This is a genomic window from Gallintestinimicrobium propionicum (assembly GCF_025567525.1).
In the GTDB taxonomy this organism is placed as follows: domain Bacteria; phylum Bacillota; class Clostridia; order Lachnospirales; family Lachnospiraceae; genus Gallintestinimicrobium; species Gallintestinimicrobium propionicum.
In genome coordinates this window covers 298,468-356,138 of record NZ_JAOQJY010000001.1, presented here as the reverse complement: position 1 = coordinate 356,138, position 57,671 = coordinate 298,468, and the positions used below count along the sequence as shown (strand labels likewise).

Annotated in this window: 49 protein-coding genes, 4 pseudogenes and 1 riboswitch (1 of these 54 running past the window's edge); of the genes and pseudogenes, 43 read left to right on the top strand and 10 right to left on the bottom strand. The window is 40.9% G+C overall.

What is annotated here, in order from left to right:
* The 18 genes from ppdK to OCV62_RS01575 all read left to right on the top strand — a co-directional run.
* A protein-coding gene (ppdK, locus tag OCV62_RS01655; protein ID WP_262584816.1) for a pyruvate, phosphate dikinase crosses the window boundary here: on the top strand, positions 1-2,206 show its 3' portion. The gene continues 422 nt to the left of window position 1, outside the view; the window shows 2,206 of its 2,628 coding nt (coding positions 423-2,628); the start codon falls outside the window, past its left edge; its stop codon occupies positions 2,204-2,206.
* A gap of 340 nt (positions 2,207-2,546) precedes the next feature.
* Positions 2,547-3,641, top strand: coding sequence for an AAA family ATPase (locus tag OCV62_RS01650; protein ID WP_262584815.1), 1,095 nt, complete (start codon positions 2,547-2,549; stop codon positions 3,639-3,641).
* Complete coding sequence (locus OCV62_RS01645; RefSeq protein ID WP_262584814.1) at positions 3,642-4,373, top strand: DUF3226 domain-containing protein; 732 nt, start codon at positions 3,642-3,644, stop codon at positions 4,371-4,373. It begins immediately after the preceding gene.
* A 279-nt stretch (positions 4,374-4,652) separates the two neighbouring features.
* Entirely contained in the window at positions 4,653-4,898 is a 246-nt protein-coding gene (locus OCV62_RS01640; protein WP_262584813.1) for a helix-turn-helix domain-containing protein, read from the top strand.
* Positions 4,885-5,250, top strand: a complete 366-nt coding sequence (hxsD, locus tag OCV62_RS01635; protein WP_262584812.1) for a His-Xaa-Ser system protein HxsD — start codon at positions 4,885-4,887, stop codon at positions 5,248-5,250. The genes OCV62_RS01640 and hxsD overlap by 14 nt, the downstream gene beginning before the upstream one ends.
* Positions 5,243-5,449 (top strand): HxsD-like protein, encoded by a 207-nt coding sequence (locus OCV62_RS18640; protein WP_416822280.1) that lies wholly within the window; start codon positions 5,243-5,245, stop codon positions 5,447-5,449. The genes hxsD and OCV62_RS18640 overlap by 8 nt, the downstream gene beginning before the upstream one ends.
* Positions 5,446-6,471 carry an A24 family peptidase gene (locus OCV62_RS01630; RefSeq protein WP_262584811.1) on the top strand — a complete coding sequence of 342 codons (1,026 nt, stop codon included), beginning with the start codon at positions 5,446-5,448 and terminating at the stop codon, positions 6,469-6,471. The genes OCV62_RS18640 and OCV62_RS01630 overlap by 4 nt, the downstream gene beginning before the upstream one ends.
* Complete coding sequence (gene hxsC / locus OCV62_RS01625) at positions 6,468-7,574, top strand: His-Xaa-Ser system radical SAM maturase HxsC (protein ID WP_262584810.1); 1,107 nt, start codon at positions 6,468-6,470, stop codon at positions 7,572-7,574. Before OCV62_RS01630 ends, hxsC begins: the two co-directional genes overlap by 4 nt.
* Positions 7,571-8,962 carry a His-Xaa-Ser system radical SAM maturase HxsB gene (gene hxsB / locus OCV62_RS01620; RefSeq protein ID WP_262584808.1) on the top strand — a complete coding sequence of 464 codons (1,392 nt, stop codon included), beginning with the start codon at positions 7,571-7,573 and terminating at the stop codon, positions 8,960-8,962. Before hxsC ends, hxsB begins: the two co-directional genes overlap by 4 nt.
* 1 nt (position 8,963) lies before the next feature.
* Positions 8,964-10,328, top strand: coding sequence for an MORN repeat-containing protein (locus OCV62_RS01615; RefSeq protein ID WP_262584806.1), 1,365 nt, complete (start codon positions 8,964-8,966; stop codon positions 10,326-10,328).
* Positions 10,321-10,917, top strand: coding sequence for a His-Xaa-Ser repeat protein HxsA3 (gene hxsA3, locus OCV62_RS01610; RefSeq protein ID WP_262584804.1), 597 nt, complete (start codon positions 10,321-10,323; stop codon positions 10,915-10,917). The genes OCV62_RS01615 and hxsA3 overlap by 8 nt, the downstream gene beginning before the upstream one ends.
* A gap of 20 nt (positions 10,918-10,937) precedes the next feature.
* Positions 10,938-12,044, top strand: coding sequence for a 5-bromo-4-chloroindolyl phosphate hydrolysis family protein (locus tag OCV62_RS01605; protein ID WP_262584802.1), 1,107 nt, complete (start codon positions 10,938-10,940; stop codon positions 12,042-12,044).
* Between the two features lie 24 nt (positions 12,045-12,068).
* Positions 12,069-12,956, top strand: a complete 888-nt coding sequence (locus OCV62_RS01600) for a toxic anion resistance protein (RefSeq protein WP_262584801.1) — start codon at positions 12,069-12,071, stop codon at positions 12,954-12,956.
* Positions 12,957-12,978: 22 nt separating this feature from the next.
* Positions 12,979-14,139, top strand: coding sequence for a toxic anion resistance protein (locus tag OCV62_RS01595; RefSeq protein WP_262584800.1), 1,161 nt, complete (start codon positions 12,979-12,981; stop codon positions 14,137-14,139).
* 59 nt (positions 14,140-14,198) lie between these two features.
* A complete protein-coding gene (locus OCV62_RS01590; protein WP_330667177.1) occupies positions 14,199-14,780 on the top strand; it encodes a rhomboid family intramembrane serine protease in 582 nt (193 codons plus the stop codon).
* Positions 14,770-16,473: an RCC1 domain-containing protein gene (locus OCV62_RS01585; RefSeq protein WP_262584799.1), complete on the top strand. Its 1,704-nt coding sequence runs from the start codon at positions 14,770-14,772 to the stop codon at positions 16,471-16,473. Before OCV62_RS01590 ends, OCV62_RS01585 begins: the two co-directional genes overlap by 11 nt.
* Before the next feature lie 294 nt (positions 16,474-16,767).
* A complete protein-coding gene (locus OCV62_RS01580) occupies positions 16,768-17,148 on the top strand; it encodes a helix-turn-helix domain-containing protein (RefSeq protein ID WP_262584798.1) in 381 nt (126 codons plus the stop codon).
* 69 nt (positions 17,149-17,217) lie between these two features.
* Entirely contained in the window at positions 17,218-17,523 is a 306-nt protein-coding gene (locus OCV62_RS01575) for a hypothetical protein (protein ID WP_262584797.1), read from the top strand.
* A 6-nt stretch (positions 17,524-17,529) separates the two neighbouring features.
* Here the strand turns inward: OCV62_RS01575 and OCV62_RS01570 are convergent.
* Positions 17,530-17,730: pseudogene (locus tag OCV62_RS01570) on the bottom strand (transposase); the annotation flags it as partial.
* Positions 17,731-17,806: 76 nt separating this feature from the next.
* On the opposite strand from OCV62_RS01570, the pseudogene OCV62_RS01565 reads away from it, so the two are divergent.
* The 4 genes and pseudogenes from OCV62_RS01565 to OCV62_RS01550 all read left to right on the top strand — a co-directional run.
* Positions 17,807-18,289, top strand: a pseudogene (locus OCV62_RS01565) (DUF4368 domain-containing protein); the annotation flags it as partial.
* A 183-nt stretch (positions 18,290-18,472) separates the two neighbouring features.
* Positions 18,473-18,945 (top strand): annotated as a pseudogene (locus OCV62_RS01560) (GNAT family N-acetyltransferase).
* 103 nt (positions 18,946-19,048) lie between these two features.
* Positions 19,049-19,426: a hypothetical protein gene (locus tag OCV62_RS01555; RefSeq protein WP_055039029.1), complete on the top strand. Its 378-nt coding sequence runs from the start codon at positions 19,049-19,051 to the stop codon at positions 19,424-19,426.
* A gap of 218 nt (positions 19,427-19,644) precedes the next feature.
* Positions 19,645-20,481: a CPBP family intramembrane glutamic endopeptidase gene (locus OCV62_RS01550; RefSeq protein ID WP_262584795.1), complete on the top strand. Its 837-nt coding sequence runs from the start codon at positions 19,645-19,647 to the stop codon at positions 20,479-20,481.
* Positions 20,482-20,651: 170 nt separating this feature from the next.
* On the opposite strand, the gene OCV62_RS01545 is transcribed toward OCV62_RS01550, so the two are convergent.
* Positions 20,652-21,845 carry an IS110 family RNA-guided transposase gene (locus OCV62_RS01545; RefSeq protein ID WP_262584794.1) on the bottom strand — a complete coding sequence of 398 codons (1,194 nt, stop codon included), beginning with the start codon at positions 21,843-21,845 and terminating at the stop codon, positions 20,652-20,654.
* Between the two features lie 336 nt (positions 21,846-22,181).
* On the opposite strand from OCV62_RS01545, the gene OCV62_RS01540 reads away from it, so the two are divergent.
* Complete coding sequence (locus OCV62_RS01540; protein WP_055059040.1) at positions 22,182-22,499, top strand: hypothetical protein; 318 nt, start codon at positions 22,182-22,184, stop codon at positions 22,497-22,499.
* 28 nt (positions 22,500-22,527) lie between these two features.
* Positions 22,528-23,553, top strand: coding sequence for a CPBP family intramembrane glutamic endopeptidase (locus OCV62_RS01535; RefSeq protein WP_262584792.1), 1,026 nt, complete (start codon positions 22,528-22,530; stop codon positions 23,551-23,553).
* Positions 23,554-23,699: 146 nt separating this feature from the next.
* Here OCV62_RS01535 and OCV62_RS01530 read toward each other — a convergent pair.
* Positions 23,700-24,452 (bottom strand): annotated as a pseudogene (locus OCV62_RS01530) (Abi family protein); the annotation flags it as partial.
* A 918-nt stretch (positions 24,453-25,370) separates the two neighbouring features.
* Here OCV62_RS01530 and OCV62_RS01525 point away from each other — a divergent pair.
* From OCV62_RS01525 to tnpA, 4 genes are all read left to right on the top strand, one after another.
* Positions 25,371-25,793, top strand: coding sequence for a hypothetical protein (locus OCV62_RS01525; RefSeq protein ID WP_262584791.1), 423 nt, complete (start codon positions 25,371-25,373; stop codon positions 25,791-25,793).
* A 240-nt stretch (positions 25,794-26,033) separates the two neighbouring features.
* Positions 26,034-26,489, top strand: a complete 456-nt coding sequence (locus tag OCV62_RS01520) for a hypothetical protein (RefSeq protein WP_262584790.1) — start codon at positions 26,034-26,036, stop codon at positions 26,487-26,489.
* A 220-nt stretch (positions 26,490-26,709) separates the two neighbouring features.
* A complete protein-coding gene (locus OCV62_RS01515) occupies positions 26,710-27,153 on the top strand; it encodes a DUF3592 domain-containing protein (protein ID WP_262584789.1) in 444 nt (147 codons plus the stop codon).
* 187 nt (positions 27,154-27,340) lie between these two features.
* A complete protein-coding gene (gene tnpA, locus OCV62_RS01510) occupies positions 27,341-27,763 on the top strand; it encodes an IS200/IS605 family transposase (protein ID WP_262584788.1) in 423 nt (140 codons plus the stop codon).
* A gap of 123 nt (positions 27,764-27,886) precedes the next feature.
* On the opposite strand, the gene OCV62_RS01505 is transcribed toward tnpA, so the two are convergent.
* A complete protein-coding gene (locus OCV62_RS01505) occupies positions 27,887-28,645 on the bottom strand; it encodes a helix-turn-helix domain-containing protein (protein WP_055147517.1) in 759 nt (252 codons plus the stop codon).
* Positions 28,646-28,847: 202 nt separating this feature from the next.
* Here OCV62_RS01505 and OCV62_RS01500 point away from each other — a divergent pair, with 202 nt between their 5' ends.
* The 7 genes from OCV62_RS01500 (at position 28,848) to OCV62_RS01470 (ending at position 39,362) form a co-directional block, all read left to right on the top strand.
* The gene (locus tag OCV62_RS01500; protein WP_262584787.1) at positions 28,848-29,357 is read left to right on the top strand and encodes a hypothetical protein; all 510 of its coding nucleotides are present in this window, start codon (positions 28,848-28,850) and stop codon (positions 29,355-29,357) included.
* A 171-nt stretch (positions 29,358-29,528) separates the two neighbouring features.
* On the top strand, positions 29,529-31,946 hold the full coding sequence (locus tag OCV62_RS01495) for a glycoside hydrolase family 3 C-terminal domain-containing protein (RefSeq protein WP_262584786.1): 2,418 nt from the start codon (positions 29,529-29,531) through the stop codon (positions 31,944-31,946).
* A gap of 18 nt (positions 31,947-31,964) precedes the next feature.
* The gene (locus OCV62_RS01490; RefSeq protein WP_262584785.1) at positions 31,965-33,410 is read left to right on the top strand and encodes an MFS transporter; all 1,446 of its coding nucleotides are present in this window, start codon (positions 31,965-31,967) and stop codon (positions 33,408-33,410) included.
* A gap of 401 nt (positions 33,411-33,811) precedes the next feature.
* Entirely contained in the window at positions 33,812-35,653 is a 1,842-nt protein-coding gene (locus tag OCV62_RS01485) for an ABC transporter substrate-binding protein (protein WP_262584784.1), read from the top strand.
* Positions 35,654-35,753: 100 nt separating this feature from the next.
* The gene (locus tag OCV62_RS01480) at positions 35,754-37,943 is read left to right on the top strand and encodes an ATP-binding response regulator (protein WP_262584783.1); all 2,190 of its coding nucleotides are present in this window, start codon (positions 35,754-35,756) and stop codon (positions 37,941-37,943) included.
* 131 nt (positions 37,944-38,074) lie between these two features.
* Positions 38,075-38,275, top strand: a complete 201-nt coding sequence (locus tag OCV62_RS01475) for a hypothetical protein (protein WP_021914339.1) — start codon at positions 38,075-38,077, stop codon at positions 38,273-38,275.
* Between the two features lie 49 nt (positions 38,276-38,324).
* Positions 38,325-39,362 carry a threonine aldolase family protein gene (locus tag OCV62_RS01470; RefSeq protein WP_262584782.1) on the top strand — a complete coding sequence of 346 codons (1,038 nt, stop codon included), beginning with the start codon at positions 38,325-38,327 and terminating at the stop codon, positions 39,360-39,362.
* 188 nt (positions 39,363-39,550) lie between these two features.
* Here OCV62_RS01470 and OCV62_RS01465 read toward each other — a convergent pair whose 3' ends face one another.
* Entirely contained in the window at positions 39,551-41,050 is a 1,500-nt protein-coding gene (locus OCV62_RS01465; protein WP_021914337.1) for a carboxypeptidase M32, read from the bottom strand.
* A gap of 124 nt (positions 41,051-41,174) precedes the next feature.
* Entirely contained in the window at positions 41,175-42,143 is a 969-nt protein-coding gene (locus OCV62_RS01460) for an alpha-L-fucosidase (RefSeq protein ID WP_262584781.1), read from the bottom strand.
* Between the two features lie 196 nt (positions 42,144-42,339).
* On the opposite strand from OCV62_RS01460, the gene OCV62_RS01455 reads away from it, so the two are divergent.
* The 8 genes from OCV62_RS01455 (at position 42,340) to OCV62_RS01420 (ending at position 52,446) form a co-directional block, all read left to right on the top strand.
* Positions 42,340-43,203 (top strand): helix-turn-helix domain-containing protein, encoded by an 864-nt coding sequence (locus OCV62_RS01455; RefSeq protein ID WP_262584779.1) that lies wholly within the window; start codon positions 42,340-42,342, stop codon positions 43,201-43,203.
* Positions 43,204-43,331: 128 nt separating this feature from the next.
* On the top strand, positions 43,332-43,892 hold the full coding sequence (locus OCV62_RS01450; protein ID WP_118495588.1) for a biotin transporter BioY: 561 nt from the start codon (positions 43,332-43,334) through the stop codon (positions 43,890-43,892).
* A gap of 168 nt (positions 43,893-44,060) precedes the next feature.
* The gene (locus OCV62_RS01445) at positions 44,061-45,074 is read left to right on the top strand and encodes a nucleoid-associated protein (protein WP_262584778.1); all 1,014 of its coding nucleotides are present in this window, start codon (positions 44,061-44,063) and stop codon (positions 45,072-45,074) included.
* A gap of 144 nt (positions 45,075-45,218) precedes the next feature.
* On the top strand, positions 45,219-46,400 hold the full coding sequence (locus OCV62_RS01440; RefSeq protein ID WP_021914332.1) for an acetyl-CoA C-acetyltransferase: 1,182 nt from the start codon (positions 45,219-45,221) through the stop codon (positions 46,398-46,400).
* Positions 46,401-46,658: 258 nt separating this feature from the next.
* Entirely contained in the window at positions 46,659-47,732 is a 1,074-nt protein-coding gene (locus OCV62_RS01435; RefSeq protein ID WP_317258827.1) for a pseudouridine synthase, read from the top strand.
* Positions 47,725-49,683, top strand: a complete 1,959-nt coding sequence (ligA, locus tag OCV62_RS01430; protein ID WP_262584875.1) for an NAD-dependent DNA ligase LigA — start codon at positions 47,725-47,727, stop codon at positions 49,681-49,683. The genes OCV62_RS01435 and ligA overlap by 8 nt, the downstream gene beginning before the upstream one ends.
* A 60-nt stretch (positions 49,684-49,743) precedes the next feature.
* The gene (gene metA / locus OCV62_RS01425; protein ID WP_021914329.1) at positions 49,744-50,658 is read left to right on the top strand and encodes a homoserine O-acetyltransferase MetA; all 915 of its coding nucleotides are present in this window, start codon (positions 49,744-49,746) and stop codon (positions 50,656-50,658) included.
* A 126-nt stretch (positions 50,659-50,784) separates the two neighbouring features.
* Positions 50,785-52,446, top strand: a complete 1,662-nt coding sequence (locus OCV62_RS01420) for a diphosphate--fructose-6-phosphate 1-phosphotransferase (protein ID WP_021914328.1) — start codon at positions 50,785-50,787, stop codon at positions 52,444-52,446.
* Between the two features lie 388 nt (positions 52,447-52,834).
* On the opposite strand, the gene OCV62_RS01415 is transcribed toward OCV62_RS01420, so the two are convergent.
* The 4 genes from OCV62_RS01415 to OCV62_RS01400 form a co-directional block, all read right to left on the bottom strand.
* The gene (locus OCV62_RS01415; RefSeq protein WP_262584777.1) at positions 52,835-54,322 is read right to left on the bottom strand and encodes an alanine/glycine:cation symporter family protein; all 1,488 of its coding nucleotides are present in this window, start codon (positions 54,320-54,322) and stop codon (positions 52,835-52,837) included.
* 348 nt (positions 54,323-54,670) lie between these two features.
* Positions 54,671-54,769: riboswitch (glycine riboswitch) on the bottom strand.
* Positions 54,770-55,011: 242 nt separating this feature from the next.
* Entirely contained in the window at positions 55,012-56,658 is a 1,647-nt protein-coding gene (locus OCV62_RS01410) for a SulP family inorganic anion transporter (RefSeq protein ID WP_262584775.1), read from the bottom strand.
* Between the two features lie 433 nt (positions 56,659-57,091).
* On the bottom strand, positions 57,092-57,328 hold the full coding sequence (locus tag OCV62_RS01405) for a helix-turn-helix domain-containing protein (protein ID WP_021915850.1): 237 nt from the start codon (positions 57,326-57,328) through the stop codon (positions 57,092-57,094).
* On the bottom strand, positions 57,325-57,582 hold the full coding sequence (locus OCV62_RS01400; protein ID WP_021915849.1) for a helix-turn-helix domain-containing protein: 258 nt from the start codon (positions 57,580-57,582) through the stop codon (positions 57,325-57,327). Before OCV62_RS01400 ends, OCV62_RS01405 begins: the two co-directional genes overlap by 4 nt.
* Positions 57,583-57,671 lie beyond the last annotated feature (89 nt).

Below are 57,671 nucleotides of genomic sequence, written 5' to 3'. Positions count from 1 at the left end.
AGATGTTGTCATGGAAGTTCCCAAATCGTTATTTGAACGGGTCATTGATGAAATAAAAGAAGATCGGAAAGTTCACTTTGATACGGAGCTGACGGCGGAGGATCTAAAAGAGGTGATCCGGCGTTTTAAAGAGATCTATAAGGGAAAAATGGGCGAAGAATTTCCGCAGGAGCCGCGGGTTCAGCTGATGGAAGCGGTAAAGGCGGTATTCCGTTCGTGGGATAATGAAAGAGCTATCGTATACAGAAGGATGAATGACATTCCGGGGGACTGGGGGACTGCAGTCAATGTACAGTCGATGGTATTCGGAAATATGGGCAATACCTCCGGTACAGGCGTTGCCTTTACGAGAAACCCCTCCACCGGAGCAAAGGGCATTTATGGCGAATATCTGATCAACGCACAGGGTGAGGATGTTGTTGCAGGAATCCGTACACCGCAGCCCATTACCCGACTGGAAGAAGACCTGCCGGAATGCTATGAGGAATTTTTGAAAATTGCAAACCGTCTGGAAGAGCATTACCGTGATATGCAGGATATGGAATTTACCATCGAGGACGGAAAGCTGTATTTCTTACAGACCAGAAATGGCAAGCGCACGGCGCAGGCTGCTCTGCAGATCGCATGCGACCTTGTGGATGAAGGTATGATCACGCCCCAGGAAGCTGTCAGCAGAATTGAAGCAAAATCTCTGGATCAGCTGCTGCATCCCGCTTTCGATCCGGATGCACTGAAAAAGGGAACCGTGATGGGACAGGCTCTTCCGGCATCTCCTGGCGCAGCTGCCGGTAAGATCTATTTTACTGCAGAGGAAGCAAAAGAAGCCCATGAGACTGGCGAGCGTGTCATTTTAGTACGTCTGGAAACTTCTCCGGAGGATATTGAGGGGATGCATGCTGCAGAGGGTATCCTGACTGTGCGCGGCGGTATGACATCCCATGCTGCAGTTGTGGCAAGAGGCATGGGAACCGCATGTATTTCCGGCTGCGGAGATATTGTGATCGATGAAAAGAAAAAGCAGTTTACATTAGGCGGCAAGACCTATTTTGAGGGGGATTATATTTCCCTGGATGGCTCAACCGGTAAAATTTACGACGGCGATATTCAGACACAGGAGGCTTCGATCAGCGGCAACTTCGGCAGAATCATGAGCTGGGCGGATTCCTTCCGTAAATTGAGGGTTCGCACGAATGCAGATACGCCTGCAGATGCGGCAAATGCGGTACGTCTTGGTGCAGAAGGGATTGGACTTTGCAGAACAGAGCACATGTTCTTTGAAGCGGAGCGAATTCCGAAGATCCGTAAAATGATCCTTTCCAAAACCGTGGAAGAGCGCGAAAAGGCGCTGGAAGAGCTGATTCCGTTCCAGAAGGGCGATTTCAAGGCGCTTTATGAAGTAATGGAGGGGAAACCTGTTACGATTCGTTTCCTGGATCCGCCGCTGCATGAGTTTGTTCCGACAGACGAAAAGGATATCGAAGCACTGGCAAAGGATATGAATCTTTCTGTTGAGGAAGTAAAGAGCACCTGCAGTGAGTTGCATGAGTTCAACCCGATGATGGGTCACAGAGGCTGCCGGCTGTCCGTTACGTATCCGGAAATTGCAAGAATGCAGACAAGAGCGGTAATCGAAGCGGCGATTGAAGTAAGTAAAGAAAAGGGCTTTGAGATCGTTCCGGAGATCATGGTTCCGTTGGTTGGCGATAAAAAGGAGCTGAAATTTGTCAAAGACGTAATTGTGGAAACTGCTGAAAAGGTTAAGGCAGAAAAAAAATCGAATTTGGTTTATCACATTGGAACGATGATCGAAATTCCAAGAGCAGCACTTCTGGCAAACGAAATTGCAGAAGAAGCCGAATTTTTCTCCTTTGGTACAAATGATCTGACTCAGATGACCTTTGGCTTCTCCCGTGACGACGCAGGAAAATTCCTGGTGGATTATTACAAGAGTAAGATCTATGAATCTGATCCCTTTGCAAAGCTTGACCAAAACGGCGTAGGACAGCTGATCGAAATGGCAGTCACAAAAGGTCGTTCCCAGCGTCCGAACTTAAAGATCGGTATCTGTGGTGAGCATGGCGGCGATCCCTCTTCGGTTGCATTCTGCCATAAGGTTGGAATGGATTATGTATCCTGTTCTCCGTTCCGTGTACCGATCGCGAGATTGGCTGCTGCACAGGCTGCAATTAGCGAAAAGATAGGATAAAAGGTAAGCATGTACATTATTTCTACGAAGCTGGATTACGAGAAGGTATTGCGATATCGCAAGGATTATGAGACATATCTTTGCAAATAACAGTAGTATAATCTGGTAGTAGAGATGCGAATTATAGGTTAGAGGCTCCTCATTATTGGTAAAAATATCGGTAATGGGGGGCTTTGTTCATATGAATTTCAAGATAGTATGCGGCTGTTAAATTATTTCATGGATATTTTGTTGTTAAACATTTGAATTTGACATATAATATTCTTATTAAGGTAATGTATGACAAATGATATTTGTAACTAGAAAATTATGCTATTTATTGGTGAAAAGGGAAAAATAAATGATTTCAGAATTAACAATCGAAAAATTCCGTGGTATTGATAATTTAAAACTAGATGCGCTTGGCAAAGTGAATATAATTGCAGGGGAGAATAATACAGGTAAAACGAGTATCTTAGAAGTAATTGAAAGCCTTCAAGGACCGAATAATTTGCGCGCATGGAGATTATTGGGAAAAAGAGAGGGTAATAGTGGACCTCGTATGTATACGACGGTTTATGATACAATGAAATCCTTGTTTCCAATTAATAATGAAATGAACAAAACTTATATTTCTTATTCGGGTAAAAATGATGGGAAAGTTTTTTCTGTTCAATTATTAGGACAGTTTTCTGAGACGATTTTATCGGATGAACAATTGAATGCAAATGGTGGATATGTATTACATGAAAATAAAAATGAATACGAACACAATGAGTATGAGGCATCTGTATTAGATATACAATACATTATAAACGGTGAGAATTGTGGTAAAGACAAGATATATAGTATTCAAAGAGGTATTCAATACTCTGATAATATTGTAAGGATAATAAATAATGTTGTGTATGTGTCACCAACTCAGCATGCTAATAATACTTTATATTTGAATGATTTGATGACGAATACTGAATTATATGAGCAATTTGTGGATATAATGAGGGAGTTTGATCCGGATTTTATTTCGATAAATTCGGTAGAAGAAGAGAGAACATTTGCAAGAAAATATGTTGTTTTATCAAAAAAATTTAAGGAAGGTTTGATACTAAATGCTTATGGAGATGGAATGAAAAAGGCTATGTTGCTTTTGAGTGCAGTATTGAAGGCTAAAAATGGCATATTGCTATTAGATGAATTTGAAACGGCAATTCATACTTCTGCTATGGGAAATGTTTTTAAGTGGATTATTGAGAATGCTGAGAAATTAAATGTGCAAATTTTTATGACATCCCATAGCCTTGAAGCAATAAATTCTGTATTAAAGTGTTCTCCAAAAATGCAGAAAGATATTAGAATGATTACTTTAGTAAATACCGAAAAGGGAGTGAAGGTACGCAATGTTGATGCAATAAAGGCAATACAATTAATGGACGAATATGGATTGGAGTTGAGATAGATGAGAGCAGTTATTCTTTGTGAAGGTACGACGGATTTATTAATGATACAATATGTTCTCCAGTATAGGTATGACTGGGAATATGAGGGATTTTGGGAAAATTCTGTAACCAATAAGCTATTAAAAAAGACATTGAAAAAAGACGGATCTAATATTGAAATTCAAAGTTGTGGCGGAATAACAAATATTCCGATTAAGATGAAGTCGATAAAAGATCAATTAGAATATGTAACGAGAAAAGAAGAATTTATTGATAAAGTTATCATTTTAATAGATCATGATACAATTGATAGTAATAGGGAATTTATTGAACAAATTAATGAAAATTTAGGAACTCAATTTGTAGAAGAAGATATAAATAGTAATAGTAAGTGGATAATAAATAATTTTGTTCTTGGACAATGCCAAGTGGATTTATTTTTTAAATGTCTCCCTGAAAATGAAACAGGGGCAATTGAAAAAATAATGCTTGAAGCATTAACAACAGATGAAGTTGAAGAAAATTTAATAAAGGATAGTAATGACTTTATTACAGAAATGGCCCAAAAACAAAATAGATATTTGAGAAAGAAATCGCGAATATCAAAGGCTGTTTTTAATACATATTTTGCAATTAGAATACCAGAAGAAAAATATGATGAGAGAGCCAGAATATTAAAGGCATATGATTGGAAAAATAATGAGACTATAAATAAAAACTTTAATTTTCTTGACATTCCAACACAGGATTGACGATCAAGATAATAAATTTTCTTGGAGAATCACAATTATAAAAGAATTAATACACTAAGATAAAAATACTAAGGAGACGAATTAATATCTTCTTGATGTATTTTGCTAAATGAGCACTTGATTACATTATACTTGTTGTAAAAAATGACACGTTCTATCCTAATCAGGAGTTCGTTTATCAAGTCGAGACAAAAAAATCGGCTACTATCGCCTTCCTTTTTTTATACGAATTTTTGATAGAATTGAAGGAAATTGTTTTCTGAGTGGATGTGGACTTTTATGAGATTAAATTTCGCTGAGGAATATACTTCTGCTGAAATGGCAAAGAAGTGTAGAGTGAAATTGCGAACAATACAAATTATGTGTGCCGAAGGAAGAATAGCAGGCGTAACAAAAATTGGAAGGGCATGGGCTATTCCAGTAGATACAGATAAACCTAAAGATAATAGAATAATTACTGGTGAATATAAAGATTGGCGAAAACTCAGAAGAACAGTGAGGAATGATTTCTATGAGACAACTTAAATATAGTAGAGAACTTTATTCGAAGATTGCACTTATTAAGGCTGCTTACAATTTTACGGATAGAGCATATGTGCATTTAGATGCCGACGAGAAATATTATTATGTATCGTTAAATGCAAAAAATGAGAAAGAAGAAATATCTGATGATGAATTTGAAAATGAAATTCTAGCCCAAAGTGCTCGGCATGAAATCTATTTACAGACAAAGAATATTCGTGAATTGATGCTTGCTAGGGCTGTTGCAACAAGTGTAGTTGCTCCTAAAGACGAGGATGAATTATCGGATAGCGAAATTGAACAGCAATTTTGCGAAGATGAAATATTAAAGGATTGGTTTGATACTAATGGTTAAGTTGTTATTGAGTACAGAAATTTATTCCGAAAAAAGTATAAAAGAAACCTGTGATACATACAAAGATTTTGCAAAAATTAAAGTGAAAAGAAAAGGTATCTATATAGAGTTGATTTTTAACAGTTGCAAATATGATCCGAACGTCACAGTAAAAGAATTTGAAAATTATTTGATAAATATAGAGAATATGAAAAAATGATTATAATAGAAATTTTTTTGACAGCTGTGCTTATATTGCTAGGAATAATAACATCAATATCTGATGTGAGGGACGGAAGAATATACAATAAAACTTTACTTGGATTTGTTTTACCCGGAATCGTTTTATGCGTGATATATTATGGATATTTTGCCAGAGATTTATTTTGGCTTTTCATGATAAATTTTGGAATCATTGCCTTGATTAGTTTGATTTTATTTTACACACACTCATTTGCAGGTGGGGACTGTAAATTAACTTTGGTGATGGCAGTGCTTTATCCGGCAAATGAATATTTGGTTTATGGAAAATCAGATGTAACTTTGTACTTTGCACTATGCCTTGCGATTTTATATGGATATTTTTATCTGTTATTTTTCTCAATCTATTCATTGGTAAAGGGAAGAACAAAAATTACAAAAGAATATGTAAAAGGGTATCTTGGAAATTTTCTTAAATCCTTTTTATCAGCATCGGGATATATATGCTTAATAAACTTATTATTTATCATGATTGGCATGAAAGGCATATATGTTAATGAATGGATTATAAGAATAATATGCATGATATCTGCCTGGTTAGTTGGTAAAGAAAGTAAATTAAAAAAATGGCAGATTATTGTTGGCGTTTATGCTGTTGATATTGTCATTGGATTGATATTAGGATTTATTCCGTTCTCTTTTAATCCAGAAAACTATGTGTTGGTAATATTACTACTGCTTTGCCAGATGACCATTCGGACAAGTTTATATCAGGAAGTTAAAATATGTGATTTGAAGAAAGGGATGATATTATCAAGTATATCATCAATGCTTATGCAAAATTCCAGAGTTAGAGGACTCCCTCCCATATCATCAGAAGATTTGAGAAGTAGATTGACGGAAGAACAGGTTGAGAGTATTGGTCGATGGGCAAGTAGCAGGAATATTTCAGCAGTAACGGTTGTCAGGAAAATTCCGTTTGCAATGTTTATTTTTGCTGGATTTTTAAGTTATTTCATTATATGGGGGATGGTTAAATGATTGTAAAGCTGGAGAATTATCATGGAAAATATAAAATAGTATCTTTGGCTTTGAATCAAACAGTAAGGGAAGAGCTACTTAAAGATGAGATAGAGTTTGTATATATATCAGAAAATGATATAAGGTTATACCCGGAAGATGTTGTGGTATCCAAAGATAAAAATATAATTGAAAAGCTCAGAAATGCACATGATTATGATGTTTATGAACTTTGGGAAAATGGAAAATTTTCGGAATACTATGATGATAGTTCTTTGGATAATTATTTCTTCGTGACAGGTAAATGTAATTCTAATTGCGTTATGTGCCCATCTCCAGATATATCTCGGCAAAAGGGCCGAAATACCAGTGTAGATACCTTGATAGAAATTGCAAAACATATACCTACGGATGCCCCGCATCTCACAATTACAGGTGGGGAGCCGTTTATGGTAGGTCCAGATATATTTAGATTTTTAGAATTTCTTAGAGCAAAATTTGAATGTACAGATTTTTTATTGCTTACCAATGGAAGAATTTTTGCAGTTGATTCATATGTGGAAAGATTCGTAGAAAAGTCACCAAAGAACAGTATAGTTGCTATACCTATTCATGGTTCTACTGCGAATATTCATGATATGATAACTCAGTCAAATGGTAGTTTTAATCAGACAAAGATAGGGATAAAAAAGTTATTGAAGGCGGGAATTCATGTTGAGTTAAGGATTGTTGTAAACAGATTGAACAAAGATGATATTCATAATATTGCACAGATGATTTCTGATGAACTTTCGGAAGTGGATTATGTCAGCATTATGGCAATGGAGATGACTGGAAGCGCAAGGGTTAATCAGGATAAAGTATGGATATCATATGTAGATGCTGCGCAAGTTGCAGAGGATGCAGCCTTAGTATTGATAGAAAATGGAATTGATGTGAAACTATATAATTTTCCATTATGTACTGTGAAGAAGGAATATTGGACATTGTGTGAAAAGAGTATATCACCGGATAAAGTAAGATATGCTGAGACTTGTGAGAACTGTAAAATGAGAAATGCTTGTGGCGGAGTGTTTGCAGGAACAATGTCTATGGAAAAGGGAGAATTGAGAGCAATTATATGAAGCTAAATTACTTTAATTTTAAGCAATATGGAAAATCTATTCTAATGACAAATGATTTTGGAAAGTATATGTTTGTCAGCAAAGAGGATTTTGGGAAGATTCTTTCGTTGGATGTTGATAGAGAATCGGAATTATATGAATCACTTATTGAGAAAAAGATGATATACGATGAATCCGATTTGGAATATTCATCCATAAACAAATATGCATTAAGAGAAATAAAGGGGCATGTCAATGTAGCAACATCATTACATATTTTTGTAGTAACTACAGTATGCAATATGAGCTGCATATATTGTCAGGCAAATAATGGTGTAGAATGTTCTCATCTTATTATGAATAAGGAGATGGCTGAAAAGGCAGTAGATATAGCGTTGCAGTCGCCGGAACAGTCTTTATGTTTTGAGTTTCAGGGTGGAGAGCCATTAGTTAATTTTGATATTATAAAACACATAGTACAATATGCCGAAATACATAAAGAGAAGCATGAGATAGCGTATACGGTAGTAACTAACTTAACATTATTAAATGATGAAATGTTAGATTTTTTTGTACAGTACAATTTTGGAATATCAACGTCTGTAGATGGAAGTGAATTAGTACACAATAATAATCGTCCATATGCTGACGGATCTGGTACATTTAAAAAAGTAATAAATTCTGTTGAGAGAGTAAGAAAAGCTGGCTTGCAGGTGGGAGCCATAGAAACAACTACAAGATTTTCTCTTAACTTTCCCAAAGAAATTGTTCACTCCTATGTAGATATGGGCTTTGAAAGCATTTTTATAAGGCCATTAACACCATTAGGAAAAGCTGCAAAGAGTTGGGAAAAAATAGGATATAGTTCGGAGGAGTTTATTAAATTCTATCAGCAAGCATTAGATGAATTGATTGAAATAAATAAAGCAGGAAGATTCATCAAAGAAGATCATGCTGCAATTTTATTGAGAAGAATAAGAGGCGATTTCATGAACTATATGGAATTGCGTTCACCATGTGGCGCAGGTGTTGGACAGTTGGCGTATTATGCAGATGGTAATATTTTTACATGCGATGAGGGACGAATGCTTCATGAGATGGGACAAAGTACATTTCAATTAGGAAATGTATATAACAACACTTATACAGATCTGATAAATAATAGTGTATGTAAGACAGTATGTGCGTCCAGTGTTTTGGAAACAATTCCGACTTGTTGTGATTGTGTATACCAGCCATATTGTGGAACTTGTCCGGTTGTAAATTATGCTTTGGATGGAGATGTGATAGAAAAACAACCGAGGGGATATAAATGCAGAGTATATTCTGGAATATTAGATTATTTATTCTCGAAGTTTTATGAAAATGATGAGGAAACAATGCGGATATTAAATTCATGGAGTGATTGAGATGGCGGATTTAGAAAAAGAGAAATTGTCCGAAGAGGGTATGAATAAAACGGAAAATAGTAATTCAATAGAAAAGGTGATAACACCCGAAGAAGAGCATGAAAAGGCTCTTAAACGAAGAAAAAAATTATCATCATGGGGACTTGTTCTTTTGGCTGTAGCCGAGATAATCGTTGTGGGAGGCCTTGGGCAGAAAATACAAGCTGATGATTTGCAACAAAGGGTTTTAAGAGAACATGAGATGCGTTCATCGGGACAGATTCAGTTAACCAAGGGTTTGTATGCTGGCGAAACAGATTTTGGATATCTTTCTGGTGATGGTCAATTTTTATTTGAGACTGGAGCGGCATATACAGGAGAGTGGAAGCAGAATCAGTTAAAGGGAAGCGGTACTTTGCGCGTTCCCAATGAGGGTACATATCAAGGAGAATTTTCCTCCTCAAAGAAAAGTGGGAATGGAATATTTACCTGGGATGATGGAGGTGTATACGAAGGCGAGTGGAAAAATGATCAGATGTGCGGGCAAGGTACATATACAACCCCGGATGGAGTGATTTTTTCAGGAACATTTAAAGATAATGCTTTTCAAGACGGAACATGTACATTTAAGAATAGTATTGGAAGTTATAATTTAACTTACAAATCAGGGAATATTGATAAGGCATCTATAGAATATGCAGATGGGTCAACATATATAGGATCGTGTGATACAAAAGGATTGACTGGAACAGGAAAGATGACTTTTGTAAGTGGAGACATTTACGATGGAGCTTTTCTGGATGGATATAGAAGTGGTCAGGGCGTATATACATGGATATCTGGTGATAAGTACGATGGAGAGTGGGCTTCTGATCAGATGACTGGATCTGGGACCTATACATATTCAGATGGAAGTTATGCAAGTGGTACTTTTGATAAAAATACATTTGTAAACGGTAGCTATCATATAGAAAATGATTTTGGCAATTACACATTTACAATTACAGATGGACAGCCAACAGCTGTTGAAATGTCATTGGTTAGCGGAACTACTTATAATGGGGCAATGAGTGATGGAAAATTGTCAGGACAGGCACAGATAAAATATAGCAATGGCGATCAGTATAATGGAAATGTTTCTGATGGACAAAAGTCAGGTCAGGGAACATATACATGGACAAGTGGCGCATCATATGAGGGTAAGTGGTCTGAAGACCAAATGAATGGAAATGGAACATATTTTTATCCTTCCGGTGAGGATGGATATAAACTGGCTGGTTCTTTTGAAAATGGTAAACCGAACGGAGAATGCCAATATTATACAAATTCGTCAACTCATTATCAGACAGATTGGTCGAATGGAAAGTGTGTGAAAATATATGAATAATATGGATGAATTATTTCCAAAGTTTCAAAAAAGTATAGAAAATCTAATTGAAGATGAAGAGGGAAATATCCCAGGAAAAAAATTACTTGTGCTTGGTACGATGATTGTTGTACTCGGAAGCCTAATGCAGATGGATGTTTTTGCTGGTCATAGATCTCATAGTTCGCATAGGTCACATAGCTCCCATAGATCGGGATCGAGTGGTCATGGAAATCACGGAAGTCATGAGAGCCATGCAAGCCATACATCTCATTCAGATCATGGTTCGCATTCAAATACACATTCTAGTCATGCAAGCCATACATCGCATTCAAATACATCATCGCATTCAAACTCAGCTTATAGTTCAGAAGGAGATGTTACATATAAGGCACCGGCAGCAGCAAATGTGCCAACGATAAAAACGCCTGTCGTCACAGCAACTGAAGATACATTTAAGCTGCCAGATGTAAATCAGAATATAGAACTTCCCAATGGAACGCCGGCCTCAAGTATAATGCCGTCATTGGCAGTGCCGGCTTCAAGTGAAGTAACCAAAATTGATGCAGGAGAAATTCACCAGCCATCTGCAACAGATAAAGTTGAATAATTAGGGTAGGAGAACTTTTGATGGAAATATTAAATAATTTTTTTCCTGGAGGAAAGCCGAAGGAAGAAGTTGATAATGTTAAAGATGAATATTTGCAAGAGGCAAAAGAAGCGGTAGACATTGTTAATAATGGTGTCGAAAAGGGTTCCTTTTCGGAAATGACAGAACGGCTTGATAAATTACCAAGTGTAAATAGTAGCCGAGATAAATATGTATTTGAATACAACTGTCCAGCAGCGCGTACATGGGGTGTTGTAGTGTGTATTTTATTTACTGCGTTGTGTTTGTACTATGCACCTATTTATATAGGAACCGTAGTATATTCGGATACATTTAGAATGTCTGCGCTTGTGGGGATTCTTGTATTGGTGGTTGTTATTGCTATAAATTCTATTGTTATTGCAAAGAGAATTTGTGAAATGCACTTTAACAAAAGATATAATACATATGTAAGGGATCTTAGGTTTAAGAATATCGAACTTATTGATGATTTGGCAGTTTATTCAAAAGAGGAACCAGAAAAAGTAATTAAAGATTTGAAGAAGGCTGTAACGATGAAGTTAATACCACAGGGGCATTTTGGCAAAGATGATTTGATATTTATTGTCTCTGATGAAGTATATGAAAAGTATAAGGATAAGCAGGCCGTATATGATCGATATTATAGAAAGCAAGTTGAGGAACGTCTTAGAATGAAAGAGCGAACAAAAGAGATGCAGGCAATTATGGATCAGGGACAGGGATACATTGATAAAATTCATGAAAGCAATGACATCATCAAAGATAAGATGATTTCGCAGAAGCTGGATCGTATGGAAAATGTAGTATCAATGATATTCCATGAAGTAGATGTCAATCCACAAAATGCGGATAAGCTAGGAATGTTTATGAATTATTATTTACCAACAACAGAAAAACTGCTTGAAGCATATATAGAGATTGATGAAAAACAGATAAAAGGAAAGAGCCTGGAAAAAACCAAAAAAGATATTGAAGGGGCTATTGATAAAATCATAGATTCATTTGAAGGATTATTAGATAAGTTTTATCATGAGAAAGAGATGGATATAGCGACAGATATTTCTGCTATGGAGATCTTAATGAAGCAGGATGGACTTTCAGAGTAATCAATAATTGATAGGGTGATATGTTTGGAGAAAGAGAACAAAGAAATATTGGGACAAGATGAGCTGATAGTGGGAAATGCTGACAGCATACTGTTGTTTGGATGTGAAGCTCAACAGCAGCTAAGAGAATTTTCAAAGATAATTTCCAACCAGTTGCTTAATAGCAATGGCGAGTTGGAGTATTTAATTCATGATATACTTAATGAAATAGATGATTTTCAGGTCTCGATAGAAAAAAAGGTAGGAATATTTCCAAGCAGTAATGAAAAAAAGAGGGAACGCCTAATAAAGAAATACAATGAAGTTCTTGTATATATGGATAAAATGGAATTGGCATTGAAACTACAAGAGGCACAGCTGATTAAAGATTCAAAATTATTTGAAGAGTTGGGCAGATGCATAGATGAAACGTTATCAAGTTTGCAGACAACTATATCATATGGCAATGATGTGGTGAATAAAAAACCAAAAGGTCAGATTCCTGATGATATTAAGGCATGGTATGAAAGGCTCTCAAAGAGAATTGAAGATTTGGGCATATCACATACAGTTACATTGCAAACAAAAACTCAGATGAATTTGATGCTGGAAAATAATGCACGACTAATTGATAAAATTATGGGAGCTGTATCTGGAACTATCCCAATATGGAGAAATCAGATTACCATTCTTTTAGGGATTGAAAAGATGAATCGGAATTTGGAAATTCAAAATAGAGTTGCAGAAATAACTCAAAAATATATGACAAAGGAAAAATATGTAGGCAGAAAAAAACGTGGAGAATCCAAAGAACTTTTTGTAGAAAAGTTAATAAATACAAATGAAACTCTTAAAAAGGCATTAGACGACCTTGACAGTATGGAGAAGAAAGACGGAGGCATAAGATTAGAGCTTAGCGACTCCTTGAGATAATAAAATTACGGAGGACTTCATTATGGAAGAAAAAATACAGTTGACATTGAATCCAGAGCAAAAGACGGCTGAGAAATTATTAGATAGTGTACCTACTATGCAAAGCGTGGTAAATAAATCGGAATCAAACTATTCTGCCGGAACTATAGATGAAAGTATGCTATCTGAAGAAGAAAAGGCTATGGTAGAACAGTTTGCAAATGAGATTGACATTGAAAACGTGGATCAGATTGTAAATTATGGAATTAAGGCGCAAACCAATATATCAGAATTTTCAACCACAATACTTAAAAAGGTAAAAACATATGATTTGGGAGAAGTTGGCGATTCATTAAAAGAGCTTACAGTGGCTTTGGATGCAACAACAGAGCCAGAGAAGAAAGGAATCTTAGGCATCTTTCAAAAAGCTAAAAGAGGTGTAGGTTCAATACGAGCTAATTATGCCAAGGCTGAAAGTAATGTGGATAGAATAGAAAAGGATTTGATTAAGCATAGAGATGTGCTTGGACAAGATATATCTATGTACCAGCAAATGTACGAGTTGAATGTGCAATATTATAAAGAGCTGACCATGTATATTATTGCCGGAAAGAAAGCACTAGATCATGCAAAAGAAACAAAACTCACACAGTTAAAGAGTATCGCGGAAAATAGCGATAAGCAGGAAGATGTGCAGGCATATCGTGATTATGAAGATTTGTGTCATAGATTTGAAAAAAAATTGTCTGATTTGGAGATTACAAGAGTTATTTCAATTCAGTCGGCACCTCAGGTTCGGATGCTTCAAAATAACGATAGAGAAATGATGGATAAATTACAGTCATCATTGGCAAATACTATACCTCTTTGGAGAAATCAGCTTGTACTATCTTTGGGAATTGAGCATACAAGTAGAGCGCTTGTCGCCCAGGGAGCATTGGCGGATAAAACCAACGAGCTGTTGAAAAAGAATTCTGAAACATTGAAGATGGCAACTGTTGAGACTGCTAAGCAATCAGAAAGACCGATTGTAGATATTGATACATTGAAGCAGTGTAATAGAGATTTGATTGCATCTATAAACGAAGTAGTTAAAATTCATGAACAGGGAGCAGTTCAGAGAGTTAAGGCACAAGAGGAATTAGTTAAAATAGAAGAAGATTTAAAGCAGGCTATGCTTGAAGCAGGAAAGAAGCGAAGATAGAATTGGTGAGACAATGGGAAGAAATGAAACTCTTTCCATTTTTGGAAGGTGGGAATCGTTTGCATAAGAGACTGAAAATTACATTTAATGCACCAGTAACATTGGGATTTGTTATTATGTGCTTTATTGCAACATTATTAGGTGTTATCTCTAACGGAAGAATTACGCAAAGTGTATTTATGACATATCATACATCCTTAACTAGTCCAATGACATATGTAAGATTTGTTACCCATATATTTGGTCATTCTGGGTGGAGCCATTTTATTGGAAATGCATCATATCTGTTGCTATTGGGTCCGATGTTGGAGGAAAAACATGGTTCAAAGGAACTAATAGAAGTAATTGGCATAACAGCAGTTATTACAGGCATAGTAAATTATATTTTCTTTTGGAATGTGGGGTTGTGTGGAGCAAGCGGAGTGGTATTCGCATTTATAATACTTGCATCATTTGCAGGATTTAGGGAAGGGGAAATCCCATTAACATTTGTATTAGTTGCTGTTATTTTTATAGGGCAGCAGGTATATGAGGGTATTGCTGTGCAGAATGATATTTCTAATATGGCTCATATTGTTGGGGGAATTGTGGGAGCTGTACTTGGTTATTTGCTGAATAAAAAGTCGAGGTATGGATATTAAGGAAAATAAGATGAAAAAACGAGATAATGAATTATATAAGCATTTATGCGTTGTGTTAGTTTCACTATTGATGATTATGATATTTTTATATTTTCATGAAGCTAGAAAGCATCTTGAAATATCAAATAATGAAGAGGGAGTAGGAAATGAATCTACAGAAGATGATGAAGAATTACAAAGATATATGACTACAGTAGGGAATGAATCAGCAGAAGATGATGAAGAGTTACAAAAATATATGACTAATAATACGCTTGCTAGTTCACAAAATGCCTTCTATGCAATAAAGAAAGATGGGACTGTTATTACAACAAATAACGAAATAGATCTTAGTGCATGGAATGATATAGTGGGTATTACTGCTTCAAATGATTATGTGGTGGCAATAAAGAAGGATGGGACTGTTATTGCATCTATTGAAATTCCGGGAATTGAGAAATGGAGAGATATTATTGATATTTCTGCAAGTGAAAGTTATCTGGCAGGATTAAAAGCGGATGGTACGGTTGTTACTAGTGGCACTTCAGAGTATACAAAAGGGAAAATAGAGGACACGAGTGAGTGGAATAATATTATTCAAATATCTCAAGGATTAGAATCATTAGTGGCATTAAAGTCTGATGGCACGGTTGTGGGTACGGGTTCTAACTATTATGGACAATTAGAAATTAATAATTGGAAAAATATTATTCAGGTGGAGACAAAAGACTGTTATACAGCTGGATTAAGATCTGATGGAACAGTTGTCTGTGTTGGATATTCAGATTGTATTTGTGATACATCAAGGTGGAAGGATATTGTAGAGATCTCAGTCGATCGATGGGGAATTGTTGGATTAAAATCAGATGGAACATTGGTAGCGACAGGAGCGGGTCTTTCCAGTAGTGGTGTAATCTCATATGATAATAGTTCTATAGAAACACAACTTAGTATAAATGGTATAACAGATGTTGTATTTGTAGATTCCTACTTTAATACAATTTGTATAAAGAAAGATGGGACGGCAGTAGCAGTAGGTAGTTTTAATACAGATGGACAGAGTAAGGTAGAATTATGGAATGATTTAGTAAATTATCAAAATAAAAATGATTACATAGAAAAAATAGGAAAACAAGAAATAGTATATTTTGATGATTCAAACGAGATGTCTCAGGCAGAAAAATTTAAGAGAGAATATGCAGAGAAAAAAACACGTGAGGAAGAAGAACGAATAAATAAAGAAGCCGACATACATATTGGAATGGACAGCAAATCAGTATTAATAAAACTAGAACAGATGTTGAATAATAATCAAATTACAGTTTCAGATTCAACTCCCAGTGGAATGATAAATTATTCATTTACCATATCCAATATTGAGGCAGCGGACTTATTTAAGGTAGATTCTGTTAGAAATTTGCCACAAATTACAAATGTTACCTTGCAATTTTTAGATGATAAACTAGAATATATTGACTTAAAAACAGAATTGCCTTTGGAGGTATCAAATTCGTCTACTAGAAAAGAATACATAGCAAATATAATTAAAAATGAAGCGAAGAAGATGGGATATGATGAAGATATTATTATTAGAGGTCAATATGGAAGTAGTGTGGTTTATAGAGGTACATTTGAGATAGATGGGGCAAAAATTACATTATTTATTAGTGATGAACTGAAAAGTATGGATGTTCGTCTATATTCAAATTTTTAACAAATAATACATGAAAATGATAAGTAAATAGTGCCGTCTACAGTATTATTTAATAAAATGGAAAATATGTGTTTTAAGAGTAACCGCGTATTTGCAACATTTATGCAATATACTATGGGAATGCATATTGTGAGTACAAGATATTTAAAATGTCCTCACTGTAAGATAAGAACTTGGTGCAAGAAAGTCATGACCAAAGAGTGATAATTAAATCATATAGACAGGATATGGCAACAGCAGGTTGCTTTTCAGAACTTAATTTATCTATATGATATGGTTATGGAGGTGATGGCTATGGAAACGAAAAATATTATTTTGAAACTTCGTACAGAAAGAGGAATGTCACAGGACGAGCTGGCAGATAAAATCATGGTTACAAGGCAGGCAGTATCACGCTGGGAAAATGGAGATACCGTTCCGAATACTGATACACTTAAGCTCTTGTCGAAAGAATTTGATGTCTCGATCAATACGCTTTTGGGAGAACCCAGAAAGCTGATCTGTCAGTGCTGCGGCATGCCTATTGATGATGATTCTATATTGGGACGTGATAAGGATGGCACATTAAATGAGGAGTATTGTAAATGGTGCTATGCAGATGGAACGTACATGTACACATATAACGATATGGATGAATTGATTGATGGTAAATGTCAAATCCTGCGCCTTGGCTAAGTAGTTTTTTTATGCCACACTCTAAATGAGACGAAAAAACTATTAGTTTTTTAGAGGAGGCTAAAGCGCATGGATCAATTAACTCACACTGTCCACAGGTCGAACCGGATAAACATCATTCGACAGTGCCAGGACAGACCGGCAGGCACTACGGCAAAGCAGTGGCTTGCTGAAAACGACATTTCTGAAAAATCTTACTATTACTGGCTCCGAAAGATCCGCCGGGAAGTCTGTGAACAGGAGGGACTCCAGGAAGTTACCAACCCGTCTGACCTTTCTTTTGTAGAAATCCCGGTAAAAACTGCTCTGGACATAGCACCAGTGCCAAGGTGCCGTCAAGATTTATGCGCAAAATTGTTTGCAGGCTCCGGCTGAATGAAGTCAGCCGGCAATAGAGGCGTCGTCCAGAGCCGCCTCCAAGTGCTTCATGTTCATGTATTTCTTGTTGCCCCACTGGGTGCCCGCCACGTGGCGTAGCCTCGCGCAGACCAGCATCAGGGCGGAGTTGCCGTCAGGGAACGTCCCTACCACCCGCGTCCGTCGGCGGATTTCCCGGTTCAGCCGCTCGATCACATTGTTTGAGTATTCCGGGCCACACAGGACTGGCGGCTCTGCCGTACCGTAATATTCAGGTACACCGAGTGTAGATGATTACACAAAAACAGAGGAACAAACAAATATTACAGAGCTTATGCTTAATGATTTCATTGAAAAGGTTGTAATTCATGAAGCAGAGGGTGGCAGAACAAAAGACCGTACTCAGCAAGTGGATATTTATTTCAATTTCATTGGAAATTTTGTTCTTCCACTCAGTGAGGATGAAGTGGAAGCCTTGCAGTCAGAGGAGGCACGCAGAGCGGAAGAGATTGCTGAAAGAAAGAGGAAATCTTCTAAGAAATCTACGCAGAAAAGAAATCAGAAGCGTGCAGAGATCAAGGCAAAAACAGAAGTCGGAGATCAGGAAGCACAGAGCCAGCTTGCAGAGCGTAAACAGTATCAGGTAAGAGCTACAGTAAAGAGTTACCGGAAAATGCGTGACGATGCATTAAGCGGAGATCCTATTGCAAAAGTAAGATATGAAAAAACACTGGCTATGAGACGTGAAGCGTATCATGCAAAGAAAAGTGAACAGACAGCCTGACAATATGCATATGATCACGATACGTTAGTTGCAGAATTGATGAGAATAAGCGGGAGCGATGCAATTATTGTATTAGCCAAAGAGATATGGTATTGTATAGATAGTTTAACAAATCGTTGTTTGTGGAGGTGTTTGGATGTGTGGAATAGCAACTGATTTATAAAAAATAAATCGGAGGTTTATATGGATTATTCAATAAGAGAATTAAGACAAAACGAGTCCAAGGTGCTAAATACTTTTTTATACGAAGCAATTTTATTCCAGAAGGGGTTCCTATACCACCAAAAGAGATTATAAATCAACCAGAATTACAGGTGTATGTTAAAGATTTTGGTAAGAATAAAGGAGACTTGTGTTTGGTTGCTGAAGCCAATAATGAAATTGTTGGTGCAGTATGGTGTCGTATTATGAATGATTATGGACATATTGATGCTGAAACACCATCATTTGCAATTTCACTTTTAAAACAGTATAGAAACTATGGTATTGGAACTAATCTAATGGAGCAGATGCTAAAAAAACTGAAAATGCAAGGATATAAGCAAGTGTCATTATCTGTTCAGAAGATGAATTATGCAGTTCATATGTATCTAAAAGTAGGATTTGAAATTGTCGATGAGAATGACGAAGAGTATATAATGATTTGCAAATTGTAGGAATCTGTAATTTGAGTTTATGGTTTACAAATCGAAATATTGCTGCTATCAATATTTGAAAAATTGTGCTGATTTAACAGAAGTTTTTATAGGAGACACGAATGTGATAACAGAAATAATTTTTTCGGATTATTATAGAACATTTTTATTGTGTATATTATCTATTGGGGTTGTTTTTTTTATGCGAAATGCAAGTATAAGAAAAAAAGTACTTGCATTAGCAGGATACGAATTTATTGTATTTTTACTTTTTCTTTGGATATTTATTGTATGCATAATTTTTACTGAATTTGATTATGAATCAATAATAGCTATTGTGCAATGGGAATTAAAGTGGATACTTTATTTTACAATAAGTATAATATTGCAGTTTGCAATGTACTATTTTTTCTGGAAAAAAAGTAAAATATTAAAGATAGTGACTTTACTATTTAGTCTTATTATTGTTATTGTCCCATTGCATGTATTTGATTTTACTTGAAATAAATGCAAACTATAAAACAAATAGAGCAAACATAATCAGTTTATTTATATGCGTAATATTGTACAGACTTATGTGTATTGTATGAAAGAACGATAAAATTCAAGTTTACAGAACTGAATCAAAAGAGCTCGAAGGAGCTCTTTTTCCTTTTTTATAATAGTATCATTATGGTATAATAAAGACATTAAAATCGAAAGTTATAAAGGAGAAATAAAATGAGTACAAAAAAAGCAATTAGCACATCGTTTGTTGCCATATTTATTTTAATAATCACACAGATTATTGCACAATCCATTGCAAGTATGTTTGTTATAATAAAAATTCCAACTGGCATTTGTAATATTATCGCTGGAATTATATATGCTGGATTGACATATCTTATTCTGAAAATGTTTATTAGCAAAATTATTAAATTGCCGACTTCGGATTTCGGAATGCCTAAATTTGCTATTAAAATAAGATGGATTTTGATAGCTGTATTATTACCATTTGTTATAAAAGAAAGTTATCTTTTAATATTCAACGGTAAGTATGTATCCTCAAATATGAATGGAAATCAGATGTTCAATACTTTAAGTGCAGGGGTTGCATTTACCGGAATAGCGGCTGGATTTGTTGAAGAAATGGTGTTTAGAGGAGTTATACTTAATGCATTAAAGAAGAGATGGAATATTAAGGTGGCTGTAATTGTTCCATCAATGTTATTTGGTATTGTACATGTTCTTGGACAGGATTTTTCAATAGGCAGTTGTTTATTAGTAATTATCGCCGGAACGATGGTAGGCGTTATGTTTTCGATGATTGCAATAGAAAGTGGTTCAGTTTGGAATAGTGGAATAGTTCATGCTATCTGGAACGTTGTGATTATTGGTGGAGGATTAGCCATTGGAGAAAAAATGGATAAATATTCTGTAATGACATATGTACTTAATTCAAAAGATTTCGCCATCACAGGTGGTGAGTTTGGAATTGAATCATCTGTTATTTCATTGTTCGGATACATAATAGTTGCTGGTATAGCATTTTTTATGATTAAATCAAGAAAAAATTGATATAATAGGTTTGAAAATATGAAGCTATAAGGTACTTGTCAAATCTTGCTAATGTTTGTCAAGCAGATTTTTGAAGATTTCGAGAACCTTGAGAACAAAAAAGAGAGTAACCTTAATAAGACCTGCTGTTGCAGGCCGGCAGTTAACAGCTATAATGAAAGCGGACAGATTTACTTGTACAACTCCATTGCATGAGCGTAGTAGATCCGCAGAAACTTATTGACGGCAGCCATTTTGGCTACGTTGTATGGTTTCCCTTCCTGTTCCTTTTTGAGCAGAAAAAGGTAAACAGGATCGTCCTGAGGTTTTGTCAGTTTGAGAGCCTGCATTACCTCAAAACAAGCTTTTCTGAGAGCCGGGTTGCCACGTTTGGAGATGTGACGATTCCGGCTCTCGAATTGTCCGGACTGATATGGCGGAGCATCATTGCCGGCATAAGCATTGAGTGCTTTGCCACTGTGAAAACGGCGAATGTCACCGATTTCTCCAAGAATGATCGGTCCCAGTCGGTCCCACACGCCGGCCATAGAACGAAGCACTTTGTACTCCGGCATGGTCTCTGCTATGATCCGCATTTGAAGATTGATCTCATCGGCAGCTTTCTGAGATGTGGATACGAGATCAACACATTGATCCTGAGTCATTGCGGATAAGGGGTTTTCTCCACGGGTGGTAACACTGTTAAGGACCAGCTCATAGATAGCCAGTCCCTTAGAACCGGCAAAACGATCCTTGGTCTTTTTGACTAGGACTTGATAGCTGTCCAGGAAACGTGTCTTGCCCATCTTACGGATTACATCGAAAGACTTGAAACGCTTAATGAAACGCAGAAGCACACAGTTGTCGGGATCCCTGCTTTTAAGAGGAAGAATGGTCGTAATGCCGGGCATTGTTTCATCCAGAAGGCTGAGCAGCTGAACTTTGGCAACAGTTAGGGTTGATATCCTCTGACTGTATTGCCTGGACAGAAAACGGAGATCTTCATACTTCTGGTCCTGAGGAGTGTAAGGAATCAGCGAATAGGACTTCTCAAGGGCATACTGAGCGATTCGCAGAGAATCACGTTTGTCCGTTTTCGCCTTTCTGAGTTCGGTATCGCCATACTTCTTCATCTGGTATGGATTGATCAGACAGACTGGGAGTTCCGCCTCCGTGAAGGCTTTCAGGAGTGGATAGTGGTAGTGGCTGGTGGGCTCCATAAGGATGGTTGGAGGCTCTGAAGTCCTCTTGATGTAATCTACCAATGCCTGCAGCTCATCAGCGACATGGTGGACATCAAAAGGTTTGGCACGGATGCTGCCATCTCCATTGAGAATGGCAACGGTGCTCTTGGATTTTGAAACATCGATACCAACAGCAATCATAAGAAAGACGCTCCTTTCGTAAGTGATTTATGATTGGATCCAGCTCTTCAAGGTTCACTCATATTCTTTCGTTAAACGGGAGAAGCAATCTTTCCCAACTTGCTGAATCGAATGTAGAACAATGAAGGCGGGCTGACACATTTAACTTCGGGCGTGGTGTCCCAATCGGAAATTACGTCAGACCAATCACCTTCATCATAAAGAAAGAGCAGAGACTGTAAAAGCCTCTACTCATATATTAAGAATCGGAATTTGTAGAATTAGTAAATTTCGATTTTGGGAAATACAAGAATGTGTCTCATTATGGTTTTAATGCGGTTTGTAAGGAGAAACAATATGATTGGGTTTGTTATATGGTCACTTTTGGGAGTGTTTATAATTGGATTAGGAATAAAAGATATGTTTTCTAAGAATCCCGTTGGATTCTGGGCTAATACCGAAACAATAAAAGTAAAAGATGTTAAAGGTTACAATCGTGCGAGCGGACTATTGTTTATAATCTATGGAATCATTTTTGTTATATTAGGAATTCCGCTGTTAGATGGTCAAAATACACCATACGTTCTGTTGTCGGTTATTGGTGTGATGGTGGAAACAATTGTAATTATGGCTGCTTATAGTTTAGTTATCGTTAAAAAGTATGAAGAGAAGTAAATAACTTTGAAGTTGCAAGGAGGAAATTATGAAATTTATGCAAACAGAGAAAAAACAGCTATTGATCTATGTGATTATAGCATACGGAATCACATATGTAATGGGACTTCTGATGTGGTATAGCTATGGAAAAGGTCTTGATCTCAGCGCTTTTCCAAATTCGCAGATGCTGTATCCAGCAGCAGGTGTGATGATGGCTTATTTAATTACCAAAAAAGGAGATAAAAATCTTCCAACGGCTTTTTACATATTCTTTGTAGCTCTCACGGCGGTGCTGGTTGTCTGCACGGCGGCTTCTGTTCTGGCTCCCCAAAATAGAGATCTGATGAGCATGCCATATTCTCAGTGGGCAACGATCATGGAGTACGTTATAATAGGTGGCAGCGTTATTTTCTGGATTCTTCTTCTGCAATCCGGTAAAGAAAAGCGCAGATCCTATGGACTGAACAGCGAACATTGGAATATATCTATTCGTATGATCCTGTTGTTTATTGGATTATATCTTCTCAGATTTGTGATTGCCTGTGCTCTGAGCGGCCAGCTTTCTGAATTTGGCAAAATAATGGCAAATCCTACTACCTGGATCATATTTTTTACTGTTTTGGTAAACTTTTTCCTGTCAGTAGTGGCATTCTTTGGAGAAGAATACGGATGGAGATATTATCTTCAGCCTCTTCTTCAGAAAAAATTTGGACTAAAAGGCGGCGTAATCCTTTTGGGCTGTGTGTGGGCTGTATGGCATCTGCCAATAGACTTCTTCTATTACACTACGCCGGATATGGGGCTGGCGGCTCTGGCAAGCCAGTTTGTTACCTGTATTTCACTGGGGATTTTTATGGCATATACTTATATGAAAACCCAGAATATCTGGGTTCCGATAATTATTCATTTTCTGAATAATAATATGGTGGTAGTTTTTTCAGGAACGTACTCTGCGGATGTACTTCAGAATCAGCAAATCCACTGGGGAGCTATTCCTGTGGCACTGGTAATGAATCTGCTGATCTATGGATGGGTGATCTTTCTGAAGTCATTTAAGGAGAAAAAAGCATAATATTGAATTCATTCAATTATTTAGAACAATTTGCAGGAGTACCTGCATTTTTAGGAATAGTTATTTTAATTTCATGTATTGCAGATTGGATGATATTTGCAAAAATTGAAGTGGCATAACTTATAATAGGTTAATCATAATTGTAATCAAAAATCAATGTCCATTCTGTGGCAGATCGTAATAGCTGAAACATTCGGGTTTACGGATGCTTCGTATTCTCGTGTGATCTTTTCAAATTCTCGAATAAATGATTTAATCTCAGTTTTAGAAACTTTCAGTAATTTCAAGTAATAACAAATGAGAATAATATAGTCACCAATAGTTTTGAAATTTATGTAAGGCATTCCCATTTCTAAAATCAGACACTGCTTCATTGGTCTGGATGGATCCATTTTTTTGAAACGGGTATCGTATACTACATCATTATGGGCAATAGCATTTCTCAGATCCTTTAAGGCATATACATATTTATAAAGCAATTCCCGATAGGTATCACTGGATAGATTTATGCCGATTGAACGGGATACTTTTTCACGCATATCAATAGTCAGACAGGAAAGTAGATAACCAAAATCGCCCATAGTAAGAATTTCGAAAATTGCCCAAATTGGAACCTCATTATAGTTGACATTATTATAAAAATGGGTGATTTTAGGGTTCTCTTTGCGGTATGCAGCGGCTATGGCATTTTGTATGGAACCTTGAAGATTCAGTTTGTTATTTTGGTATTTCTTTTTTATATCTTCGCGAGTTCCAGCCGGAGCATTTTTGTAACTGCTGATTGCTTTATCATACATATCATAGACACTGCTTGAATCTATTTCTGTCATAATTGTGTTTAATGCAATATTTTTAAGGGCAGTTTCAATAAACATCATTTTTCCATATAAAAGAGACTTTAGTTTTGTGTCATTGAAGTGCTATACTAACATAGATAACATGATGGCAATGATAATGCTAAAGTGTTCCGACATAAAGGTTCAACTGTCATGGGAAACGGATGAATGGTCTTCCTTCTTCTGCTTGGGCTAGGATATCCGGTATATAAATCAGCCGCAAGGGTGCATGCACCACTCCGTGGAAACCCTTGCCCCTGATTTATATACCAGATGAAAAGTAGTCAAGCAGAATAAAGGATAAGTATGTTGCCAGAGGCAGCTACCTGCTCACACATTCTGATGATGCCTCAGGTATGAGAGAGATTTCGGAGAAGGAGGCTGCTGAGCTTGGTATAGATCTTACAATGATAAAGGTCTGTAGAAGATTTAGGCATCTTGCGAAATTAGACAGGCTACGAATTGATATGACTGAGCATCGTAGTGGTTTAAATAAGCACTTGTTTGGATATATTGAGTACTGCGGTATGACATCTTTGGATTTTGTACGGCAGTATCAATAAAGAAAATGGTAATGTTTCGTTGAATGTTTTTGTGCAACGAGGGATGAGAGTGCTACCGTTGTCGATGATTGGATTTTGCTGTAAGGATATATTTTCGTCTATCTCGCTATTGATTGATTCACTTGTTATTCAGACAGATGCTAACAGTAAGCAGGTAGCGGATTTTGCATTAATCACTTTTGTACAGTCGCTAAATCTGACAGATAATCAAAGGCATGAATTAATTAGCCTGTTAGATGATAAGTACAGAGTCTCAAGTATAATGGCTATTGCAGCTGGAAATTTAAGTATCTAAACAGGTGAAAAATAATCGTGTAGAATGGAGTAAGGTATGGTTTTAGATCACACAAAAGTTGTTTATACGGCAGAAGATGAGTAGGGATTCACATTTCGACAAATCAATGATGAGGATGCAGCCGTGGAGCTTAGGGCACGGAGAAAAAAGAGGAACAGGTGGGTTTTGATAGCATTTGTGGCATTGCTCATAGGTATGGTTGTCAGCACTTTTTTCAATTTTGATGGGAGTGATATCTTTGTTTGTCTGTATTATGTTATAGTAATATTTATAGCTGGAGCATGCGTTCTGACAGAGAATGCAAATATAAGACAACTGAGAAAAAAGCAGGTGTTACAGCATGATGTTGTACTTGTGCAAAAGCAACCAGTGATTGAGACGGAGTCTTATGGCGCTGAAAATATCCGGGATACGAAGCGGTTTTACCCAATATTTGGAAGGGATGTACATTCGGGATATGAGAGTACGTGTTTCCTTTCAGAAGAAGACTATAAGAAAAGAGAAATTGGTGACACGATAACAATGACACGATTTATATGGAAGTAGGGAATGATTGCTGATGTATCCATTGCATTTTCTGGGGTAGTAGCATCAAGTGTATTGATTACAAAACGTAGATCGCATTCTAAATGAGATTTTCTTATATGATCTCTCGGAAGGGAAATATAAAAAAAGATCTGGCGATTATGTTTAACCACGGAGATATCGGCGAAATTGTCTGCAGAGGATACGAAGATGATGAACGGAGATTCCGCTCGTTATTTTTAAATACAGGAGCATAATGTGATGAAAAAGATGTATTTCCTTAAAGATAGAAAAGAGGCGGTTATCGATCGACTGACCTATATGAGTAAACATAGACAGGAGTATCTGCAGGATAAGGAACATGGCATGATAACGCTTCAGTTCAAGCAAGGCATGCCGGTGATTCGTTTCTCATCAGGCAGGGTAACGTCATATTGGGATTTTTCTTTTGATGGGAAAAAGATGACCGTGCAGCGAAGGTGTTCTTTATCTGATAAAATTATCTGGGTAACACTTTTGATTATAGATTTGTTTATTTTATATTTGTTCAGACAGTCGATATGGCTGGGGCTGGCATGGTTTTGTGCGTTGCTGTTACTGGAAGTATTACCGTTCTATGCGCTGGAATCTTGTGTTACTTTTAGACATGTGAAAATGTTTGTGACTCATTATCTGGCTGATTATATAGGGGAAAGCGAGGAAATCTACGAAATGTAAAAGTTAATGAAAGGTTTGTGCCTGATTCTGGCACTGTTCATACTAGTGTGTGATTGCGGAATAGAGACCTATGCCGATGCGTGGGATGGGAGGAGCGAGACAACATTATGTGGAGTACGATTTTAAAGAGAATGTGCTGGCTCCATTAGACGAAGTAAAAGTGGTTGATGGGAAGGTTGTTCCTAAAAAAATAGAGTATACAATGATGGAGAAATAGAAAATGATTATTGCGATTGTAATAGGCGTCTCATGTCTGTTCTGGATCATAGCTGCCATATTGTTTGTATGTGCAAAAGGTGTGGATCGCAGGATTAGTAAGTCGAAGAAAGACTGCGTGGAGAAGACGACTGCGACAGTTGTGGATGTGGAAGAAGTCTACAAGAGAAATGTGGATACCTATAATTACACATGGTATCCCGCATACGAATTTTATGTAAATGGCGAACGGGTAGTACAAAAGAGTGTGATTGGAACAGGAAAAAATTTTGTTCAAACAGGGCAGCAGACAATCTTATATTATAATCCGGAGAATCCACATATGATATATGTTCCGGCAGAAAATCAGACGTCTGTATCGACGATCCAGAAAATAATAGGGATTGCTTTTGTGATTTGCGGATGTTTAGTGGGAATCATTGGTTTCGTTGTGTCTAAGAATATGTAAACATATAGTGTGAGATATTTACGGACAGATGATACAGGTTCTGATAATATAATGAATAATATCTATATCCCCCATTTGAAATGGGGGCCGAGGCAAAGCCGGAGCGTTACCTAGAGTATTAAAAAACTCTTATGCTATAATGATATTGGTTTCGCAGGCCATATCAAAAGCATAGGAGATATCCAAAATGGATACTCAAAGTATAACACATACACGATGGAACTGCACATATCATATTGTTTTTATTCCAAAGTTTCGAAGAAAAATAATGTATGGAGAAACGAAAAAGGATTTAGTGGAAATCATAAAAAAATTGTGTGAGATGAAGCAGGTGCAACTTATTGATGGAAAGGTGTGTGTAGACCACGTACATATGTATGTGGCTATTCCACCAAAGATGTGTGTTTCTGAATTTATGTCATATCTAAAAGGAAAAAGTACATTGATGTTGTTTGACAGACATCCTGAGTATCGGACAAAATGGGGAGACAGACATTTTTGGGCAAGAGGATATTTTGTTTCTACAGTAGGTAATGTGAATGAAGAAACGGTAAGAAAATATATTCAAGAACAAGAAGAAAATGATAAGTTAGAGGATGGAAGAAAGTAGCAGGCCTGAGACTAGTACAACATTAAATAAATAAAAACTGGTAGCTTTCTTTTATCTCCAAGATGAGAAAAGTTCTGGCGATAGTAACGTTTAATCATCAATATTCTTATTTTATTCTTTACTTTACCAACTAATCTGGCGGTGCAGTTTACGATATTGTCCAGGGGTTATACCAGTGTATCGCTTAAAAATAGAAATAAAATAACTTTGAGATGAAAAATTCAAGTAAGTACTGATTTCGCCCAGACTGTAGTCAGAATGTGCCAGCAAATTTTTTGCCTTTTCGATAAGAACTTTATGGATAAAAACAGTAAGCGTCTGTCCGGTTTCTTTATGGAACAGGGCAGACAGATATTTAGGTGTTAAATTAACTAAAGATGCCAGTTGATTTAAGGTTAAAGTTTTATTTTTTCCATGATAGATATAATCAATGACGCGAGAAATAGCTGGTGAATAGTAGTTTTTTGGCGTCTTTTTTGCCTCAGCAACACGAAGCGTAAATTCAATAGCCATCTGTTCATTTAATTTCATTAAAGCGTCAACATCGGTACATTGTTCCATTTTTCGTATATATACATCACTTAAGGAAAAAGCAGTTTCCTCATTAAGTCCTCCTTCGATGGCATATCTGGTAACTAAAGTTGTATTAGCAATACTTGCATAAAAAAGTAATTTTAATTTGGAATTGGAAGAGGTCATCTTTCCGTAAACAGTTGTTGGGAGTGAATAATAGGTATTCTCCAATGCATGAATATCTCCGTTTGAAACACATTCGAGAATTGCCTTTTCCTGTGCATAAGATGTATGTATCCGTTCATTTTCTGCATTTTCCAACATTTCATGTGTGAGTGAAAAATTGATGTCTGACTTCATTTTATACATAGGTAATTCCTTCTGTCAAAAACACGATAAATTGACATAAAACACGATAAATCAATATAATTATATGCCGGAAATAGATAAAATGCAATTAAGAGATTAAAAGAGAGGAGATAGATGCTATAAAACGAAAAGAAGTAATTTTTTTACTGGCAATGTTTGTTAGTTGGAACTTCTGTTGGTGGTTTTGCATATCCAAGTAAGAATGACATTCTACTTTAAAGCATCTGACTTAGGAGAATATATTCTTTTTGATCAGGATAGCAAGTATCTCACATATAACACTTTTAATGCAATTGTTCGAAATACGACATTGTCAGATAGGACACGATTTAAAGTAGAGCAGTATGAAGATAATTCCTTTTCTTTTTATTCTTATGTAAAAAAGAAATATGTTGGAATTAAGGGAACTTCACTGGTTTGGAAAGATAATGTGGATGAAACATGCCGGTTTGAACTGGAACTTACAGAAGGAAATAATCCGTTCCCGGAAGCAGATGTAAATATTGATTTTTATGACGAGGATGGGAATCCAATAACGACATCGAACGTGATGGCGAGACCGTCAAGTGGTGAAAACATTATCGGAACAGCGATACTCATGCACATTTGTGTCATAACAAAGGATCTGGAGAGGTTGTATTTAATGGAGATGCATTTAGTCCCCTGGGAATTGCAGATGCACTCAATGATTGTACGGATCTGCATGGAGTAAATGGAGCGTATGATATTTGGGGAAAAGCAGTAGATGGTGCAACGACACATAATACATCGGGATATGTTACCAATGCACTTCCGCCTTATAAAAATGGCGTAATAAAATGATATGGACGCAATTCGACAGAATATTGGCATTAGATATGGACTTTGAAAGAGGGGATAAGCCATGAACATTGATAAAATATGTGAACAGTTAACAATAGATGAAAAAATCCGGCTTTTAGGCGGTGCTGGTGACTGGCATACTTATGACTGTAATGGAAAAATCCCTTCTATTATGATGACAGACGGACCACATGGGATTCGAAAACTGGAGCAGGAAAAGATTGGGGATATTGAAACCAGTAAGCCAGCAACCTGTTTTCCAACTGCAAGTGCAATAGCCTGCAGTTGGAATCCTGCTATTGTTAAAAAGATGGGTGAAGCGATTGCGAAAGAAGCAAAAAAAGAGCAGATATCCATTGTGCTAGGCTGCGGAATCAATATCAAGCGTTCTCCTTTATGCGGAAGAAATTTTGAATATTTCAGTGAAGATCCGTATTTGACAGGAAAGCTGGCAACGGGATATATCGAAGGTGTACAGAGTCTTGGAATAGGTACGAGCTTAAAGCATTATGCTGTTAATTCACAGGAAACAAGACGAATGACATCCAATAGCCAGATTGATGAAAGAACTCTTAGGGAAATATATCTGTCGGCTTTTGAAGAAGTTGTGAAAAAAGCAAAACCGACTTCTGTAATGGCTTCATACAACAGGATTAATGGCGAATTTGGAGCAAGAAATAAATACTTACTGACAGATGTTCTGAGAAAAGAATGGAAATATCAAGGTGGTGTGGTGTCGGATTGGGGAGCAGCAAATGATATTGTAAGCTGTATGAAAAATGGTCTGACACTGGAAATGCCAGATCCGAAAGGCTTCCACACAGATGTGTTAAAAGAAGCGTATAAGGATGGCCGGATTACGGGTCAGGAACTGGATAACTGGACTAAGAATGTTCTGCAGAATTTTGTATCACTTCATAAAAATATAGAAGAAAATTATGAGGTAGATATGGAAGAACAGAATCAGGTGGCACGTAAACTAGAAAATGAAAGTGCAGTGCTTTTGAAAAATAATAGTGTTTTGCCAATTGGAAAAGAGAAGAAAGTAATCATTATTGGAGAGCTTGCCAGGCAGATGCGATTTCAGGGAGGTGGGAGCAGTCATATCCAGCCGACGAAGATGACAAATGCGATTGAAGCAATACGTGAAAAAGGATATCAGGTAACTTATATACAGGGATATCAGAATGAAAAGGAAGAATTCGGAGAAAAGCAACTACAGGATACGATAGAAAAACTGAAACAGGAATATAGAAAAAAGGATTGTGTGATTCTATATTTTATCGGTCTTACAGAATCTTACGAAGGAGAAGGATACGACAGGAAAAATCTTAAAATCCCTCAAAATCAGGAAGAGCTGTTGGCTGAAATTGCAGAAACTGTCGGAAAAGATCATATTGCAGCAATTAGTTTCGGTGGTGCGCCTATGGATTTTAGTTTTGAAAAGAATGTAGGAGCAATTCTTCACATGTACCTCGGAGGACAGGCTGTAGGGGAATCTGTTGCTGACTTAATCAGTGGAGAGGTGAATCCATCCGGTAAATTGGCAGAGACAATTCCGTTTTCAGAAAAAGATACTCCGGCATGGAGATATTTTGCACCTCCGAATGATGATGTAGAATACAGGGAAAGCATTTTTGTAGGTTATCGTTACTATGAGACATTCCATGTTCCGGTAAAATATCCGTTTGGTTATGGACTTTCCTATACTTCTTTTTCCTATTCGGAATTGAATGTACCGGAAGTATATAGTGGTGGAAAGAAACAAATTCGTTTTAAAATTAAAAATATCGGAAAAGTGAGTGGAGCAGAAATAGCACAGTTATATATCTGCCCGATTGAATCAGATGTTATCAGAAGCCATATAGAACTAAAGGGATTTCAAAAAATATATCTGCATCCGGGAGAAGAAAAAGAAGTTATACTAGAACTGGATGAAAGAAGTTTTTCCGTCTATGATGTAGAGAAAAAAGCTTTTTCCATGTTAAGCGGCAAGTATCAGATCTGTATCGGAGCATCAGTACATGATTTGCAATTAAAGGCGAATATGGAAGTAGTAGGAAATAGTTATTTTAGAAATGAAAGAGAACTGTTTCCGGATTATTTTAGAGAGCAGCCACATGGAATGGAAATCAGTGCAGAACAATTTTATCAGCTATTAGGCGGTGAACCGAAACATGACAAAGAAAAAAAGCGTGGAGAGTATACGGTTTACGATTCCTATCAGGATGTGGTAAATGTCTCAATGTTTGGAAAATTTGTTCGTGGAGTCGTACATATCGGACTTAAGATTATACTTCGGGGAAAATCAGAGCGGGACCCGGCCTTTAAAATGGTAAAAATGGGAGTCGAAGAAGGAAATCTGGAAGGACTGATTGCAACCAGTGGTGGAATTGCAACTCCGAAGTTAATCGATATGTTAGTTTACAATGCTAATAAAAAATATTTGCAGGCTTTTAAAAGACTGCTGAAGAAATAGAGAGAGGGGGAGTCGTATATGGAAAACAATAAATTGGATAAGCGCACAAAATGGAGCTATTGTATAGGAGCAACCGGAAGAGATATGGCGTATGCACTTGTCTCTATGTTTCTTCTTACATATATTCAATATACGATGAAACTGACAGTTGCCCAATATGCAGTAATATCAGCAATTATGGTAGTGTGTCTGCTGTGGGATGCCATTAATGATCCAATGATGGGAATTATTATTGAAAATTCGCATTTGAAAGCCGGAAAATTTAAACCTTGGATTTTTATAGGAGTAATTTTAAACAGCCTGATAATTATCTGCTTGTTTACAGTAAGGCCGGAAGGATGGGGATTTGTTGCATTTTTTGGAGTGGGATATCTTTTATGGGGAATGACTTACACAATGAATGATATTGCCTATTGGGGAATGCTGCCGAGTCTTACATCAGATCCGGGAGAACGGAACTGGCTGGTAACCGTACAGGGGATTTTTATCTGTATCGGACAGTTTTCTGTTGCAGGTCTGCTCCCTGATATGGTAGCTGGAAATGCGATTATGGCATATCGGACGGCTGCGATTGTGATTGCTTTTTGTTTTATTGGTTTCCAGCTACTTACAGTGTTTGGAGTAAAAGAGAGAAAACGACCGGAAAAGAAGAGAACACTGTCATTAAAAGATATGTTTCATATATTCCTGAGAAATGATCAGTTGATAGTGATTGGAATTGCATGTTTATTATTCCAAATCGGAAATGCTATTCTGATTATGATTGGAATGAATTTCTTTTATTTTGAATTTGGATATTCTGTAGGTGGCAGTCTTGTATTTTGGTTTACAATTATGTATGGATTAGGAACGCTGATATCAGAGGCATCTTTTGCGTGGCTTTCCTCAAAATTCACACGAAATCAGATTATAACTGCAGCTACCATCATTACAGTCATTGGGTATATGCTTTTTATGAGTGTAGGCTACATTTTACCCAAAAGTGTTGTTTTACTGAATATCATCGGTTTTCTAATCTTCTTTTCGCAGGGAGCATTCAATATGACGATGATTGTCATGTTAAATAATACCATAGAGTATGATGAAGTCCGGTTTCATGAACGACATGACAGTATTATCTCAGCAGTAAGATCTTTTGCAACAAAGCTGGCCAGTGCGGTTGATCAGGCGGTTGTTGCGTTAATACTGATTATAAGCAATATCTATGCAATCAGTCAGAAAATATCCGGATTAGAAATAAAAGCTGGTACAGGAGAACTTACTTCGGAAAATGTAATTGTACAGGCAGATAAATTTATCCAGACAGCAGATGCCGGACAAAGATTTATATTGCGTCTTGGAATTGTAGCTGTTCCGGTAATTTCTATAGGAGCTGCTTATATATTGATTAAACGGAAATATATCATTGACGAACGTAAGTATGAAGAACTGGTAGCGGAAATAAAAAGCACAAATAAAAAATAATTCAATAATAAAGCGGAGCAATAGAATGAAAAAAAGAATTATGTCGGTATATCCATTGTAATATTATTATGTAGCGTTGTTTTTGGTGTGGCAGTTCAAAGAAAACGTTCATTTGTTGAAGAAGTCGTTATCGAAAAAACGAGCAGTTTTTATTATTTTGATGAAGAGGGATATGCAGGGATTTATAATTGATAGGACGAAATCTCCGGAGTTTTCGGGCAAAATAGATTTCGTCCTTTTTCCTGTCCAAAAGGGAAAAGTTTTCAAAAATATAGACATGAGAAAATATGAAGTGCTATAATAAAACTCATGTTTTTATTCATGACAATAGAATGCCCGCAGAGCGTGCATTCTATTGTAATCAGCACGGGCTTTAAGCGGGAAAATGGGGAAGCAGACACATGAAAAACAGAAAATATGATCTGGCTGCGTTTATGATGGCTGTGCTTGTCGGCGCGGCTGTTTTGTTTGGATGCGGCGAGCCTTCAGGAGCGGTATCCAAAGAAGAGCCGCTTACCGTATATCTTTGGGAAAATTCTTTGATCAAAAATCTGGTACCTTATATTCATGAACAGCTTCCGGATCAAGACATAGAGTTTATCGTTGGTAACAATGATACCGATTTATATAGTTATATGGAAGAACATGGCGAGCTGCCGGATGTGATAACGGTGCGGCGGTTCTCCGGAACAGATGCTCAGGATTTACAGCCGTATCTTATGGATTTTTGCGGTTATGATGTTGTTTCCAGGTATTATTCCTATGCATTGCAATATTATAAAAATTCTGACAATGAAATTCAATGGTTGCCTGTCTGTGGTCTGCCGCAGACGATCATTGCCAATAAGACACTGTTTGATCAGTATGGTATAAAAATCCCGTCAAATTATCAGGAATATGCAGAGGCCTGCCAGCAATTTTATGAGAATGGAATCAAACCCTATTCCCTGGATCTTGCAGAAGACTGGTCTGCCCATGAAGTGATTCAGGCGGGTGCCATTGGAGAATTCACAAGTCTGGATGGAATTGAATGGCGAAGCGGCGCAGAAACCTCATCGAGGGAAGTAAAATTTGACGATGGATTATGGAAACGTATTTTTTCAGAAACCAGCAGGTTTTTAAAAGACTCTCATTTGGGGAAAGACGATATTCTTGTTAATGCGGATATTGCATACCAGACCTTTGTAGAAGGAAAAGCAGCAATGTTCCACGGATATCCGGCACTTATGCAGCAGCTGCAGACACAGATGGACGCGCAGCTGATCTGCATTCCTTATTTTTCCCAGACCTCAGAGGAAGCCTTTGTGTATATGACTCCGTCTTTAAATATTGCATTCAATAAAGACCTGGAAAAAGATCAGGAAAAGCTGGAGACTGCATTGGATGTGCTGGATTGCATGATCTCAGAAGAGGGACAAAGGCTGATCGCCGATGGAAGATGTGTGATCTCATTGAATACAAATGTTCCGACGATGATGCAGGATATATCCGGTCTGGAAGATGAAATGAAAAGTAATTCCATTTATATCCGATATTCTGCTCAAAAATCCTTTCCTGCCAGTCTGGAAGCTATTCATGGTTTGTTGTCAGGCGAGCTGGATGAAGCCCAGGCATATGATGCTTTCCGCAGTGCAATGAACGCGGAGGATACAGAAGAAAAGGCAGTGGTAAATTTTGACCGGGAGTATTCCATAGCACTGAATGATAAAAATGGCCGTGATGCGGCATCCTCTATTTTAACTACGGTCCGAGTTGAAAACAATGCACAGCTGGCTATTGCACCATATTATTATTTCACCGCTTCTATTTATAGGGGAGAATGTACCAGCAGTCGTGTTGCTCTGATGACAGCAAAGAGCTCAGACACCTCTCTCTATTTTGCAAAAATAAACGGGGAACAGGTTTGGAAGCTTGTAGAGAATTATCTGGATCATACAGAGGATGAATTTTCTATAACAAATAAATACGAATTGCCCATTCTGTCCGGGATGAAAATAACCGTCCAAAAGGAAGAAAACGGATTTTTGTTAAAAGATATCGCGGTAGATCAGGAAAAAATAGACAAAGAAAAGGAATATTCCATTCTTCTTACAGATGCTACAAGGTCTATTCTGGAAAAAACAACTCCGGGATGTAGGATAAAACGGCTTCCGGATATGACGTTATCCAGTGCGTGGACTGCATTTATGGAAAAAGGACAGCAGCCGTTGGCACCGGAGGATTACATAGAGGTTAAAAAATAAAGTGCAGATGGAACAGGCAGCAGTGAAAAGAAAAAAAGTAATCGTTCCGTTCCTGATAGGGCTTCTCCTTATTTCAAGCATAGTCTTTATAAAGCATCTTATGAACAGGATGAACAGCTATATCGAGAAAAACGGAAAAATGTGTATGGGAGCTGTTGTGGAACAAATGCAGCAGACCTATGAACTTCAGACAAATGGATACTATAGCCAGCTGCATTTGGTGGAAGGCTATCTGCTTCAGAAAAAGGAACTGTCCCTGGAAACAGAAGAAAACCGTAATTTTTTTGAGGCGTGGGAAAGGGAATCGGAAAGTACACTCCTGTTTCTTCAGGAAAATGGTAAGGCAATCACTGCAGACGGAACGAAAATGCGGATTGATATTCCAAGTAAGCTTCTGTTGGATTTAAGGAACGGACATAATATTGCAAAACTGGTTGCCTGGAATCATGAAGAAATACAAAACGGTGCTTATTTGGTTGCGATTTCATGTCAGCCATATCGCATTGATGGAAAAACGTATACCGCAATTGGAACGGCATATAATCATGCAAAATTAGATTCTATGCTAAAGCTTAAGGGATATCATGGAAATGCCTATCTGTTTCTGTTGGATAACGAGGGAAACATTACATATACGAATCAGAGTAAAGATGTATTTTTCCGGAATTATTCTCTGTTAAAGCACTTAAGGAAGAGCCAGGCTATCACAGAAGGTGAGGCAGAAACACTTCAAAAAAGACTTGCAGCCAGAGAACAGGGAGTAGAGCTTTTGGGTGGAAAATCGCCCTATTATCTGGGCTACTGTCCGATAGAAAGCAACCATTCCATGTTGATCTGTATTGTGGCAAAAGGTGTTGTCGATAATACCCTGACAGAGTATCAGAAAGCGGTATCATTTACAACAATGTTTATGGTAGGCTTTATCCTTTTACTCTTTGCCGGATTATTTTACAGTGTTTCCAGACTCAGTATCGCAGATCAAAAAGCAAAATATGAAAAAAGAAATAATGAACTTCAAATACAGGCGATGAAGGAATTGGAAGCATCGAATCAGAATCTGAAAGAGGCAAAGAATATTGCAACAGAAGCTTTACAGACAGCGGAAAATGCAAATAAGGCGAAAACAGATTTTCTGTCCAATGTGTCCCATGACATTCGCACACCCATGAATGCAATTGTTGGTATTACAGCTTTGATCCGACATAATGCAGGGGATAAGGTCAAGGTATTGGAGTATGTAGATAAAATTGATATATCCGCGCAGCACCTGTTAGGGATCATTAACAATGTTTTGGATATGAGCAAGATCGAAGCAGGAAAAACAGCTTTTCAGTATACGGATTTTTCTATTTCGGATCTTTTGCAGGATCTGAATGCGATGTTCCATTCACAGGTAGAAGAAAAAAATCAGACCCTTACAATTACAAAAGAAAAGATCCGGCACGAGTGGGTAAATGGAGATCAGGTTCACCTGATGCAGATTTTTAGCAACCTCTTGTCCAATGCAGTAAAGTATACACAGGAGGGGGGAGCCATTCATTTTGTGGCAGAAGAATGTGAAACAGCCTCCACGGTCTATGCAAGGTATCGCTTTTTCGTCCGTGATAATGGAATGGGAATGTCAGATGCTTTTAAAGATACGATCTTTGATGCCTTTACCCGAGCAGAAAACTCTGTGACAAATAAGATACAGGGAACCGGACTTGGAATGGCCATCACCAGAAATCTTGTGGAAGCCATGGGAGGCACGATTTATGTAGAAAGTAAACCCGGCCAGGGAAGCTGCTTTGAAGTGCTTATAGATCTGAAAATTGCAAAAGAGCGGCCTGCATTCCTGTCATCAAAGGAAGAAGAAACGCCGAATGGAGCGATCCTGGAGGGAATGCACTTTTTATATGCAGAGGATAATGAACTGAATGCAGAGATTTTGACAGAGCTGTTAAAAATGAAAGGTGCTGAGTGTACGATTTGTGAAAATGGGCAAAAGGTGGTGGAGACCTTTGAACAGTCTGTGCCCGGAGCGTATGACATGATCCTGATGGATGTGCAGATGCCTGTCATGAACGGTTATGATGCTGCAAGGGCAATCCGAAGGAGCCTACACAAACAGGCAGGGACAATTCCGATCATTGCAATGACTGCCAATGCCTTTTCGGAGGATATCCGGCATTCTCTGACAGCCGGTATGAATGCCCATATTTCAAAGCCTGTTGATATGATGCTATTGGAAAAGACCATCCGAAGTATAAAATCCGGTGGGGGGGCCGAAACGCAGGCTGATAAGGAATAGCGATGAATGGGAAAAGCGGTTTGCAGATGGGTAAAAATAAGAAAATCCCAAGCCCGTGGATGCGAAATTACTGATAACAATGATCAACGAATTAACAGAAACTTATTAACGACTATAGAAAGGAAATCAGGATGGCAAATTTTAAAGAACGTTATCTGGCAGGAGAGATCGAGTTTGAAGAAATCGATGATTATGTGGACGAATGGAATAACAGCGATGATATCCGAACACTCGCACAATTTCTTGGCTTGAATGAAGAGGAAGAGGATGTGTGGATCGACGAAGGAGACGATGCGCTCTATGAGCTCTTAGAGCAGCAAAGGGAAGGCTGAAACTGTGAGGAAAGAAAAAATGATACAAAAATATCAGGAGGAGAAAGCAATGCTATACTTTGATAGTGACTACATGGAAGGCGCACATCCTGCAATCTTACAGCGCCTGATGGAAACGAACATGGAGCATACCTACGGCTATGGAAAGGATGCCTATTGCGAATCTGCAAAAGCAAAAATCCGCACAGCATGCCAGTGCCCGGAGGCGGAAATTTATTTTCTGGTCGGCGGGACCCAAACAAATGCGACCGTGATCCGGGGATTTTTAAAGCCCTTCGAGGGGGTTATTGCAGCGGATACCGGACATATCGGTGTCCACGAGGCTGGTGCAATTGAAAGCGGCGGCCATAAGGTGCTGACGATCCCACACAAAAACGGGAAGCTTGAGGCTGCAGCGGTAAAGCACTATCTGGAACGCTTTTATCAGGACGGCAGCTGTACCCATATGGTGCAGCCCGGCATGGTTTATATTTCCCATCCGACCGAATATGGAACACTCTATACAAAAGAAGAGTTAAAGGCGCTTCGAAGGGTCTGTGAGGAATATCAGCTGCCCCTGTTTTTGGACGGTGCGCGTCTGGGCTATGGACTTTGCGCACCGGGAACAGACGTGACACTTGCAGATCTGGCAGAACTGTGCGACGTGTTCTATATTGGAGGCACAAAGGTGGGCGCACTGTTTGGAGAAGCCGTAGTTTTCCCGAAAAAGAATACGGTTCCGGGATTTTTTACCCTGATGAAGCAGCAGGGGGCGGTGCTTGCGAAGGGACGTCTGCTGGGGATTCAATTCGATACGCTTTTTACAGAAAATCTGTATTTGAAAATTTCTGCGCATGCGATCGATATGGCCATGAGGATCAAGGAGCTTCTGACGGAGCATGGGTGTCCGCTTTATATCAATTCCCCGACGAATCAGCAGTTTGTCGTATTAAATGCAGCACAGCGGGAAGCACTGAAGGATCGTGTCAGCTGTGAAACCTGGGAAGAGCTGGAAAATGGAGCTGCTGCAGTGCGGTTTGCATCCAGCTGGGCAACAAAATCGGAAGATGTAGAAGAGCTGGGACGGATTTTAAAAACGCTGCCGTGAATCGAATGTATAAAAATGGAATCGCCTGATTAGAAAAACCGGAAAATCTGTTCCGACGCCACACGAGGTATTGTCGTAAGGCATCTGGAAAGATTTTCCGGTTTTTGCATCAATAATAGAATGTTACTGTTTGATGGAATATACGCTCTGTATGTTACAGATAAAGCAGTTCGACTTCGAGGCGTTGGTCAGAATTCATACACCTTACTGTATTTTTCTTCAAAATAGCGAAGCAGCGGCTGTGCGCTGATTTCCTTGCCGCAGACCCGTTCGATAACCTCTTTGGAGTTATACATGCTGCCAAAACGATGGATCTTTTCCTTCAGCCAGTGGGTGATGTCGAGGATTCTTCCGTTTTCCAGAACCGTATCCAGATCTCCGAGATCCTTTTGGATCGCTTCAAGATACATGCCGTCATAAATGGAGCCCAGCAGGTAGGAGGGGAAATATCCAAAGGAGCCGTCTGACCAGTGCATATCCTGCAGGATGCCTTCTGCATCGTTTGCAGGAGTAATGCCAAGCAGCTCCTGCATTTTCTGATTCCAGAGAGCTGGCAGGTCATCGGTCTTTACATTGTCTCTGAAAATTGCTTTTTCTATTTCGTAACGCAGGATGATATGCAGACCGTAGGTCACTTCATCCGCTTCCGTACGGATCATGCTGGGGTGTACGTCGTTGATCGCTTTTATAAACGTATCAAATGGGACGGTTTTAAATTCTGGAAGCAGCGCGGACATTTTTTCGTAAATTGGTGTCCAAAAGTGTGGGTTTCTGCCGAGGATATTTTCGTAAAAGCGGGACTGGCTTTCGTGAAGTCCCATCATATTGATCTGGGCTGCGGCAGTATGCCAGAAATCCTTATCGACATTTTGCTCGAAGATTGCATGACCGCCCTCGTGAATGGCGGAGAATATCGAAGAAATCGGATTGTCGGCATAATAGTGGTTTGTTACGCGGACATCGCCGGGGCAGAGCGTTGTCGTAAAGGGATGCATACTCTCGGCAACCGCGCCGCAGTCAAAGGAAAAACCGATATAAGAAAGCAGCAGCTCCTGGACCTTTTTCTGAGCATCCGGGTCAAAGGTCTGCTGCAGGGCAGACAGATCCGGTTTGGGAGCTGCCTCGATTTTGGCAAGCAGCGGAAGAAGTCCTTCTTTTAGTTCTGCAAAAATGCGGTCGATCGTTTCCGTATCCATACCGTCCTCAAAAAGACCGACCAAAAATTCATATACATCCTGATCTGGCTCCATGTAGTGGACATATTCTTTTGTCATGGAGATGACCTTATCCAGATGGGGCGCAAATACAGAGAAATCAGAAGCCTCCTTGGCTGCCTCCCAGGCTTTTTCGGAACGTGCCTTTTCTGTGACATATTCCGTGTAGAAGGCTTCCGGAATACGCTTGAAGCGTTCGAAATCTCTCAGGTTTCGCCGGATCGTAAGCTGCATGGCGGGAGACAGCTGATCATATTCTTCGGGAGCAGAGAGCTTTTTTAACAGGCTGCCGTATTCGTCCGCCGTCGAAAGGCGGAAGGATTCCGTGGAAAAATAGCCTACCGCAGACAGCTTTGCTTCGATGCTGTCTTTTGGAGCTGCGGTCTGCAGGTCCCAGTAGAGCAGGGCAATCGCCTGATCGTATTGTTCGAGTCTGGTCTGATAGGCCTGAAATTGTTCGAGTGTCTGTGACATAACGTCCTCCTTATAGGATACTTTTTGGGTCGGACAGAAGTGCCGACCGTTTCTTTTTAAAGTATACCCTGAGAATAGCAAAAGAACAAGGCGGGAATGCCCTGTTCTTTTGCGTCAATAGAGATCAGCGCTTCAGCCAGCCCGCCGGAAGCTCATCCAGGGGTTCAGGCATCTGGAAGGTCTTACCGATCCTGGCAAATTCCTGCGCAAGATTTTCGTCCACCAGACCGGTTGTGGAAGGGGAGAGATTTAACATGAAGTTGACATTCTGGGGGAAATAATCCTTCATTTTGGAAAGTGCCCATTCTGCGTTTGTAACGGGCGTTGTCGGGTCTTCGTCTCTCCAGAACCATGTCTTTGTCAGTTTGTTGCAGCTGATGCCGGGACCGTTGAAGCTATGGTCGACTTCCTGACCGGCGGCGTTTTCATAAAATACAACGTCGGTACCGGATAATCCTTCCTGACAGCCGATGTTCATCAGCATACAATCGGGCTGCAGAGATTTCACAAGGCGGTCGAGCTCCTCGAAGGGAAGCATCTCATAGGAGGGACCGCCCCAGGGAGCATTCCAGCCGTCTACGATCAGGAATGGGATTTCTCCATAGTTTGTAAGAAGCTCGGTCACCTGACCGAAGATTTTTTCTTTCTGCGCTGTTGTGCAGGATCTGTGACCGGTTTGAGCAGTCAGGTCGAGCACGGAAAAATACAGACCGGCAACAATTCCCTCGCTGCGGAACGCGTCCAGATAAGCGGCAACGACATCGGTTTTGTTTGTCGCATTTTTCACACAGTGATCGGTATAGTCGGAGGGCCAGAGATCGAAGCCCTCGTGGTGCTTGCTTGTCAGGGCAGCGAACTGGCAGCCGGCGCTTTTAGCGATTTTTGCCCATTGCTTGCAGTAGTCGGGAGCGGTCGGGTTAAAGTCTTTTTCATCAAACGGGAACTGCCTGGGCAGATCGCCGTTTTCATGGTCGTATTCCCAGTCGATGATGTCGGGGTTGTTGTGGAACTGGAAGGTTGCGCTGTTAAAATGGATAAATGTGCCAAAGCGCAGATTGATAAATTTTTTCTGCAGAGCTTCTAACTGTGTCATTGGTAAAACTCCTTTCTGGTGTCTTGAAATAAATGGATTTGTTTTTCTCGGGCGAAGTTGTATTGCCGCTGTCTGAACTTATCGTAGGATGAATTGGTAAAAAAGACAATAGAAAACTTAAAATAACAAAATATATATGATATAATCATAAAATAACAAAATTTTTGAAGCAAAAAGAAATGGAGAAAATATAGGGATGCAGTTTGGAAAGGGAATTCTTCCGGCAAAGGAATATTTGTCGAACGGGCTTTTCAGCATACAGAATTGCTATTCGGAAGCGGAGAGCAGCTTCAATCAGCAGCTTCATTTTCATGATTTTTACGAGCTGTCGCTGATCTATGAAGGAAGCAGCCGGTTCCTGATCAACGGAAGCAGCTTCGTTGCGGCGGCAGGCAGCCTGCAGCTGATTCGACCATCGGATTATCACAGACAGATGACGGATACAGGGGAATATATCCGTTACTATAACCTGATTTTTCGGCAGGAGGTGTTATCGAACGTATTGCTGGATGCGCTGGAAGAAGCGGTAGAACCGTTTTGCTTTCAGATGCAGGAAAAGGAAATGCAGAAGATGACACAGCTTTTGCTGGAATTAAAAAGAGAGCAGGAAGAAAAAGAAGCGTTCTGGGAAAAAATGTCTGCGGATCTGATCGAAAAAATCTGTATTTTGATTCTGCGAAAAAGCCCGAAGAAACGGCAGGCAAAGGAGGAAGAAATCCCTGAGGCGGTGCGCAGGTCGCTGGTTTTTGTACGGCAGCATTACCGGGAAAAAATCAGGCTGTCGGATGCGGCGCAGAAGGCAGGATTGTCGGAATCGTATTTTTCTTCCGTATTCCATGCCTGTATGGGCGTAACCTTTTCCGAATATATGCTCAATTACCGCCTGTCTCTGGCAAAACGGATGCTGGAGGAGGGAAACATATCCTCTAAGGAAGTATGTGCGGCGTGCGGATTCTTTTCCTATTCTTATTTTCTGACGGCATTTCGTCAAAAATATGATATATCACCGGGCACCTTGGCACGCAGCTGTCAAAGTCCGATAAAAAAAACTTACAAATAGGACGATATTGTATAATATAACAAAAGCAATGGTAAATAAGTCGAAGATTTTGTTGACATTTTCAGATGAAAGGGGTATCTTTTAAGAAAAAAGAAAAACTGTCCGATAGGACAGGAGGGGTGACAATCATGCAGACAGCAACAAAAAAAGAGACAGTACTTGGAATCAGACAGATGGCGATGATCGGTGTGATGACAGCGGTGACCTGTATAGCGGCTCCGTTTTCCATTCCGATCCCGGTCAGCCCTGTTCCGCTTTCCCTGACAACCTTTATTTTGTACCTTTCCGTTTACATTTTGGGCACCAGAAATGCATTCATCAGCTATGTGATCTATCTGCTTCTGGGTCTGGTGGGACTTCCGGTATTTTCCGGTTTTTCCGGTGGCTTTGCAAAGCTTGCAGGACCGACTGGAGGATATCTGATCGGCTTCCTGTTCATGATCCCGCTGACCGGTATTCTGTTTGAGAAGACCGGCAAAAGCTTCTGGAAACAGTTCGGTGCGATGGTTCTGGGAACGCTGGTATGTTACCTGTTCGGTACCGTTTGGCTTTGCCTGCAGCTGAACTTAGACTTCATCGGAGGTCTTGGTGTGGGGGTTATCCCTTACCTGCCCGGTGATACTGCAAAGATTATTTTAGCAGCACTGATCGGACCTGTGATCGTAAAAGCGTTAAAACGGGCGGAATAAGAAGAATCCCGAGAGGAAGATTTTTCCCTGCGGCAGGTCGCAAAAGCGAGAATCCCGGAGGCGGACGTCAAAAGCGTCCGTCTCTTTTTCTTGCATATTTTTGAACGAACTGCTATGTTTATAGATGGCGCAGCTGCCGCATACAAAAGCAAATGAGGAGAAACTGGCATGAAAAAAGACGATATGATTATGAAAATGGGGATTGTCCATATCCTGGATTCTGTGGTTGGAATGCCGGTGCTTTCGGACTGTCCGATCGATATGGGTTCGAATCTGTGCGATTTTTTAAAGGCTCATATTGAAAAATTTACAGAGAGCGACGATATGAAGGTCTGCCAGTTTTCTGACGAATCTGAGGTGATGGGGCTGATCCAGAACTGTAACGCCGAAAATTTTGTCCAGACGAGCAGGGCATTGTGTGAAAAGCTCTATGGGATCATGAATTCGAATATCGATATTCCGGCGGCGGACGTTGCGGTTGTCGTTTTTTCTGCGGAGGGCGTCAATTATTTCGGATTTTTGAAATTAAATTATAAAACTTCCTATACTCATGCAACGAAGGCTACCGAAACCGGAGAAAATTTAAACGATATCATTTTACAGAAAGCGATCCTGCCGTCTGCCGGACAGAAGCTTTCTGAGGCATTTTTAGTGAATCTGTCGAATGGAGAAATTTTGCTGACAGAGAAAAAATTCGAAGTAAATGGTGAAAAGAAGCTGTACTTTTCCGAACTGTTTCTGGAATGTCATGCACCGATGTCTCAGAAGACAAAGCTGGATATCGTGACAAAAGCAGTGGAACAGGTCAACAAAAAATACTATGGAGATGAGGACACCCGGCGAAAGATGGAAGTCAAGCAGGCGATCTATGATGAGCTGGAGGAAAAGGGGAGCCTGGAGGTCGAAGCGGTCAAGGAGAAAGTTTTTAAGGACAGTCCGCAGATGCAGGCAGACCTGGAGGAAAAGCTGGAAAAATATAACATGGAAAAAGAAGTTGTCAGGCCCAAGAGCGAGGCGACGATCAAAAAGTTCCAGAAGCAGCACCTGACGACGGACACCGGCATCGAAATCACGATTCCGATGGAAGAATATAAGGACCCCGAGAAGGTAGAATTTATCACAAATCCCGACGGGACGATTTCCGTGCTGATCAAAAATATCGGGCATTTGAGCACCAGATAAAAATGCCCTGATAAGTACCTTCCGACGTGAAAGCTTTTACGCTTTTGTTTCTAAAAAAGACCACAACAAAGCGTGCAGTGGGCTTGAAAAGCGTTTCAAAAGTAGTATGATAAAGAAAAAAGGGAAAATGGAGGAATCATTGTTATGGCAAGAAAAGTAGTGCTGGCAGGCGCATGCAGAACAGCAATCGGCGTAATGGGAGGAACTCTTTCCAAAACTCCCGCACCGGATCTGGGCACTGTTGTAATCAAAGAAGCCCTGAAAAGAACCGGAATCAAACCGGAGCAGGTAGATGAAGTATATATGGGCTGTGTCATTCAGGCAGGTCTTGGTCAGAACCCTGCAAGACAGGCAGCAGTCAACGCAGGGATTCCGGTAGAGGTTCCTGCAACTACGATCAACGTACTGTGCGGCTCCGGCATGCACTGTGTAAACCTGGCTGCCAAGCTGATTGCCTCCGGTGATGCGGATATCATCGTAGCTGGCGGTATGGAAAATATGTCCATGGCTCCTTATCTTCTGTACAATGCAAGATTCGGTTACAGAATGGGCGCTGGAAAGATGGATGATGCGCTGATCCGCGATGCCCTGACGGATGCATTCGGCGGCTATCATATGGGTATTACTGCTGAAAATATTGCAGAAGACTGGGGACTGACCAGAGAGCAGCTGGATGAGTTTGCAGCATGGAGCCAGCAGAAGGCACAGAAAGCGATTGCAGAGGGCAAGTTCAAGGACGAGATCGTTCCGATGGAAGTAAAACAGAAAAAACAGACCGTTGTATTTGATACTGATGAGGGACCCAGACCGAATGTAACGGCAGAGAGCATCAGCAAACTGCGTCCTGCATTCAAAGAGGGTGGTGTCGTAACCGCCGGCAATTCTTCCGGTATCAACGATGCAGCGGCAGCGCTGATCGTTATGAGCGAAGAAAAGGCAAAGGAGCTGGGCGTAAAGCCGATGGCTACCTGGGTAGCAGGCGAGCTGGCAGGCGTAGAACCCCGCATCATGGGTATCGGACCGGTTGCAGCAACCCGCAAGGTAATGAAGAAAGCCGGCTACGAAATCGGTGACTTCGACCTGATTGAGGCAAACGAAGCATTCGCAGCACAGTCTGTAGCAGTTGCGCATGACCTTGGCTTCAACAACGATATCTTAAACGTCAACGGCGGAGCAATCGCCCTTGGTCATCCGGTAGGAGCATCCGGCTGCCGTATTCTGGTAACCTTACTTCATGAGATGGAAAAGAGAGATGCAAAGAAAGGTCTTGCTACTCTTTGTGTTGGCGGCGGCATGGGTTGTGCAGCGATCGTAGAGCGCGAGTAAGACAAAAAACTTCGATAACCTTCCAGATGTTTTGGATAGAATTTCATAACATAATTTCAAAAACGGTTCTGCTGAGCTCTATAGAGTTGGCAGGACCGTTTTTGCCGTGGGTTAGAAAAAAACTTCCGGACTGGATTTTGCTGTAGCAGAGGGAAACCATGCGCCTGAAAATCCCTGCATGTTCTTCTGGCACGGAATCTGAAAGTGTGCTAAAATATTTGTATACTGCGATTTTTATCGGAATGGAGAAGTTAATTTATGGCAAATACTGAAAAGGTCCGTTTAAATAAATATCTTTCCCAGGCTGGCATCTGTTCGAGAAGAGAAGCGGATGTCCTGATCGAAGGGGGAAAAGTGTCTGTGAATGGCAAGATTGCAGATCCGGGTATGCGGGTCAACGATCTGGACAAAATTACAGTTGAGGACAAACCGGTCGGACATCGGGAGAAAAAAGTGGTGCTGGCTTATTACAAGCCGGTTGGAGTGACCTGTACAGAAAAGGACAAGCACGCCCAGATCACGATCCGTGATGTCGTCGAATATCCGGTACGTGTAACCTATGCAGGACGCCTGGACAGAGATTCGGAAGGCCTTTTACTGCTGACAAACGATGGTGACTTAATCAATGGTCTGATGCGTGCGGCAAACTTTCACGAAAAGGAGTACCTCGTCCGCGTCAATAAGCCCATTAGCCGGGATTTCCTCAAAAAAATGTCGGACGGTATGCTGTTAAAGGATTTAAATGAGCGTACCCGTCCCTGCTTTGTAAAGGAAGAAGGAAAATTTGTCTTCCGTATTATCCTGACGCAGGGCTTAAACCGCCAGATCCGCCGGATGTGCAAGACCCTCGGCTATGGCGTTCTAAGCATCAAACGTGTGCGTGTGGCAAACATTCTGCTGGGTAAATTAAACCCGGGCGATATTCGTGCAGTCACCGGTGCAGAGTTAAAAGAGCTGTACTATGAAGTCGGGAAAAATGCCAGCCGTCCGGCGCATCCTGCATGGGAAAAGGAACGGCAGCCTGCTGCGAAAAAAGAAGCCCAGACCGGCGCTGCAGAGCCAAGAGTGAACGGACGCATAGCGAATGCAGGAATGCAGCGCAGCGGTCAGAATCCGGCTCACCGGAATGCAGGCGGCTACGCAAAAACGGCTGACCGCAGGCAAGGTACAGACGGTGCTCGCAAAGCAGAGCAGCGCGGTACCTACCGGAGTGCCACCGACAGCCGCACAAATGGTACCTACCGGAGTGCCACCGACAGCCGCACGAATGGTACCTATCGGAATGGTTCCGGATCCGGACAGACAGGAGCACAGAAAAAACGATATGAATGATACAGACAGAATGAAAGAACTGGTCTCGAAGTTGAATGAGGCTGCAAAAGCCTACTATGCCGAAGACCGGGAAATCATGAGTAATTTAGAATATGACAGGCTCTACGACGAGCTGGTTGCCCTGGAAGAAAAGACCGGAGTTGTGCTGGCAGCGAGTCCGACCCAATCGGTTGGTTATGAAGCAGTAGACGAACTTCCCAAAGAGCGTCACGAAAGCCCGATGCTTTCCCTTGGAAAAACGAAAAGCCGGGAAGAGCTGGCAGACTGGCTGGGAGATCAGAAAGGTTTGCTTTCCTGGAAGCTGGACGGTTTGACCATTGTGTTGACGTACCGGGACGGAAAACTGTTTAAGGCGGTCACGAGGGGAAATGGCGAAATTGGCGAGGTCATCACACCGAACGCTAAAACCTTTGTCAACGTGCCGTTGCAGATTCCTTATCAGGGAGAGCTGATCCTGCGGGGAGAAGCGGTCATTACCTATGCGGATTTTGAAAAGATCAACGGCGAAATCGAAGACGTGGACGCTCGGTACAAAAATCCGAGAAACCTCTGCTCCGGTTCCGTGCGCCAGCTAAACAGCCAGATCACTGCGCAGCGAAAGGTGCATTTTTTTGCATTTGCACTGGTGCGTGCAGAGGGTGTGGATTTTAAAAACTCAAGGGAAGAGCAGTTTTTATTCTTACAGAAGCAGGGCTTTGAAACGGTAGAATATAAAGCGGTAACTGCGGACACAATGCAGGAGGCAGTTGCCTGGTTTGAAGAAAAAATCACAGATTATCCGGTTCCGTCCGACGGGCTGGTACTGCTTTTGGACGATATCGCTTACGGAGAGTCGCTTGGAAGAACGGCAAAGTTTCCGCGCAATGCCATTGCATTTAAATGGGCGGACGAGCAGGCAGAGACGACGCTGCGCGAGGTGGAGTGGAGCGCGAGTCGTACCGGACTGATTAACCCGGTTGCGATTTTTGACCCTGTGGAGCTGGAGGGGACAACCGTAAGTCGCGCCAGCGTTCACAATGTCAGCATTGTAAAAGAATTAAAGCTCGGCATCGGCGACCGGATTACAGTCTATAAGGCAAACATGATTATCCCGCAGATCGCGGAAAATCTGACCAAAAGCGGTACGCTGGAAATTCCCTGCACCTGTCCGGTCTGTCAGGGAGAGACCCGAATCGTAAAAGAAAACGATACGGAGACGTTAGTCTGCCCGAACCCGGACTGCGATGCCAAAAAGATCAAATCTTTTACGCTGTTTGTCAGCCGGGACGCGATGAATATCGACGGACTTTCCGAAGCGACGCTGGAAAAATTTCTGGCGGAGGGCTTTTTGCATACCTATGCAGATCTGTTCCATCTGGACAGACACCGGGATGCGATTATGCAGATGGACGGCTTCGGCGAAAAATCGTATCAGAATCTCGAAGCGAGCGTTGAAAAAGCGAGACATACAAATCTTGCACGCCTGATTTACAGCCTTGGAATCCCGAATATCGGAATTGCCAATGCACGGATGATTTGTCGGGAATATAAAAATGATCTGGACAAAATGCTCGCTGCACCTACAGAAGAGCTGGCGGCGATGGATGGCGTAGGACCAGTCATCGCAGGTGCGTTTGTGGATTTTTTTGCCCAGGAAAAAAATAAAACTGCGCTGGAGCTTTTATTAAAGGAAGTGGAGCTGGAGCAGGAAACCTTTTCAGAAGAAGCCCTGCCGCTTTCCGGGCAGTCCTTTGTTATTACGGGCAGCCTGAACCACTTTGAAAATCGCAGTGCCTTAAAGGAAAAGATCGAAGCCCTCGGCGGAAAGGTAACCGGAAGCGTGACGGGCAAAACCGTCTGTCTGATCAACAATGACAGTACCTCCAATTCCGCCAAAAATAAAAAAGCGCGGGAGCTGGGCATAGCTGTACTGACAGAAGAAGAGTTTATGAAGCAGTATCTGGAAAAATAACCGTCCGGACGAATTTATTCAAAAGAAGCGCCGCACAGCGGCAGGAAAGTGAGAGAGAAAATGCCGATTAAAATACAGAGTGATCTGCCTGCCAGAGAGATTCTGGATAATGAAAATATTTTCGTGATGGACGAATATCGTGCGATGCACCAGAATATCCGCCCATTGCAGATCTGTATTCTGAATCTGATGCCGGTCAAACAGGATACGGAGCTGCAGCTTCTTCGGTCGCTGTCCAATACGCCGCTGCAGGTGGACGTGACCTTTATGAAAATGAACAGCCATCTGTCTCTGAATACCTCTGCAACACATCTGAATAAATTTTACGATACGTTTGATGATTTGAAATCCAACAAATACGATGGCCTGATTATCACGGGCGCACCGGTGGAACAGATCCCCTTCGAAGAGGTGGATTACTGGAAAGAACTCTGCGAAATTATGGAGTGGTCAAAGACCCACGTCCATTCCACGTTCCACATCTGCTGGGGCGCTCAGGCAGGTCTGTATTACCACTTCGGACTCGACAAACGCCTGTTGCCGGAAAAGCTTTTCGGGGTATTTGAACACCGTGTGTTAAACCGCAAAGAGCCGCTGGTGCGCGGATTTGACGATGTTTTCTGTATCCCCCACAGCAGACATACCGAAACACCTGCAGCGCTGATCCATGCCTGCAAAGAGCTGACCGTTATGGCAGAATCGGACAAAGCGGGAGTTCTTTTATGTATGACTGAGGGCGGACGCCAGATTTTCGTCATGGGACATCCGGAATACGATCGCTACACGCTGGATGGAGAGTATAAGCGCGACCGCGACAAGGGACTTCCGATCCATGTGCCGGAAAACTATTATCCGGAGGACAATCCGGAGAAGAAACCGCTCCTTTCCTGGCGTGCACACTGCAACGGATTGTATACAAACTGGCTAAACTACTATGTATATCAGACCACTCCGTATGATATTCGGGAGATTTGAGAAAATACGGACGGAAATGGGCATCCCTTTGCGAAAAAGGGATTAGTTGTTTACTTTTTGAAAAAAATAGCTTATAATCAACTATGAATGAAAAAATGTTGTAGAAATACAAGAAGGAGAAGGATTATGGAAATTTCAGCTTTACAGAAAGCCAGATATGAGTATGCTCCGAAGCTTCCCGGCATGCTGAGACACGGCATTGCAGATATCTGCGTTAAGGAAGGCGAAGAGACTCAGAGCGTTGCAGATCAGGAGAAGATCAAAGCGCTGTTCCCCAATACCTACGGTAAAAAGGAGATCACTTTCCAGAAAGGTGCGAACACTTCCGTTGCGAAGAAGCAGGTTGTAGGCGTTATCCTTTCCGGCGGACAGGCTCCTGGCGGACACAACGTTATCTGCGGTTTATACGATGCATTAAAGGCAACCAACCCGGAGAACGTACTGTACGGCTTCAAGAACGGTCCGAGCGGTCTGATCGAAGACGATTATCTTGTTTTTGATGACGAGTATATCAATGCATACAGAAATACCGGCGGTTTCGATATCATCGGTTCCGGCAGAACCAAACTGGAGACTCAGGAACAGTTCGCAATCGCTGCTGAAGTCTGCAAGAAGCACGGCATCACCGCAATCGTTATCATCGGTGGCGACGATTCCAACACCAACGCAGCTGTACTGGCTGAGTACTTCGCTGCAAACAACACCGGCGTACAGGTAATCGGCTGCCCGAAGACCATCGACGGCGACTTAAAGAATGAAGATATCGAGTGCTCTTTTGGTTTCGATACCGCTGCAAAGACCTACAGCGAAGTAATCGGTAACATCGAAAGAGATGCAAACTCTGCTAAGAAATATTGGCACTTCATTAAGGTTATGGGCCGCAGCGCTTCCCATGTTGCTCTGGAGTGCGCACTGGAAACCCAGCCGAACATCTGCCTGATTTCCGAAGAAGTTGCAGCAAAGAAGATGTCCCTGTCCCAGATCGCTGACTACATCGCTGATTCTGTAGCAAAGAGAGCAGCAAAGGGCATGAACTTCGGTGTTGCAATCATCCCTGAAGGCGTTGTAGAATTCGTTCCCGAGTTCTCCGCACTGATTGCTGAGATCAACGAGCTGTTAGCAGGCAGCAAGGCAGATGCGTTCAATGCACTTCCTACCTGGAAAGAAAAATATGCGTTCATCGAAAACGGTCTGTCTAAAGAATCCATGGCTGTATTCGCAATCCTGCCGGAAGGCATTCAGCAGCAGCTGTTCCTGGAGAGAGATCCTCACGGCAACGTACAGGTTTCCCTGATCGAGTCCGAGAAGCTGTTCTCCGCTCTGGTAGCTGACAAGCTGGCTGAGAGAAAGGCTGCAGGCACATACAACGGTAAGTTCAATGCACTGCATCATTTCTTCGGTTACGAAGGAAGATGTGCATTCCCTTCCAACTTCGATTCCGATTACTGCTACTCCTTAGGTTACAATGCATTCATGCTGATCCAGTATGGTTACAATGGTTACCTTTCCAAGGTTTCCAACCTGTCCAAACCGGCAGCTGAGTGGGTTGCAGGCGGTATGCCCATCACCAAGATGATGAACATGGAGAGAAGACATGGCGAAGACAAGCCTGTTATCCGTAAGGCTCTGGTTGAGCTGGATGGCAAGCCCTTCAAATACTTCGAGGCACACAGAGAAGAGTGGTCTGAGAACACCTGCTATGTATATCCGGGTGCAATCCAGTACTACGGACCTGCAGAGGTTTGTGATATCACAACCAAGACTCTGGCTCTGGAGAAGGGCGAATAATTCTCCCAACTTCAAAAATCAACAATAGAATGCACGCTCTGCGAGCATTCTATTGTCATGAATAAAGAGCGCCGCAAGACGTATACAGCAGAATGTGCTTTGCGTACATTCTGCTGATAGAAAAACTGCCGCACATCAGATGAGAGATCATCCGGGTGCGGCAGTTTTTATTTCATAGGAAAATGCGTCCTATGAAATAAAAACGCGCTACGAGGATGCGCACTCGGCGCAGGGGTAGATGGTTGCCGAAGCAACCGCGCCTCGGCGCGAGAATGTGCTTTGGCACATTCTTTTATGAACCAATGTGTAAAGAGCATTAAAAAACCCGATCAGGTCAGTCGCAAAGGGCATACCAACCAGATCGGGAAGGGGGTCTTGGATAATAGTTTTAGTTCGCGGGCGCTTCTTCTTCGTTTAAATTCTCCTCACACACTTCTTCGAAAGAACGGTGCTCTGCGCGTGCTTCTTCCTTTGCGTGCTGGAAGAATGCTCTGGTTTCTTTTACAATGACACCGCTCAATGCGAACAACGCGATCATGTTCGGGATAGCCATCAGACCGTTGAAGATATCAGCGATGGTCCAGACAGCGCTCACCGTCATGTAAGGTCCGATAAAGACAGCCAGAATGTAGATCCACCGAAAGATCTTAACGTGCTTCATATTGCCGCCGCTTAAATATTCCAGGCAGCGTTCACTGTAGTAATCCCAGCCAAGGATTGTCGTAAAGGCGAAGAATACAAGGCAGAGCATCAGAATAAAGGAAGAAAACTGTGCAGGAAACGGAAGACCATGCTGGAATGCATAGGTTGTAACCTGAACACCTTCCAGACCTTCTACCTGCCATGCACCGGTCAGAACAATGGAAAGACCGGTTAGGGTACAGATGATGATCGTATCGATAAAGGTACCAGTCATGCTGACAAGACCCTGACGGACAGGAGAGTTCGTCTGGGCAGCAGCCGCAGCGATGGGCGCGCTTCCCAGACCGGCTTCATTGGAGAAAATGCCGCGGGCAACACCCTTCTGCATTGCGATGAGCATGCTGCCGACTGCACCGCCGGTAATCGCTTTTGGAGAAAACGCTGCGGTTACGATGGTTGCAAACGCTGCAGGCACTTTGGTGATGTTGCAGCAGATCAGGATCACTGCGAATACAAAATAGATGACTGCCATGAAGGGAACGATGATCTGGCTGACGCTTGCAATTCTCTTGACGCCGCCGATCAAAACAGCTGCGACGCAGAAGGAGAGAATCAGGGAAGCAATGACAACGGACCAGGAATATTCGCCAAGGAACGGCAGAATTTTTACAGTAAAGGCATCGTTTGGATCAAAGAAACCATGTACTGCACTGGAAATACCATTGACCTGGCTGAAGGTACCAATGCCGAAGAGACCGACACAGACGCCGAAGAAGGCGAAAATCTTTGCGAGCCATTTAAAATTTTTGCCCATGCCGAGTTCAATATAGTAGAAGGGACCGCCGAGGCTGTGTCCGTCTTCAGCAACGGTACGGTATTTGACTGCCAGCAGACCTTCGGAGTATTTGGTTGCCATGCCGAGAAACGCTGCTACAACCATCCAGAACAGAGCACCGGGACCGCCTGCACAAACCGCTGTAGCGACACCGACGATATTTCCGGTACCGATCGTTGCACTCAGTGCGGTACAGAGTGCGGAGAAGCTGGAAATTTCACCTTTTCCGCCTTCCTCATTTTGAAGCATCCATTTCAGTGCAAGGGGAAGCTTACGAATCTGGAGCAGACCGAGGCGGATGGTCAAAAGCAGTCCGCCGGCGATAATCAGTACCATCAACGGTACACCCCAGACAAAGTTGTCGATTATATTCAGAGCTTGATTGATAGAAGTCCACATGGTATTCGATCCCTTTCTTATTCTTTGCTGCAACAGATATTCTTTGTTACAACAGATTTTTGGCCGCAGATGTCTTTCTGATGCCATGCTACGCTATGCTATGCTATGCGTAAGGAAAGCGTTTCGAAATGAAAGAAGGGATTTGGAATCACTCGTGAAAATAGAAAGGGCAGTGTGCCGGACTGGTTTATTCGCCGGAAAAACGAAATATCCGCTGCGCAGACAGATATCGTTTAAAGCATGATAGAATATAAGATTTACGAATTATTCCATACTGCGAATAAAAAGAGACTGCACCAAAAAGAAATCCTTTTGCGTCAGTCTCAGGAAGATATAGAATACTTGCGTAATATCTTCTCTGTCCTTTTACCTGAGAGATTCATACGAGAAATTCGTATGTTGCACCTTCGGCCCCCGGCTGATCCGGGTGTCTCCAGAGAGTCGATCCATTTACAGTTGCGCTGCAAACTACAGCACCTGAGAGTTTTACTCCTTCGGTAGACAAAATGTCTTTTCCTGCAAACTTCATTTCGAAATTGCCTATGGGCAATATGATATACGCAAATATGATATTTTTCAAGAGAAAAATTAAATTTTTATAAAAATCCGCCGCAAAGGTCAGAACTCTGCGGCGGATGTATTCAAAATGCGATTTTTATCAGAACAGTGATGTGCTGCTTTTGCACAAGCTACAGCTGCTCGGCGCGCTTTAGGGCGTCATCAATATGAGCACAGAAGTTGTCGGCACCGACTTTTTCGATAAAGCCGTTTTTTCCCATGACACGCCAGGGTTGTTCGTTGACATGGGAGAAAATCAGCTGAATGCCTTTTTTCTGACAGTCCTCGTAGAGCTTTTCAAGGTTATGCATGGCGGTCGCGTCGATGGCGCTGACACTTCTCATACGAAGGACGAGACAGCGGCGCTTTTCGTCGAGGGTGATTTTCAGAATCTTATCCGCAGCGCCGAAAAAGAGGGGACCACTGATTTCATAAACTGTAATGTGACTGGGTACAACGCGCAGGGCAAGGCTGTCCGCATCGTCGTCCTCATCGACATATTTCCAGCCTTCTACTTCTGTAACGTCGCTCATACGTTTCATAAACAGAATCGCAGCGAGCAGGATGCCGACCTCGATGGCAACGACAAGATCGAATACGACCGTCAGAACAAAGGTGCTGACCAAAACGATAATATCGCTCTTCGGAGAGGTTTTACAGAGGTTGACAAAGGTTTTGATGTCACACATATTATAGGCAACCATAAACAGGATCGCTGCGATAACCGGCATAGGAATCAGGGCAGCGTAGGGCATCAGGACAACCAGGATCAGCAGAAGGACAACAGAATGCACCATTCCGGCGATCGGAGTGCGACCGCCGTTTTTGATGTTTGCGGCGGTTCTGGCGATGGCTCCGGTGGCGGGGATGCCGCCGAAGAGCGCGGAGGTGATGTTTCCGGCACCCTGTGCGATCAGTTCCATATTGGAGCGGTGACGGCTGTTTACCATGCTGTCCGCAACAACACAGGAGAGCAGGGACTCGATTGCTGCTAAAATCGCGATCGTAAAGGCGTCTGGCAGGACGTTCTGAACGGTTGTCAGGGAGAACGCCGGAAGCGAAATCGCCGGCAGCTTATTAGATATTTCATACAAATCCCCTATCGTATTGACGTTCAGGTGCAGACCAGCTACCGTAGCACTGCCAGCAATTACGGCGATCAGGGAAGCGGGAATCCGTTTTAAAAAGCCGGGAAGCATCGGCCAGAAAATCAGGATGGCGAGGCTGAGAGCGCCAACAAGCAGCGCTTGTATGTTCAGCGTGCCGATAAAGACGAAAACAGCCTTTAATTTATCCATCGTTTCAATCAGCGGTTCATCGGTAACGATGCTCAGACCGAGAAAATCCTTGATCTGACCGATAAAAATCGTTACAGCGATACCGGAGGTAAAGCCGGTTGTGATCGTATATGGAATAAACTTAATGAGGTTGCCGAGGCGCAGCAGACCCATCAGGATCAGAATCACGCCTGCCAGCAGAGTAGCGATAATCAGTCCGTCCATGCCGTTTTTTGCAACAATTCCGGCGACGATCGTTGCAAATGCTGCAGTCGGACCTGCGATCTGGACGCGGCTTCCGCCCAGAAAAGAGATGACAAAGCCTGCTGTGATCGCAGTGTAGATACCTTTTTCCGGTGTGACGCCGGAGGCAAGGGCGAGGGCGATGGACAACGGAAGAGCGATGATTGCAACGATAATGCCGGCAACCACATCTTTGACAAACTGCTCACGGGTGTAGGTTTTCATGACAGAAAACAGCTTCGGTTTTAATTTTTCCATGTGGAAAGTTCCTTCCTTTGAGTAAAATAAGAGACGGTAGACTGTACGATTTTAGAAGATATATTCGAATGATAAAAAAAGAATATGAATCATTAAATTTTTATAAAAACGCACGTTTTTTATCATAAGACAAATTGGAAGAAATTGCAAGAAAAATCGATAAAAGCAAAATCTACGCCTGAGAGGAAGAGCGATGAAAAAGAATCCTGCTCTACAGGATTCTCCGCCTGCGGCGGGTCGCGTAAGCGACATTCTACCATTCCGCCGCAGTGCGATCCTCGCGGAGCGTTTTTATCGTATAAAAACGAAGTTTCCTATACGATAGGAATTGCCGCTCAGTCCTCGAATTTACGGACTGAGCGGCATTTTTTTGACGTTAAGACAAACATTTTCTAAAAACATCCTGAAAACCAAATACACAGCTTCCAAATTTTCAGGAATCCGTTTGAAACAGTTCCCCATACCCAACCTGATACAGCTCTTTCAACGCATTCAGCTCGCTGATGCGGATGTTGTATTTGTTCTGCTCGATCTTTTTATAAATGTCAGTTGTCATGTACACACCCCGCTCACACAGAAGCGCCGCCACCTGTGACTGGCTGTAACCGGCGTCCTGCCGGAGTTTTCTGAGATTCTGACCGATTCCAATTGGCTCCTGCTTTAATTTCATCGGTCACCGCCTTTTTCCTGTTGCACGAAAAAGTCATCAAACGAGTCCACCTCATAGACCTGTTTGAAGGCAAGTAATACACTGATGCGAATATTATGATGTCCGGATTCCATCTGCGAAATAATTTCACGGCTCATGGAGATTCCCATCAGTTCCAGCTGTGCTGCAGCCCGTTCCTGTGAATATCCGGCACGTTTTCGCAAAATGCGCAGATTCTCCCCGATCGAGACATCCTGAGATAGTTTGGTAGACATAGATTGCGGCTCCCGTCTGAAATACTGGAATAAAACCGTTCCAATTTTTAGTTTACAAATTTTCCGACAGAATATTGGAACGAAAACAT

Excerpts from the sequence above, each read along its gene's own strand:
- OCV62_RS01415 (WP_262584777.1), bottom strand. The coding sequence starts at position 54,322 with ATGTGGACTTCTATCAATCAAGCTCTGAATATAATCGACAACTTTGTC.
- hxsB (WP_262584808.1), top strand. The coding sequence starts at position 7,571 with ATGAAGCTAAATTACTTTAATTTTAAGCAATATGGAAAATCTATTCTA.
- OCV62_RS01650 (WP_262584815.1), top strand. The coding sequence starts at position 2,547 with ATGATTTCAGAATTAACAATCGAAAAATTCCGTGGTATTGATAATTTA.
- OCV62_RS01465 (WP_021914337.1), bottom strand. The coding sequence starts at position 41,050 with ATGTCACAGACACTCGAACAATTTCAGGCCTATCAGACCAGACTCGAA.
- OCV62_RS01470 (WP_262584782.1), top strand. The coding sequence starts at position 38,325 with ATGCTATACTTTGATAGTGACTACATGGAAGGCGCACATCCTGCAATC.
- OCV62_RS01495 (WP_262584786.1), top strand. The coding sequence starts at position 29,529 with ATGAACATTGATAAAATATGTGAACAGTTAACAATAGATGAAAAAATC.
- OCV62_RS01485 (WP_262584784.1), top strand. The coding sequence starts at position 33,812 with ATGAAAAACAGAAAATATGATCTGGCTGCGTTTATGATGGCTGTGCTT.
- OCV62_RS01515 (WP_262584789.1), top strand. The coding sequence starts at position 26,710 with ATGATTATTGCGATTGTAATAGGCGTCTCATGTCTGTTCTGGATCATA.
- OCV62_RS01455 (WP_262584779.1), top strand. The coding sequence starts at position 42,340 with ATGCAGTTTGGAAAGGGAATTCTTCCGGCAAAGGAATATTTGTCGAAC.
- metA (WP_021914329.1), top strand. The coding sequence starts at position 49,744 with ATGCCGATTAAAATACAGAGTGATCTGCCTGCCAGAGAGATTCTGGAT.
- OCV62_RS01475 (WP_021914339.1), top strand. The coding sequence starts at position 38,075 with ATGGCAAATTTTAAAGAACGTTATCTGGCAGGAGAGATCGAGTTTGAA.
- OCV62_RS01480 (WP_262584783.1), top strand. The coding sequence starts at position 35,754 with ATGAACAGGATGAACAGCTATATCGAGAAAAACGGAAAAATGTGTATG.
- OCV62_RS01440 (WP_021914332.1), top strand. The coding sequence starts at position 45,219 with ATGGCAAGAAAAGTAGTGCTGGCAGGCGCATGCAGAACAGCAATCGGC.
- OCV62_RS01400 (WP_021915849.1), bottom strand. The coding sequence starts at position 57,582 with ATGTCTACCAAACTATCTCAGGATGTCTCGATCGGGGAGAATCTGCGC.
- OCV62_RS01445 (WP_262584778.1), top strand. The coding sequence starts at position 44,061 with ATGAAAAAAGACGATATGATTATGAAAATGGGGATTGTCCATATCCTG.
- OCV62_RS01435 (WP_317258827.1), top strand. The coding sequence starts at position 46,659 with ATGGCAAATACTGAAAAGGTCCGTTTAAATAAATATCTTTCCCAGGCT.
- hxsC (WP_262584810.1), top strand. The coding sequence starts at position 6,468 with ATGATTGTAAAGCTGGAGAATTATCATGGAAAATATAAAATAGTATCT.
- OCV62_RS01615 (WP_262584806.1), top strand. The coding sequence starts at position 8,964 with ATGGCGGATTTAGAAAAAGAGAAATTGTCCGAAGAGGGTATGAATAAA.
- OCV62_RS01410 (WP_262584775.1), bottom strand. The coding sequence starts at position 56,658 with ATGGAAAAATTAAAACCGAAGCTGTTTTCTGTCATGAAAACCTACACC.
- OCV62_RS01520 (WP_262584790.1), top strand. The coding sequence starts at position 26,034 with ATGAAAAAGATGTATTTCCTTAAAGATAGAAAAGAGGCGGTTATCGAT.
- tnpA (WP_262584788.1), top strand. The coding sequence starts at position 27,341 with ATGGATACTCAAAGTATAACACATACACGATGGAACTGCACATATCAT.
- ligA (WP_262584875.1), top strand. The coding sequence starts at position 47,725 with ATGAATGATACAGACAGAATGAAAGAACTGGTCTCGAAGTTGAATGAG.
- OCV62_RS01605 (WP_262584802.1), top strand. The coding sequence starts at position 10,938 with ATGGAAATATTAAATAATTTTTTTCCTGGAGGAAAGCCGAAGGAAGAA.
- OCV62_RS01540 (WP_055059040.1), top strand. The coding sequence starts at position 22,182 with ATGATTGGGTTTGTTATATGGTCACTTTTGGGAGTGTTTATAATTGGA.
- OCV62_RS01420 (WP_021914328.1), top strand. The coding sequence starts at position 50,785 with ATGGAAATTTCAGCTTTACAGAAAGCCAGATATGAGTATGCTCCGAAG.
- OCV62_RS18640 (WP_416822280.1), top strand. The coding sequence starts at position 5,243 with ATGGTTAAGTTGTTATTGAGTACAGAAATTTATTCCGAAAAAAGTATA.
- OCV62_RS01645 (WP_262584814.1), top strand. The coding sequence starts at position 3,642 with ATGAGAGCAGTTATTCTTTGTGAAGGTACGACGGATTTATTAATGATA.
- OCV62_RS01535 (WP_262584792.1), top strand. The coding sequence starts at position 22,528 with ATGAAATTTATGCAAACAGAGAAAAAACAGCTATTGATCTATGTGATT.
- OCV62_RS01550 (WP_262584795.1), top strand. The coding sequence starts at position 19,645 with ATGAGTACAAAAAAAGCAATTAGCACATCGTTTGTTGCCATATTTATT.
- OCV62_RS01640 (WP_262584813.1), top strand. The coding sequence starts at position 4,653 with ATGAGATTAAATTTCGCTGAGGAATATACTTCTGCTGAAATGGCAAAG.
- OCV62_RS01505 (WP_055147517.1), bottom strand. The coding sequence starts at position 28,645 with ATGTATAAAATGAAGTCAGACATCAATTTTTCACTCACACATGAAATG.
- OCV62_RS01585 (WP_262584799.1), top strand. The coding sequence starts at position 14,770 with ATGGATATTAAGGAAAATAAGATGAAAAAACGAGATAATGAATTATAT.
- OCV62_RS01580 (WP_262584798.1), top strand. The coding sequence starts at position 16,768 with ATGGAAACGAAAAATATTATTTTGAAACTTCGTACAGAAAGAGGAATG.
- OCV62_RS01595 (WP_262584800.1), top strand. The coding sequence starts at position 12,979 with ATGGAAGAAAAAATACAGTTGACATTGAATCCAGAGCAAAAGACGGCT.
- OCV62_RS01490 (WP_262584785.1), top strand. The coding sequence starts at position 31,965 with ATGGAAAACAATAAATTGGATAAGCGCACAAAATGGAGCTATTGTATA.
- OCV62_RS01630 (WP_262584811.1), top strand. The coding sequence starts at position 5,446 with ATGATTATAATAGAAATTTTTTTGACAGCTGTGCTTATATTGCTAGGA.
- OCV62_RS01450 (WP_118495588.1), top strand. The coding sequence starts at position 43,332 with ATGCAGACAGCAACAAAAAAAGAGACAGTACTTGGAATCAGACAGATG.
- OCV62_RS01500 (WP_262584787.1), top strand. The coding sequence starts at position 28,848 with ATGACATTCTACTTTAAAGCATCTGACTTAGGAGAATATATTCTTTTT.
- OCV62_RS01460 (WP_262584781.1), bottom strand. The coding sequence starts at position 42,143 with ATGACACAGTTAGAAGCTCTGCAGAAAAAATTTATCAATCTGCGCTTT.
- OCV62_RS01405 (WP_021915850.1), bottom strand. The coding sequence starts at position 57,328 with ATGAAATTAAAGCAGGAGCCAATTGGAATCGGTCAGAATCTCAGAAAA.
- hxsD (WP_262584812.1), top strand. The coding sequence starts at position 4,885 with ATGAGACAACTTAAATATAGTAGAGAACTTTATTCGAAGATTGCACTT.
- OCV62_RS01545 (WP_262584794.1), bottom strand. The coding sequence starts at position 21,845 with ATGATTGCTGTTGGTATCGATGTTTCAAAATCCAAGAGCACCGTTGCC.
- OCV62_RS01575 (WP_262584797.1), top strand. The coding sequence starts at position 17,218 with ATGGATCAATTAACTCACACTGTCCACAGGTCGAACCGGATAAACATC.
- hxsA3 (WP_262584804.1), top strand. The coding sequence starts at position 10,321 with ATGAATAATATGGATGAATTATTTCCAAAGTTTCAAAAAAGTATAGAA.